Genomic DNA, 53601 nt, shown 5'->3' on the forward strand with positions numbered 1-53601 from the left:
ACGCCAACGACCCAGAAGACCCCAAACCCGAAACCTGACCCACCGACCCCATCCGGGGGGGGCCCCCCCCCCCCCCCCCCCCCCCCCGGGGGGTGGGGGGGGGGGGGGGGGGGGGGGGGGGGCCCCCCCCCCCCCTCGGCCGGTCACCGGCACACTTCGGTCTCCTGCGCCCCGCACCGAGAATCCACCCCGGAACACGCCGCACACCGTCCGCGTGTTGGCCCCCCGACAGATTGATGGCCGCCGTCGCCCGTTCGGTAACCTCTGACACGCTCTCACAACGCCTGACGACGTCGTCTGACATGGGGGACCGATGAAGGACCAGCGTGCCGCCGCGCAGTCGATTCAGGACGGACGGGCCGCCGAGGGGTTCGCCGAGCAGTTGCGGACGCTGCGCAGAGCGGTCGGAGACCCGTCGTTCCGGAAGATGGCGGCGCGATCGGGCCGGATCTCGCACACGACGTTGCACGAGGCCGCCGCGGGGACCAGGTTCCCCTCGTGGGAGACCACCCGGGAGTTCGTCCGGGCCTGCGAGGCCGACGAGGCCCAGTGGCGGCGCCGATGGGAGGCCGCGCAGGGCCCGGTGACGGACCAGGCCGGCGGGCAGGCCGATCCCGCGTCGGATGACGCCGCGTCGGCGCCGGAGGAGCAGGTCGAGGATCCACCGGCCGAGGACGGCGTCGCGGGTACGCGGCGCCGCCGGCTTCCGTGGCTCAACGCCGCCGCGGTGGTGCTGGTGGTGGCGGTGGCCGTCGTCCTGGGCGTGACCGTTCGCGGTCACTCGGCCCCCGACGACTCCGGCACCCCGTCCGCGGCACCGTCGTCGGCGGCGTCGCCGTCGGCGGCGTCGCCGTCGGCGTTCTCGGACTCGCTGATCCCCGGGGACGCGAGCAAGTTCGTCGCCGACGTCACCATCCCCGACGGTACGCAGGTGAAGGTGAACGCCCAGTTCGACAAGGTGTGGGCCCTCGCGAACGTGGGGAAGGTCGACTGGCACAACAGGTTCCTGGTGCGAATGGACCCCGCCGCCGACGGTGCCGGTTGTCGGACGCCGGATCGGGTGCCGATCGGTGACACACCGCCCGGCGAGCAGGTGATGATCCGTGTTCGGGTGACCGCGCCGAGCCGCCCCGGCAAGTGCTGGGTCAGTTGGAAGATGGTCGACGAGACCGGGCGGGAGTACTTCCCCACCCGCCGGCCGGTGTACTTCATGGTCACCGTGACCGCCTGAGCCCTCGAGCGGCCGTCCGGACGCGAACGCCGGTGTCAGGTGCGGGCCCGACCCAAACTGACAACACCACGTTCGCCGAGGTCAATGACGGCCTGACGGATCTGACAGGACACCGGGGGTACCGAACAGCGGGGCACTTCTCGCAGGGTGATGTCGAACCGAGAACGACTCACCAACAAAGAGGAGGACCCATCTTGCGCCGTCCCTGGTTGACCGTCGGGCTCGCCGCGCTCTGCGTGGCCGTCGGCGTCCCGACCCACGCGGCATCCGGCGCCACCGCGCAGCGGACCGTCGCGACAGCCGCGCGGCCCGTCGTGGACATGGAGGCCACCGTCCTGGCCGCCCAGATCGACCCCCGCCGGGCGGACAACACCCTGACCCCGGGTGCGAAGAGTTCCGTGCTCGCCGTCGAGCAGGCGCTCCAGGCCAGGAATCTGCTGGACGCGCAGTGGGTCGACGGCTACTTCGGCACCGTGACCATCACGGCGTACGCGGCCTACCAGCGCTCGCTCGGCTACACCGGCCTGGCCGCGAACGGGCTGCCGGGCACGACGTCGCTGACGAAGCTCGGGCTGAACCGCTTCACAGTCGGCAACACGATCGGACCGGGCGCGAAGGTCCCGCGTGACGGGTACCTCGTCAATGCCCGTACCCAGGCGATGCTGACCGAGGCGCAGCGTCTGCTCGGTCGTACCCTGCTGCTCGAACAGGGTTCGTACAACCCTGGGGGTGACCCGACCTCGGCCGGCACGCACGACGGCGGGGGTGTGGTGGACATCGCGGTGGCCGGCATGACCGCGGCCCGGCGCACCGCTGTGGTCCGGGCGCTCCGACAGGTCGGCTTCGCCGCCTGGGTCCGTGACCCGAGTCAGGGTGACTGGCCGTGGCACATCCACGCCACGGCGATCAACGACACGGACCTGTCCAGCCAGGCGCAGCACCAGGTCGGCGACTACTACCTCGGCATGAACGGCCTGGCCAACCGTGGCCCGGACGACGGCCCCCGGATCCCGATCCAGACCTGGGAGCAGTACCAGCGCGGGCAGTGACCCGCACCCCTAACACCGTTCCGGAAAGGACACCATGAACATCCGCAAGAGTCTCGCCGCCGCCGGCGTCGTGCTGGCCGCGAGCACCTCGATCCTCAGCCTCGCATCGCCCGCGTCGGCGGCGGCCCGCGACGGGGTCTGCGACAGCGGCGAGTTCTGCTACTACTACAACAGCGACAACGCGGGATCGATCTCGGACTTCACCGGGTCGCTCGACGACTACGGCACCGAGCAGCCCTCGTGCTACGACTTCAAGGGCGCTGGCGCCGGCAAGGGCCTGTGCATCAAGAACGAGGCCGCCTCGGTCTGGAACCGCAGCACGAAGACCGTACGCGTCTACTACAACAGCGGCTACGCCGGTTCTTACCAGGACTTCGCCGCCGGCGCGAAGGCCAACCTCAACGCCACGCTGAAGAACAACAACGCCTCGCACCAGTTCTCGCCGTCGGCGCGCACGAACCTGTCGTACGCCCTGTACCAGGCCAGCGGCGGCTCGGTCACGTGCGGCTTCGACGGTTACACCACCACGCCCGGGCGGCACGAGGGCATCGACATCGCTCGCAGCGTCGGCTCGGACGTGCACGCGGTGGTCTCCGGGACCGTCATCTACGTCGCGCGGGGCAGCACCGGCAGCGGCGGCCTGTCCACGATCTCCGTCTACAACTCCTCGCTGAACAAGACGGTGATCTACCTGCACACCGCGCCGAAGTCCGGGGTGAGCGTGGGCGACGCCATCAGCAAGGGCGAGATCATCGCCGACGAGTCGTGGCACGGGGTGTCCTCCAGCTCGGGCGCGCACACCCACGTCGAGGTCCGGGCCGGCCGGCAGACCCACGCGGCCGTCAGCGTCGGTGACCCCACCCTGGACAACGCCGACCCGACCGCGTTCTGGAACTCCCAGGGCTACAACGAGAAGTAGGACGCTGTGAATATTCGCAAGGGCCTCGCCATCGTCGGCGCCGTCCTCGCCATGTGCACCTCCATCCTGAGTGTCGCGTCGCCGGCATCGGCTGCCGCACGGGACGGAGCCTGCGACAGCGGCGAGTTCTGCTACTACTACAACAGCAACCAGGCCGGCTCGGTCTCCGACTTCACCGACTCCCTGGACGACTACGGCACGACCCAGCCGTCCTGCTACGACTTCAAGGGCGCGGGCGCCGGCAAGGGCCTGTGCGTGAAGAACAACGCGGCGTCGGTGTGGAACCGGACCGGCAAGACCGTGCGGGTCTACTTCAACAGCAACTTCGCCGGTTCTTACCAGGACTTCGCGGCCGGTGCGACTGGCAACCTCAACGCCACGCTGAAGAACAACAACGCCTCGCACGAGCTGCTGAGCGGGTCGACGGGCTGCAGCACCGACGGCACCAACACCAAGCTGCCGAGCACCATCCTCGTCTACCGGGTCGGTCTCGGTCGCGTCGACCGGGTCGACTTCAAGACGTACGTCAAGAACGTCCTCCCGAACGAGTGGATCACGAGCTGGCCGCGAGCCTCGCTGGAGGCCGGCGCCGTGGCAGTCAAGAGCTACGGCTGGTACTGGGCGCTGCACTCGACCCGGAAGACCTCCGGCGGCCAGTGCTACGACGTCCGGGACGACACCGGCGACCAGGTCTACCGGCCGTCGTCGGCGCAGGCGTCGACGTCCGCCGCGGTCGACAGCACCTGGTCGACCCGGATGACGCGCAGCGGCAACATCCTGCAGGCCCACTACTGTGCGACCACGACGGCGTGCGGTGGCTGGGTGGACGGGGACTGGCTGTCGCAGTACGGCTCGCGTGACCAGGCGAACGCGGGCAAGAGCTACCAGACGATCCTGCGCTACTACTACCGCGACGTGGTCGTCTCCTGACGTTCCGCGTCAACCGAACCATCCTCGGGCTCTGCCTGAGCGGGTCCGCCGGGCTCGACGAAGCGCCCCGTCCACATCTGGACGGGGCGCTTCATCGTGTCAGCCGAGGTCCGTGCCGGACACCGGGCGGAACTTGTCGGCGCTCGACTCCGGGGCGGCCACCTCGATCCGGGGCGACCGGTCCGGTGGAAGGTGGGCGAGGTCGGCGATCACGACCACGTCCACCTCACCGTCGACCATCTTCTGCTCGACCCTCTCCCACGCTGCCCGCATGATCCCGTTCAACCGGTAGTCATGTCGGCGGAGGTGGTGAAGGCATGTCGCGATGGCGTGCTCCGACGGCTCGATGTCGGCGGGTACCCAGATAACGGCCAGTTCCATGATTATCTCCTGATCAACGCAGTGGACGCGGATGGAAGATCAGGAGCTGCCGCGGCGGCGGGGGACCCCGCTCCACGGGCCGACTGGCGGCGTGGCTGTCGAAGGGGACGACGGCGCGCCCCCGGTGCAGCGGTGCGACGCGTGGTGGCCCGTCGGTCGCCGACGACGTCTGGTCGAGCCCTCCGACACCGGTGCCGACGGATGCGGACACGTGTGCCGGCGCCAGCGCCGGTTGACCGGGGAAGGGCCCGGCCGGAGGGGGCGGCGCCGGAAGCGGAGTGGTCATCGTGACAGGCGTTCGAGCCGGCGCGCGACCGATGGCGGGGAGGCCGGCGCGGGACGCCCTCGCTGTCAGCTGTGTCTGCGGTGCTTGTCGGGTGGGACGTGCGGCCGGCGAGTCCGCGGTGGACGGGACGGGCGCGGTGGGAGGCGGAGCGGGGTGTCGCGCACGGGGTGGTCGAGTTGGCGCGGCCGTCGAAGGTTCGACCGATGGCTTCGGTGCGGCGGTGGCCGTCGGCAGGGGCAGGGGAATGGCCGTCGGCACCGGCAGCGGGAGGACCGTCGGCACCGGCAGGGGGATCGCGGTCGGCAGGGGCAGGTCGACGCCCAGTGGCCTCTCGACCACGTCGTGCAGCAGCGCCCCGACGATCCCCGGTGCGGTGGCGTCGGCCGCCGCTGAGCCGGTCGACGGCGACGGCGACGGGCCGGCGTACGCGGGCTCCGCGCCCAGGGCGGCACCGAGCGCTGCCGCCCCCAGCGCGGCCGCCCCGAACGCCGCAGCGCCGAGCGCGGTCGGCGGCGGACGCCGCTCCGGCCGCCTCACGCGCTCCCACCCATGCCGGACTGTTGCCCCCCGACACCTCGCGCTACACCTGTCGCGGGCCGGCGTGCCGACACCGCGTCGGTCCGGCTGCGCCGCGCGCGACCGGCACGTGGACCCCGCTCCACACCCCCTGCCGTTCGCGGGGCAGGTGACCTGGACTGTGAGCGATAACAAGACCTCCGCCCGGTGCGCTCAGCGCGTCGAGGAGGGACGGATCATCGACCCGTTTCGGCGCGGACGTCGACAGGTAACGATGAGACGGGCAGCGCGAACCGATTCGGCCGGGTGGCTATGTGGCCGGCTCGTTACGTCTTGACGAACAGCATGTTATCGCTCACTCTCGATGCAGAGGTCGGCGGCGTCGGTGGCTCACCGGGCGAGTCCCGCGGTCGCGCCTCGAAGAAGCACGGCGTCCCCGGGCAGCGGACGTCGTTCAGGACTCGCGTGGTTACCGGCGAGCGCCGGCCAGGCCGCGTGTGCCGGTGCGAGGTGCCCAGGATGACCGTCCCGGATTCCTTGGCTCACACCGGCACCAGCCGTCGGGGCCAGTTCGTCCTGAGTGACGTGGCACATCACCCCACCGATGCAACCACTGAGAAGGAACGACATGAGACCCAAGAAAGCTCTGCTGGCGACGGCGACCCTCGCTGTCGCACTGACCGCGGGTATGACTGTGGCGCTCGCGCCCATGGCCAGCGCCGGAACGACGTTGAGGGCGTCGGCGGCCGAGAAGGGCCGCTACTTCGGTGCCGCCGTCGCGACGGGCAAGCTCTCCAACAGCCAGTACACCGGCATCCTCAACAGCGAGTTCAACAGCGTCACCCCCGAGAACGAGATGAAGTGGGACGCCACCGAGCGGTCCCAGGGTCAGTTCAGCTACACCGGTGGTGACCGCCTCGTCAGTCACGCGCAGGCCAACGGCATGAGCGTCCGGGGGCACGCGCTGTTGTGGCATGCCCAGCAGCCGCCGTGGGCGCAGGGCATGTCCGGCACCGCGCTGCGCAACGCCGCGATCAACCACGTCACCCAGGTCGCCACCCACTTCCGGGGCAAGATCTACGCCTGGGACGTGGTGAACGAGGCGTTCGCCGACGGTGGCAGCGGCGGACGGCGCGACTCGAACCTGCAGCGCACCGGCAACGACTGGATCGAGGCGGCGTTCCGCGCCGCCCGCGCCGCCGACCCGGGCGCGAAGCTCTGCTACAACGACTACAACACCGACGGGATCAACGCGAAGTCCACGGGCATCTACAACATGGTGCGCGACTTCAAGTCCCGCGGCGTCCCGATCGACTGCGTCGGCTTCCAGTCCCACCTGGGCACCACGTTGGCCAGCGACTACCAGGCCAACCTGCAGCGCTTCGCCGACCTCGGCGTCGACGTGCAGATCACCGAGCTCGACGTGATGACCGGCTCCAACCAGGCCAACATCTACGGCGCGGTCACCCGTGCCTGCATGGCCGTCGCACGCTGCGCCGGCATCACCACCTGGGGCGTCCGGGACAGCGACTCGTGGCGCGGCAGCGACAACGCGCTGCTGTTCGACGGGTCGGGCAACAAGAAGGCGGCGTACACCTCGGTCCTCAACGCCCTCAACGGGGGCAGCACCAACCCCACCACGCCCCCGCCGGGCACGGGGGTGGACACCACCGCCTGGTACGTCCTGGTGAACCGCAACAGCGGCAAGGCGCTCGACGTGTACGAGCGGTCGACCACCGACGGCGCCCGGATCGACCAGTGGGCCCGTAACGACGGAGCGTGGCAGCAGTGGCAGTTCGTGGACTCCGGCAGTGGCTACTACCGGCTGAAGTCCCGTAACTCCGGCAAGGTGCTGGACGTCTCCAACCGCTCCACCGCCGACTCCGCGCCGGTCGTGCAGTGGAGCGACGCCAACGGCACCAACCAGCAGTTCCGGCTGGCCGAGTCCTCTGGCGGCTACCAGCGCCTGATCAACCGCAACAGCGGCAAGGCCGTCGAGGTGCAGGGCGCGTCCACCGCCGACGGCGGCAACATCGTGCAGTACGCCGACTGGGGCGGCACCAACCAGCAGTGGCAACTGGTCCGAGTCGGGTAATCTCCTGACCCGCTGAACCGGCAGCGCGGTGGCGCGGACGCACCTCGTCCGCGCCACCGTCGCCGCTGACCGTGACGCGCGTCGGTACCCGGCCGTTGAACCCGGTGCCTGCGCATCCACGTTTCGGACTGCGGATGGACAAGGCCAGCACTATTGGAGAGCATCTATTTCATGATTATCCGGTCCGCCACCCCGCCACCGACCACGGAGAGCGTGCCGCCCGAGCCGACCTCCGGCGACCGGCCGCCGGCCGATTGGGGTCGATGGCGCTGGGCCCGATCCGAATGGACGGTGGCGGTACTGGCGAGCCTGCTGGTGGCGGCGGTGCTGACCTGGCCGACACTGCGGCATCCCGCGAGCACGATCCCCGGCGACCTGGGTGACCCGCTGTTGCAGGCGTGGCAGGTCGCCTGGTCGGGGCACGCCCTGCTCAGCAACCCGGCCGACCTCTGGAACTCCAACACGTTCTACCCCGAGAAATACACGTACGCCTACAGCGACACCCTGCTCGGCTACGCGCCGATCGGGCTGCTCGGCTCCGGCTTCGAGGCCGCCGTGATCCGGTACAACGTGCTGTACGTGCTGCTGCACGCGTTGGCGTCCCTCGGGGCGTACGCCCTGGCGCGGCAGCTCGGTGCGAACCGGTGGGGCAGCGCGGTCGCCGCGGTCGCGTGGGCGTACGCGCCCTGGCGGTTGGCGCACTCCGGGCACCTGAACATCCTGTCGAGCGCCGGAATCGCGCTGTCCCTGGCCATGCTGGCCCGTGGTCACGGCTGGTCGCTGCGTCACGGGTACCGGCCGGAGCTGCGACGGCCCGGCTGGGCGTTGGCCGGGTGGCTGGTCGCCGCCTGGCAGGTCAGTCTCGGCTTCGGCATCGGCCTGCCGCTCGTGTACTTCCTGCTGGCCACGGTTCTGGTGGCGGCGGGTTGCTACGGCTGGTCCTGGTGGAGGCGGCGGGAGCGCCCGCCGTTCGGCCGGCGGCTGCTGCTCGCCGACCTGCTCGGTGGGGGTGCGTTCGGCGCGGTGACGCTGCTGCTGGGCATGGTCTACCTGCGGGTCGTCGACCTCAACCCGCAGGCCGAGCGGACGCTGGACTGGACGAAGATGTTCTCGCCTCCGCTCCTCGGCTTCGTCACCGCGCCGGCCGATTCGTGGTTGTGGGGCGAGCGACACGCCGCCGCACGCGAACAGCTGTCCTGGCCGCCGGAGATGGCGCTGCTGCCGGGCATGATGCTGATCGGGCTGGCCGCCGCGGGGCTGTTCCTCTCGGCGTATCCCATCCGGCACCGCGTCGCGCTGGGGCTCGGCGTGCTCGGCACGGTGCTGCTGGGCCTGGGCGCCACGCTCGGCGGTGACGGCGATCCGGGGTACCTGACCCTGTCCACGCTCCTGCCGGGTTGGGACGCGTTGCGTACCCCCGGGCGGATGATGCACTGGACGAGCCTGCTGCTGGCGGTGTTGGCCGCCGGAGCGGTGACGGCGTTGGCCGAATCGCTGCGCGAGTCCTCACCCCGCCAGTGGACGCGGATCCTCACGCCGTTGGTCCTGCTGGTGCCGTTGACAGTGGTCACCCTGGAGGGCGTCAACCGGACACCCCACCCGACCGTGCCGCAGCCGCCGGCCGCGATGAGCACGGTGCAGGACCCGATCCTGGTGCTGCCGGCCGGCGGGCTGGGCGATCTGGCGTACATGTTGTGGACGACCGACGGGTTCCCCCGGGTGACAAACGGTCTGGCCGGGTTCGAGCCGGTGAGCCAGGCGCAGACCCGGACGGCTGTGGCGTCGTTCCCCGATGCGGGCAGCGTGGCGTACCTGCGGGGCATAGGCGTGCGGTCGGTGCTGGTCGTACCGAGCCGCGCCGCGGGGACGCCGTGGGACGGCATCGCGGCCCGGCCCTTCGACGGGTTGGGCATCACCCGGGAGGATCTCGATGGCACGCTGGTCTACCACCTCTGACCGTGCCGGCGCCGGGTGGGCCGGCGTCGGTGGCTGCCCGCGTACGGGCCGGGTGGGGTGACGACTGTGCGATTGTCCGTCGTGGTGCCCTGCTTCAACGAGGAAGAGTCGGTGGAGCGGTTGCACGAGACCGTGTGTGCCGCCCTCGCCGAGCTGCCCGACGTGGACGTCGAGGTGGTGTACGTCGACGACGGCAGCGAGGACGGCACCCTCGCGGCGCTGCGTCGGCTCGCCGCCGCCGACCCCACAGTCTGCTACACGTCGCTGAGCCGCAACTTCGGCAAGGAGGCGGCGATGCTCGCCGGGTTGCAGCGGGCCACCGGCGACGCGGTCGTCATCATGGACGCCGACCTGCAGCATCCGCCGCGTCTGCTGCCCGAGATGGTGCTGCTGTACCAGCAGGGCTTCGACCAGGTGATCGCGCGCCGGGACCGGCGCGGTGACCGGTTCGTGCGGATGGTCGCCTCGCGGTCCTTCTATCGCATGATCAACTGGTGGATCGACGTGCGCCTGCAGGACGGGGCGGGCGACTTCCGTCTGCTGTCCCGCCTCGCCGTGGACGCGATCCTGGCGATGCCGGAATACAACAGGTTCTCCAAGGGACTGTTCTCCTGGATCGGCTTCCGGACGGCGGTGGTGGCCCACCCCAACGAGACCCGGCAGTCGGGGCGGAGCAGGTGGACGTTCGGCAAGCTCTTCAACTACGCGTTCGACGGCCTGCTGTCGTTCAACAACAGGCCACTGCGCCTGGCGATCTACGGTGGAATGTTCCTCACCCTCATCGCACTGGTCTACATGGCCTGGGTGGTCGCGGACGCCGTCGAGAAGGGCATCGACGTCCCCGGCTACACCACCATCATCGTCAGCGTGATCGGGCTCGGCGGCATCCAGATGACGATCCTGGGCGTGATCGGGGAGTACATCGGCCGGATCTACTACGAGACCAAGCGGCGACCGCACTATCTGGTGCAGGAGACCGAGCACCTGCTCGCGGAGACCGGCGAGGCGCCGCGGCTGTCGGTCCCACCCGCGCCACGCGCGACCGTACGGGGCCAGCGGACGGTACCGGCCCGCGAGGAAGCCTTCCGCCGGCCCTCGGCGCCCCGCCGGCAGGAGGTCGACGACCGCGACCCGAGCTGACACCGGGCCGGCGGGTGTCGGCCGTCCCGCCGGGATGGCCTTGCTCAGCGACCGCAGGAGCGGCACGCGCCGCGGGTGCGCAGGTGGTAGTCGGCGGACGCGGCGAGCAGGCCGAGCCCCAGGAGGAGGTACGCCGACATGGCCACCCAGAGGAACGCGTCGGAGAACTCACTCTCGGATCCCGATGCCACCTGTGTCAGCCCCATGCCGAAGTAGGCCACGATGCCGGCTCCGAGCCCGAAGCCCGGCACCAGCAACAACCGTCGGGGGATCGTGCGGCCGGCGAGCAGTGGCACCCAGCGCGGCCAGACCTCACCCCAGTGCCCCACCAGTGCCAGCGGCAACAGCGCCCCGGCCAGCACGAGTCCGATCTCCAACCCGATCATCGAGGCGTCCCGCGTGAGGCCGTCGGGGTCCACCACGACCTGGGCCGCGAACCGGGTCACGAGGCCGGCCACCGAGACGTACGCGGCCCAGCGTGCCCACGGCGCCGGTACCGAGCGCCGTCGACCGGGTGCGATGGTGCGGCAGCAGTCCGGACAGTCGCCCCGGGTGCGCCGCTGATAGCGGGCGGTGGTCAGGCCGAGCAGGGCCGCTCCGGTGACGCACCCGAGCCGACTCGCGAACGCCACCGGGTCGAACGACGGGCCGGGAGCGAACAGCAGGAGACTCACCAGTTCCGGCAGCAGGATCGCGGCCGCCGCGACCAGCGCCCCGCCGAGGGTCCACGCGAATCCCGCCAGTACCGGCCGCCAGGTCGTCGCCCGGGCCAGCGCCACCGCCACCGCGCCGGTGCCCAGGCACAGGCCCACCGACCACCAGCCGGTGAAACCGAGCAGGTCGGACCCGAACGGCGGGAACTCCGGCGCCTCGCCGACCGTCCACGCCAGACGTAGTCCGCCGTAGGCCACGGCCCAGGCGAGGACTGCGTAGGCCAGGTCGCTACCCCTGCCGCGCGCTGCCGATGTCGTCATGCGTCCGATCCTCGCGGGGCGCCGGCAAAAGCGGTCCCCTCCGGTCGGGGAGGTCGATCCCCGCCGGGAGGGAGTCGCAGTGGCGCGACGCGGTCGGGGACCTCGTACTCCGACGTCGGCGCGGTGGTGGTCCCACGCGTTGACGCGGTGGGGCGTGGGGGTGGGCACGATCGCGCACACCCCCACGCCACGTCGACACGGTCAGAGAGTGAACACGAGGGTGGAGATGCTGCGGGCGCCGACGTTGATGGTGGCCTGTCCTCCGTTGACGCTCGTCGGCTGGCTGGCCGCGTTGACGTTCTGCGAGGTGAGGTAGTACTCGGCCTTGCTGACGTTCTGCGGCGCCTGGATCACGGCGTTGTTGACCGCGCTGTTCGACCGGTTGAGGATCACCAGCGTGATCTTCCCGTCACCCTGGTAGGCGGTGACCTCCAGCGGCGAGGCCTTGGAACTCTTGGTCAGCGCGACGCGCTGGTAGCCGGGCCGCACGTACTTCGCGTACTGCGAGAACGCGTACCCGCGCTTGAGCGGAGCGCCCGCCGTGGTGCCGTAGGCCGCCTCGCCGTCGCCGATGAAGGAGTAGTAGCGCTTGCCGTACCACCAGATGTAGGCGCTCCAGTTGGCCTCCATCGACTTGTGCACCGTACGCATGATGTCGTCGAGCGTCTCGTCCCAGACGGCCTGGTTGGCGGGGTTGCCCCAGATGTTGGAGCCGCTGCCGTCCGCCTCGTGGTAGTTCCACTCCGTCATCCACACGGGCTTGTTGTACTGCTGGGCCAACGGGTACGGCTTCAGCCGGCCCGAGTCCTCGGTGCCGTACAGGTGGCCGCCGATGTAGCCGATGTTGTTCCGGGCGGTCGCGTCGTTCAGGGTCGGATCGGTGTAGCCGTAGTTCAGGTTGACCGCCTCGGCGACCATCAGCTTGCTGTTCTGCACCTTCGTGCCCTGATCGCGGACGAAGGTGCGCAGCTCGGTGCCGCTCCAGTCCATCGAGTCGTAGTCGGGGTGCCAGTCCGGCTCGTTCTGCACCGATGTGACGTCGATGGTGACGCCCTGGCCACGCATGTACTGGACGTAGCTGTTCAGATGGTTCGCGTAGTCGTCGTAGTAGTCGGTCTTCAACTTGCCGCCGCCGGTTCGGCTGTTGTTGGTCTTCCACGCGGCCGGCGCCGTCCAGGGCGAGGCGAGGATCTTGACGTTCGACCCGTACGACTTCGCCGTCTGCAACGAGCTCACGTGGGTCGCCCATTCGCTGGACACCGGCGAGAGGCCGGTGCGAACGATGGACAGACCGAGCTGGTTGGGGCCCATCCCGACCAGCGTCTGGGTGTCGGTCGTCGACCAGGCGCTGCCCCAGATCGACTGCGCGGCCCCGAATCCGTCGACCGTCTGGTACCGGGTGGCGCCGTTCACCGTGATGTCCGCGGGCCCGGTGGGCGGCGGGGTGGTGGGGGGTGGCGTGGTCGGGGGTGGCGTGGTCGGCGGCGGTGTCGTCGGTGGTGGCGTGGTGGGCGGCGGGGTGGTCGGCGTCGTGTCGCCGGTGCAGGTCACACCGTTCAGCGCGAAGCTGGCCGGTTCGGGGTTGCTGCTCGTCCACGAGCCGTTGAACCCGAACGACGCCGTGCCGTTGGTGGGGATGGCCCCGTTGTAGCTGACGTTCTTGGCGGTGACCGCGGCGCCGCTCTGGGTCAGAGTCGTGTTCCACGCCTGCGTGACCGTCTGGCCGGCGCTGTAGGACCAGGTCAGCGTCCAGCTGCCGACCGCGTCGCCGAGATTGGTGATGGTGACGTTCGCGCCGAAGCCACCCTGCCACTGCGACGACACGGCGTAGTTCACCGAACAACCCGCGGCGGCGGCTCCGGCCGGTGCGGCCAGGGCGACCGCCGTCGATGCCAGTAGGACGGCGCCGGCCGACACCAGGGCGGCGTTGGTCACTCTTCGTTTTCTCATTCGGACTTCTCCTGAGGTGGTGGTGGCGGCCGTCGACCGCCAGCCCTCATCAAGGGCGAGGGATCACCGGGGGAGCGCCGGTGTGGCGACCGGGACGTCGGCACCGGACCGAGCCGCGTGTCGCCGGTCGCGGATGCGGGAGCGGCGGCATGACGGCGATGGTGCGGCGAACGGCCCGGCGGGACTGCGGCACCCTCCTCTGCCGGCCGGCCCATGGATCGGACCGGCCTCGCTGCTCATTCGCAGGCTCGCGGGTGAGTGCCGCACGGCGAGCGCACGAAACAGTTTCTCGTTGCCCGGAATTTATTTCGTCGAGTGGTGCGTGTCAATGCCTCGCGGGTTGCCCGCCCGCTCGGACGAGGCGCGGGACGTCGTCGGCGGCACCGGTCCGGCTGGCTCCGCGGTCAGGCGAACGTGGCCAGGCGAACGTGGTCAGGCGAACGTGGTGAGGCGGGGCGCTGACCCGGGTCGGTGGCCCCCCGTCTGACCGACGTCTGCAAAAAACCTGCAAACGCCAGCCCTTGCCGAAAGGGAAACCGCTTTCCTACGATTGCGTTACGTCGATGTTTCCTCCCCCGAGCCGGGCGGCGCGTGTCGGGATACGCCTCCGGTGGACGTGCCGCTTGGGCAGCGGTTTCGCCGCGCACGCCAGGGCGACGAAGGTTTCGGCGATTGGCGAGCAATTTGTTGCCGTCAATGCACAGTGATCGACCTGACTCGCGTCCCCGAGGAGGGTCGGCGCGTCGATCGCCGCTGCCGTCGGCACATCGAAACGACGATGAAGGAGACGCGAGATGAGACGACCAGTCGCACTGCGACTTCAGGCGGCGGTGGTTACGGCCGCTGTCGGGGTCGCGGTCGGGGTGACACTGTCCACCCCGCACGCGTCGGCGGCGGCCGGCGCCGCCACCGGCTACGCCACCCAGAACGGCGGGACCACCGGCGGCGCGGGCGGGCAGACGGTACGGGCCAGCACGGGCACCGCGATCCACGCCGCGCTCTGCGGACGCGCCAGCAGCAGCACCCCGATCACCATCGAGGTCACGGGGACGATCAACCACGGCAACACCAGCAAGGTGTCGGGATCCAGTTGTAACACCGCCGACGGCGTGATCGAGCTCAAGCAGATCAGCAACGTCACCATCATCGGGGTCGGCAGCGGAGCGGTCTTCGACCAGTTGGGCATCCACCTCCGGGACTCCAGCAACATCATCATTCAGAACGTGACGGTCCGGAACGTCAAGAAGTCGGGTTCGCCGACCTCCAACGGTGGAGACGCCATCGGCATGGAGAGCACGGTGCGCAACGTCTGGGTCGATCACGTCACCCTGGAGGCGTCCGGCGGGGAGTCGGAGGGCTACGACGGCCTCTTCGACATGAAGGACAACACCCAGTACGTGACCCTGTCGTACAGCATCCTGCGCAACTCCGGTCGTGGCGGACTCATCGGGTCCAGCGAGAGCGACCTCTCCAACGGGTTCGTCACCTTCCACCACAACCTCTACGAGAACATCGACTCCCGTGCGCCGTTGCTGCGCGGCGGCATCGCGCACATCTACAACAACCACTACGTCAGCCTGCACGAGTCCGGCATCAACTCCCGGGCCGGCGCCCGAGCCAAGGTGGAGAACAACTACTTCCGTAACTCGAAGGACGTCCTGGGCACCTTCTACACCAACGAGCGCGGCTACTGGCAGGTCAGCGGCAACACCTTCGACAACGTCACCTGGTCCAGCGCCGGCAGCGAGAACTACCCCGCCGGCCCCAACCCGACGTCCACCACCACGGTCAGCATCCCGTACGCGTACCGCCTCGACGCGGCGAGTTGCGTGCCGGACGTCGTCCGTCAGACGGCCGGCCCCAATACCGGCCTGCGGGTCTCCGACGGCAGTTGCTCGCCGCAGACGCCGCCACCGACCACTGCGCCACCGACCACCGCGCCGCCCACCACGCCTCCGCCGACCAGCGGGACCAACCTCAGTCTGGGCGCCGGCGCCGACGGCTCCAGCAAGGCGAGCGGGACCAGTTACGGCAACGTGCGCGACGGCGACAACAGCACCTGGTGGTCGCCGGTCGGGTCGACCGGGTCCATCTCGATCAAGTGGGGGTCCGCCACCCGGGTGTCCCGGGTGATCATCCGGGAGCCCTCCGGGACCCAGGGCTCCATCGGTGCCTGGCAGCTCGTCAACCACGACACGGGCGCCGTCCTGGCCTCCGGCAGCGGCGCGGGTGCGATCACCTTCTCCGCGACGGCACTGAGCAAGATCACCTTCAAGATCAACAGCTCGAGCGGTACGCCGCGGGTCGGCGAGTTCGAGACGTACGCCTCCTGACGACCGGGACGGGCGGGGGCGGCAAGGGCCGCTCCCGCCCGACGCGTCGGTCCACGAAGGACGCCCGCACGGGTCGCGGCAATCGCGCTCGCGAGCGGTTCGCCGGCTGTTAGCGTACGGCAATGTCCGCAGCTCAAGAGGGTACCCAGGCGGGCGATGGCGGTCCCGCGGTGACCGACGCGGGTCGCCTGGCGGCATTCAGCGACGGTGTGTTCGCCATCGTCATCACCCTGCTGGTGTTGGATCTGCGGGTCCCGGAGTTCCACGAGGGTGGGTTGGCCGAGGGGCTCCTCGGGGAGGGCCCATCCTATCTGGCCTTCGTCGTGTCGTTCATCTATGTCGGCGTCCTCTGGCTGAACCATCACGCGGTGCTCCAGCTGGTCCGGGGCACCACACCCGCCTTCAGCTCCATCAATCTCGCCATCCTCTTCGGCGTGGTGATCATCCCGTTCCCGACCGCCGTCCTGGCGTCGGCGCTGGCCGACGGCAACACCGACGACCTGCGCGTGGCTGTCGTCCTGTACGCGTTCGCCGCATCGCTGATGTCCGCGCCCTGGTGGGTGCTCTTCGCCTACGTGCGCCGCCACCCGGCGCTGCGCGCCGAAACGGTCGACCAGGAGCAGGTCCGGGTCCAGGAGGCACGTCCGATCGTCGGCCTGGTCCTCTACGGCCTGACCGGGGTGCTCGGCTGGTTGGTGACCCCACTGCTCGGCCTGATCGGCGTGGTCGTGATGATCATCTTCCACGGCGCCACCAGTCAGGGCCTCCGCCACCGGCTGTGGTGGCGCGGGCGGAACGCCCACCCGCGCTGATCCACCCGGCGCTCCGCCGGACCCGATTCGCGCAGGTCACGACCCTGCGGCTATCTTTCTGGCTTCGCTGGAGATCGTCCGGGGGAGGGCCATGAACACCATCGCCGATCGAATGGCGACGGCGTACGACGACGCCATCGAGGATCTGTGCGGGGCAACTCCGCAGGGCTGGTACGCGAAGCGGGGCACTGCCCGCGGCGCGGTGACCCACGCGGGCGCGGCGACGTTGAACGTCGCCTACGACCTGTCGCCGGAGCCGGATCTGGAGTCGCTGGACGAGCTGGCGGCCGAGGTGGGCCGGCAGGTGCCTGTGTGGTCGGTCATGACCCGGGCCGCGGCGGACGGCGCGGTTGCCGATCTCGCCGGCCGGCACGGGCTCCGGGAACGCAGTGAGCTGCCGCTGCTGGGCTGCACGGCGGACGAGTTGGTCTTCCGGGCCGACCCGGCGCGGCGCGAGCTGGTGCGGCGGGTCGGCGCGGCCGAGAGTGATCGGTACACGGACGTCCTCACCAGGGGGTTCGAGGTCCCGGACGGTCTGTTCGGATCGCTGATGGGCGGCGATGTGCTCGACGCCGAGCGCATCGTCGGTTACCTGTGCGAGGAGGACGGTCAGCCGGTCGGAACCGGGCTCGGCATGTGGACCCGGGGTGTGGTCGGCGTGTTCAACATCGCTGTCGTTCCGGGTGCGCGGGGTCGCGGTCTGGGTCGCGTGCTCACCGAGGAGGTGCTGCGCGACGGCGTCGCGGCCGGAGCGGATGCGGCGTACCTGCAGTCCAGCGCGCTCGGCCGGCCGTTGTACGAGTCGATGGGTTTCCGCCTCCTGGAGAACTGGACCGCCTTCCATGCCTGACGGTGGGCGGAGGCGGCCCGGGCAACGGCGGGAACACCGCGCCGACGCGACCGGGCACGACACACGAGAGGGCGCCATCCGTGAGCTTCAGTGACGACGTCCGTTCGGCCTTCCGGCGTGGCGAGACGGACACGGTGGTGCGGATGAGCACCGCCGAGATCGAGCGGGCCCGGGCGGTCGGCGATGCGGCGGGCGAGGTGGAGGCCCGGTACAGCCTGGCCCGGGTGGCGATTCGTGGCGGTGACCTGCCGCTCGGTGAGACGCGGGCCCGGGAGGCACTCGACGTCGCGGTGCGCTCCGGTGATCGCGCGTTGGAGGAACGGCCGCGGCACGTGTTGGCAGCGGTGGCGCGGATGGCAGGCGACCTGGCGCGGGCGCGGGACCTGTACCGGGAGAGCATCGCGCTGAACGAGGCTCTGGGCCAGCCGGAGATCGTCAACTCGGAGACGCACAACCTGGCCTTCTGCGAGCTGGGTCTCGGCAACCTCGCCGAGGCGAGGAGGTTGTTCGGGGTCAGCCGTGCCCGCGTGTTCCTCCAGGGGTGGGACGATTTCGTGCCGTACGTCTGTGTGGCCGGCGCGGCCCTCGCCTCGGCCGAGGGTGATCACGCGCGGGCGGCGCGCATGGTCGGCCTCGCCGACGCGGCGTTCGCGGCGCTGGGCCAGGTGCCGGACCCGGACGACGCGGCCGACCTCGCCGTGGTGCGGGACGCCGCGACCGAGGCGCTCGGCCCGGACGGTTTCGCGACCGAGCACGAGCGGGGCCACCGTCTCGATCCCCGTACCGCTTTCGACGACTGAGACATCCGCGCCCGGACCGCGGCTGCGGGCGCGTCACTTCCCGTGGGCCAGCGCCCTTCGCCGCAACCCCCGCCCTGCCTTGAATGGAAAGTTACTCGTCTAGCCGTTCCTGCCGGCTCGCGCGGTGGCGACGGCTCGGCCCCGCTCGGATGCGGGAAAGCGGTCGAGCATCGCGCGCACCTCGTCGGCGCTCACGTTCGCGCCGAACAATTCGCTGCCCGGTTCGAGTCGTACCCCCTCGGCCAGGGGTCCGGCGACGACCGGGTCGAAGCCGAGGGCGTCCACCAGGGACGCGACCGGGGCGAGGTCCGTCTCGTCGTCACCGGCGATCGCGATGGCCTTGCGGCCGGCCGCGCCGGACGGCCGCGCCTCGTCCTCGAGGTCGTGGTAGCCCATGTGGTTGAACGCCTTGACGACCCGCGAGCCGGACAGGAACGCCTGGACGATCTCGCTGGACGAGGTGCGCGGGTCGGTCAGGTCGTCGCGGATGCCGTCCACCTCCCACCAGTAGTTCATGGCGTCGATGACGAGCTTGCCGCGCAGCGTCTCGGCGGGGAGCGCCCGGTACTTGCCCAGCGGGAGGGCGAGGATGACGATGTCGGCGTCGGCCACGGCGTCGGTGGCGGTGGTCGCCACCGCTCCGGGCGTGAGCACCTCGATGGTCAGCGCGATCTTCGCCGGGTCACCGGAGCCGGCGACGAGCACCCGGTGGCCGGCGGCGAGCGCGAGCCGGGCGAGTACGGTGCCCACCTTGCCTGCGCCGAGGATGGCGAGGGTCCGGGGTGGGTCGGGGGCGCTGTCGAACATGTCGTCCTTTCCAGGGTGTCGGCCGGCTGGTCAGCCGGCCAGGATGTCGCGGACCATGGGGATCACCCGGGCGCCGTACAGCTCCACGGCGCGCATGCGGGCGCTCACGGGCTGCGCGCCGGCGGTGTAGATGAGGTCGAACCGACCGACCCCCAGGCTGCGGATGGCCTTCGCCATCCGGCGGGCCACCGTCTCCGGCGAGCCGATGTAGAGCGAGCCGTGCTCGACCTCGGAGTCGAACTCCGTACGGCGGATCGGTGGCCAGCCCCGCAGCGCGCCGATCCGGTCCCGCATGACCCGGTAGTGCGGCCAGAACAGCTCCTTGGCCTCCTCGTCGGTGTCGGCGACGAAGCCGGGAGAGTGCATCCCGACCGGGTACGCGGTGGTGCCGAGCTGGTCGGCCGCCCGACGGTAGAGGTCGATGTAGGGCGCGAAACGCTCGGGAGCGCCGCCGATGATGGCGAGCATGAGCGGCAGGCCGTACCGGGCGGTGCGTACCACCGACTGTGGTGAGCCGCCCACGCCCACCCAGGTGGTGAGGTGCCCCGACTCCGTCTTGGGGAAGACGTCGGCGTCGGTGAGCGGCGCGCGGGTGGTGCCGCTCCAGGTGACCGGCTGCTCGTCGAGCAGCTTCGCGAACAGCTCGATCCGCTCCTCGAACAGCACGTCGTAGTCGGCCAGGTCGTAGCCGAACAGGGGGAAGGACTCGGTGAACGAGCCCCGGCCGAGGATGACCTCGGCCCGGCCGTGTGACAGCGCGTCGACAGTGGCGAAACGCTGGAACACCCGGATCGGGTCGTCCGAGCTCAGCACCGTCACGCCGGAGGACAGCCGGATCCGCGAGGTACGGGTGGCGATGCCCGCCAGCACCGTCTCCGGCGTCGAGACCGAGTACTCCGGACGGTGGTGCTCGCCGAGGGCGATGACGTCGACGCCGAGGTCGTCGGCCAGCACCGCCTCGTCGACGACCTGCCGGATCGCGGCGGCGTGCGACACGGGCCTGCCGGAGTCGTCCTCCGGTACGTCACCGAAGGTGTCGAGGCCGAACACGAGATCAGACATTGGTGGGCTCCTTCGCCAACAGCTCCCGGACCCGCGGCGCGACCTCGCTGCCCAGCAGCTCGATGGTGCGCGCCCGTGCCTCGCGAGGCAGGTGCATGATGTCGTACTTCAGGTCGAACCGACTCAGCCGCAGGTCGCGGGCCATAGTGGCGATCTTGCGGGCGACCGTCTCCGGTGAGCCCACGAACAGCGCCCCGTGGTCGATCTCGGCCTCGTAGCGCGCGCGGTCCGGTTTGTAGAAGCCGCGCTCCTCGGCGAGCCGCGCCACGGTCGGCTGCCAGTACCGCCACCAGGTCTCCACCGCCTCCTCGTCGGTGTCCGCGACGAGGCCGAGCGAGTGCTGACCGACCGGTTGCGTCGGCTGCCCGAACTGTTCGAGCGCCTGGTGGTAGAGGTCGACGTGGCCGGCGAAACGCTGGGGACGCCCCCCGATGATCGCGAGCAGGAGAGGAAGCCCGTGACGGGCGGCGCGGACCACCGAGTTGGGGCTCCCGCCGACGCCGATCCAGGTCGGAATTCCACCCGGTCGCATCCGTGGATGCAGTCGCTGGGCGACCAGGGGACTGCGCACCGTCCCGGACCAGGTGACCGTCTCCTCGCGCTGGAGCCGTAGGAAGAGGTCCAGCTTCTCCTCGAACAACCGCTCGTAGTCCGCCAGGTCGTAGCCGAACAGCGGGAACGACTCGGTGGCCGATGCCCGACCGAGGACCAGTTGGGCCCGGCCGTCGCTCACCGCGTCGAGGGTGGCGAACTCGTGGTAGAGCCGTACCGGATCGTTCGTGCTGAGCACCGTGACCGAGGTGCCGAGGCGGATCCGCTCGGTCGCCGTCGCGATCGCCGCGAGCAGGACGGGTGTGGCCGAGTCGTTGTGGCCCTCCCGGTAGTGCTCACCCAGGCTGAACACGTCGAGCCCTACCGACTCCGCGAGCCGGGCCTCGTCCACGAGCAGTCGTACGGTCTCGGCGTCGCTCAGGGTCCGGTCGCCGTCGGTGGCCACCTCGCCGAACGAGTTGAGCCCCAGTTCGAAGCTTTCCGCCGTCATGTCTCCTCCTCGGCGATCCTCGCCGCCAACCACTGGGAAGCTCGGTTGACGTGTCAATCATGCTAACCTGCTGATTGACGCGTCAATTCCCCGGGAGATTCGCATGGCGAACGCCACACCCGAGCGGCGGAGGGGCCGCCAGCTGCCGACCGCGGAGGAGCTGCGGATCTGGCGAGACTTCGTCGAGACGACGGAGGTGCTCACCTCCCGGGTCGCCGCACGCCTCCAGGTCGACTCTTCCCTCTCGTCGGGGGACTACGCCGTCCTGCTCGCACTCACCGAGGCGCCGGGCCAGCGGATGCGCTCGTCCGCCCTGGCCGCACACATCGGCTGGGAACGGAGCCGGCTCTCACACCACCTGGGGCGGATGGAACGGCGCGGGCTCATTCGTCGCGAGGAGTGCGCGACAGTGCCCCGTGGGGCGGAGGTGCACCTCACGCCGAGCGGGGCGGAGGCGTTCGCGCAGGCGACCTACCCGCACCTGCGCGCCATCCGCGAGCTGTTCGTCGACGCTCTTGCACCGGATCAGCTCCGCGCGGCCGGCGACATCGCGGCGACGCTGCGCGAGCACCTCGGACCGCGCCCCGAGGAGTAGGCCGGGTCGGCATGCGACGCTGCCCAGCGGGTACGCGGCTGCGGCCCCACACCCCAGCCGCGCAGCCGGAGGAGCACCGACATGTCGATCGCGGGGCGGACACGACTGCCACCGACCGTCTCCCTCGTGCTGCTCGCGTCGATCCTGGTGTCGTTCCTGGCCGCGTCGGCGGCGCCGACCCCGCTCTACGGGATCTACCAGGAACGCTGGCACTTCTCGCCGGTCACGACGACCCTGGTGTTCGCGGTCTACGCGCTCGCGGTGCTGGCCTCGCTGCTCATCTTCGGCAGGTTGTCCGACCATGTCGGCAGGCGTCCGGTCCTGGCTGTCGCGATCGCCGTGCAGATCCTCTCGCTTGTCGTCTTCGTCCTCGCCAACGGCGTCCCCGCGCTGTTGGCCGCCCGCCTCGTGCAGGGGCTCGCGGCCGGGGCCGCCACGGGCGCCGTCGGCGCCGCCATGCTCGACATCGACCGTGCGCGCGGCACCCTGGCGAACTCGATCGCCCCCGGTCTCGGCACCGGCAGCGGCGCGCTGCTCTCGGCGCTGCTCATCCGATACCTGCCCGCGCCGACGAGGCTGGTGTACGTCGTCCTCATCGTGATCCTGCTGATCCAGGCCGTCGGGGTCGCCCTGATGCCGGAGACGGTCACGCCGATGGCAGGCGCCCGACAGAGCCTGCGGCCGGAGGTCAGGCTGCCCCGCTCCGTACGCGGGCCGGTGCTGGTAGTCGTTCCGGTGCTGTTCGCGGTCTGGGCGCTGGCCGGCTTCTTCGGCGCGCTCGGCCCGGCGCTCGTGCGCAGCCTCATGGACACGTCGATCGTGGTCGCCGGTCTGGTCCTCTTCGTCTTCGCACTCTTCGGGTCGGTCGCCGTCCTGGTGCTGCGCAACACGGCGGCACGGACCGTGATCCTGACCGGGATCGTCGCCCTCATCCTGGGCATGGTCGTCACGGTCGTGTCGGTGATGGCCGAGTCCGTGCCCGGATTCTTCGTCGGCCTCGCGCTCGGCGGGATCGGTTTCGGCGGGGGATTCCAGGGCAGCCTCAAGACGATCATGCCGCTGGTCGAGGCGCACGAACGCGCGAGCGTGTTGTCGCTGCTCTACGTCGTCTGCTACGTCGGCTTCGGCCTTCCCACAGTGATCGCCGGCTTCCTCGTGGTTTACGCCGGTGGCCTGCCGAGGACCGCCGACGAGTACTCCGTCGCCGTCATCCTCCTCGCCCTCGTCGCCCTGTTCGGGGTGCGCAGGGCGACGAGGGCGGCACCCCGCTGAAGCCGGAAACGCCGCACCCGGCGCCGGAGCGGCACGTAGCGTGGTGATCGCCGATGGCAGGTGCCGCACGCGATCCAGGAGGCCACGATGAGCCCGAAGGCCGGGCAGGGCGACGCGAGCGCCACGCCGCGTGTCGACAGCGTCGAGGGCGTGACGTCGTACGCGTCCGCGGGCGACCTGGCGAGCGCGTTGCGGCGCGCGGCCGCCGCCCACGGCAAGCACGAGGAACGGACCGGTGAGCGGGACGACAACTGGCCCGACTGGTACGCCTCGTACCTGGTGAGCGAGCAGTCGGGGGCGACGCCACCGGAGTGAACGCGTCGACGGGGGCTTGATCGCCCCCGAGGCCGACGTGGTGGGCCCGCCTCCACTGGCAACAATTCATCAGATGTATCGGCGCCGTGCGGGTGGCACTGCGACCCTGCGCTCAGGTCGAGGCTGTGCCCGGAGCGGCCGGTACCCCACATCCGCCTCCGCCGAGAAGCGTCGTCCGCCGCCGGCGATCCTCCCGGCGATCGACCGTTGCCTATTGCGTGACACCGGAGTAATCTTCCCGAAACACATCGGACGTTTGGTCGTCCGAGGGTCTGCCAACGGCCTGCGCAGCGAGGTCGTGCCACCGCGCGGACCCACTATCGGGGGTCGTCGTTGTCGCGCTTGGGTGGCCGGATCGGTCACCGTTTGGAGGATCGATGTCAGACCTGACCCGGCGGCAGGCCCTCAAGATCGGCGCAGCCGGTGCGGGTGGCGCCATGCTGCCCCTGCCCTGGACGGCGACCGCCCGAGCCGACTCGGTCGCGCCGCCGCAGGTGCTGGCCGCCGGTGACCTCGCCCTCTGGTACGACGAGGGCGCCGGCACCGACTGGCTCCGGGCCCTGCCGATCGGCAACGGTCGGCTCGGCGCCATGGTGTTCGGCAACGTCGACACCGAACGGCTTCAGCTCAACGAGGACACCGTGTGGGCCGGCGGCCCGCACGACCCCAGCAACACCCGAGGCGCGGCGGCGCTGGCGGAGATCCGGCGGCTGGTGAACGCGAACCAGTGGACGCAGGCTCAGGACCTCATCAACCAGACCATGATGGGCAACCCCGGCGGGCAACTGGCCTACCAGACCGTCGGCAACCTCCGGCTCGCCTTCGGATCCGCCAGCGGGGCGTCCCAGCACAACCGGACGCTCGACCTCACCACCGCCACGACCACCACGTCGTACGTCCTCAACGGGATCCGTTACCAGCGCGAGGTCTTCGCCAGCGCACCGGACCAGGTCATCGCGATGCGACTGACCGCCGACCGCAGCAACTCGATCAGCTTCACCGCCACCTTCGACAGCCCACAGCGCACAACCGTGTCCAGCCCGGACGGTGCCACGATCGGCCTCGACGGTGTTTCCGGCAGCATGGAGGGTGTCACCGGGCAGGTCCGCTTCCTCGCGTTGGCCAACGCCACCGTCAGCGGGGGCACCGTGTCCAGCTCCGGCGGGACCCTGCGGGTAACCAACGCGACGAGCGTGACGGTGCTCGTCTCGATCGGCTCCAGCTACGTCAACTACCGCAACGTCGGCGGCGACTACGGGGGCATCGCCCGACAGCGTCTCAGCGCCGCCCGGGCCAGCAGCTACGACCAACTGCGCAGCCGACACGTGGCCGACTACCAGGCGTTGTTCGGTCGGGTCACCCTCGACCTGGGCCGCACCTCGGCGGCCGACCAGACGACTGACGTCCGGATCGCGCAGCACAACAGCGTCAACGACCCGCAGTTCTCCGCGCTGCTGTTCCAGTTCGGCCGGTACCTGCTGATCTCGTCGTCGCGGCCCGGCACCCAGCCGGCGAACCTGCAGGGCATCTGGAACGACTCGCTGGCCCCCTCCTGGGACTCGAAGTACACGATCAACGCCAACCTGCCGATGAACTACTGGCCGGCCAACACGACCAACCTGGCCGAGTGCCACAACCCCGTCTTCGACCTGGTCAGAGACCTCGCCGTCACCGGTACGCGGACCGCCCAGGTGCAGTACGGCGCCGCCAGTGGCTGGGTCACCCACCACAACACCGACGCGTGGCGGGCCACCGCGGTGGTGGACGGAGCGTTCTGGGGCATGTGGCAGACCGGCGGCGCCTGGCTGTCCACGCTGATCTGGGACCACTACCTGTTCAACGGCGACATCGAGTTCCTGCGGACGAACTACCCGGCCATGAAGGGCGCGGCACAGTTCTTCCTGAACACCCTGGTGACCGAGCCGACCCTCGGCTACCTGGTGACCAACCCGTCGAACTCGCCGGAGCTGAGCCACCACGCGAACGCCAGCGTGTGCGCCGGCCCCACGATGGACAACCAGATCCTGCGGGACCTGTTCGACGCGTGTGCCCGGGCCAGCGAGATCCTCGACGTGGACAGCACCTTCCGGGCCCAGGTCCGGGCCACCAGGGACCGCCTCGCACCCATGAAGATCGGCTCGCGGGGCAACATCATGGAGTGGCTCTACGACTGGGTGGAGACCGAGCCCAACCACAGGCACATCTCCCACCTGTACGGGCTCGCCCCCAGCAACCAGATCACCAAGCGCGGCACGCCGCAGCTGTTCGAGGCCGCCCGCCGGACGCTGGCGCTGCGTGGCGACGACGGCACCGGTTGGTCGCTGGCCTGGAAAATCAACTTCTGGGCGCGGATGGAGGAGGGTAAGCGTGCCCACGACCTGATCCGCTACCTCGCCACCACCGCCCGGCTCGCGCCCAACATGTTCGACCTGCACCCGCCCTTCCAGATCGACGGCAACTTCGGCGCCACCGCAGGCATCGCCGAGATGCTGCTGCAGAGCCACATCGGGGAGCTGCACATCCTGCCCGCGCTGCCGCCGGCCTGGCCGAGCGGGCGGGTGACAGGTCTGCGGGGTCGCGGTGGGCACACGGTCGGCATCACCTGGGCGAGCGGTCAGGCGACCGAGGTGCTCGTCCGACCGGACCGCGCCGGCGCCGTCCGCCTGCGCTCCCGGATCCTCACCGGCACCGTCACCGTCGTCGACACCGCCGACGGCACCTCGCCCCGGGTCACCCGGATCGAGTCCGACCTCGTCGAGGTCGCCGTGCAGGCCGGACGCACCTACCGGGTCACCAGCACGGGCGTCGCCACGCCGACGCTGGAGCAGAGCTTCACCAACGCGGGCATCACCAACGACAGCAACACGAACGTCGGCAACTTCGACGGCAACGGGGCCAGTCTCTCCGCGCAGGCCCTCGCGCAGGCCGGCGCCAGCCCGGGCAGCACGGTGAGCCGCAACGGGGTGACCTTCCGCTGGCCCAACGTCAGCCCCGGCACGGCCGACAACGCCATCGCCTCGGGCCAGACCATCGGCATCAGCGGCACCGGCAGGACCCTCGGCTTCCTCCTGACCGGCACGTACGGCGCCGTGTCGGGCACCGGCACGGTGGTCTACGCGGACGGCACCCGCCAGACGTTCACGCTGAGCACGCCCGACTGGTACGGCGGCCCGGCGTCCGGTGCGACCGCCGCCGTCGTCTCCGCGTACCAGAACCGGCCCAACAACGGCCGCCAGGCCACGGCGGCCTGCGTCTACTACGTGGGTGTCACGTTGCAGAGCAAGGCGGTGACCCAGGTCGTGCTGCCCAACATCAGCGCACGAGCCGCGGCCAACGTGCCGACGATGCACGTCTTCGCCATCGCCATCGGGGGCTGACGGCGACGGATCCCGCTCGGGGAGCGCGACCGGGCCCGCCCCGACGGGGACGGGCCCGGTCGCGGCTTTCGGTCTGTCCGCTCAGCCGGGGTCGGCGCAGAGTTGGGTGGTCAAGGCGGTGCGGGCCCATACTTCCCAAGCGTCCGGTGACCAGTCGCGGTCACGGACGAAGATCAGGTAGAGCTGCGGGCTGAGCAGACCGAACAGCAGGTCCGCCGCCATCTCGACGGAGAGGCCGGGACGGGTGTCGGGCTTGCCGACCAGGGCTTCGGCCGCTGCGTACTGCACCGTGTAACGCGGGTCGGGGCCGTCGGGCCACTGTCTGGCGATCTCAGGGTCGGTGGCCGCGGCAGCCGCGATCAGCGGCATGATCGGGGCGACCCGGCCCAGGATCTCGCGGGTGCCGTGGACGTGCGCGCGCAACTGCCCGGCTGCGGTGGGTTCGGCGCACGCGGCGCGGAACCACTCACGTTCCATTGTGGCGATCGGCTGGGTGTCCCCGGCGATGGACGTGTCGACGACGTCCTTGAACAGTGTGCGCTTGTTGCGGAAGACGAAGTAGACCGTCTGGACGGCCACGCCCGCCCGGTCCGCGACCTCCTGCAGGCTCGTCGCCCCGTAACCCTGCGCGACGAACAGCTCGCGAGCCGCCTCGACGACCTTCTCCCGGGTGCGGCGTGAGCGCTCGGCTCGCTTGTCCGGCCGCTTGACGGTGTCCATGCCACGAGTCTAACTTTAGAGCGTGTAACTAGAGTTGAACTCTATACTCTTGGAGGACGTCATGGCCCAGCCCAACGCCACCCAGAAGCCAGAACCAGACCCGGCCTCGGCGCAGCGACACCCGGAGGAGGAAGCCGTCCACCGTGCGCTGGAGGGCTACTACCGCACCGGCAAGCCGCCGTGGGACACCGGCGTGACGCCACCCGAGCTGGTCGACCTGGTGGAGGGGCCCGAGGCGCGGCCGCCCGGCCGCGCCCTCGAACTCGGCTGCGGCACAGGGACCAACGCCACCTACCTCGCACGGCACGGCTGGGAGGTGGCGGCCGTCGACCTGATCGACCGCGCCGTCGACCAAGCCAGGGAGAAGGCCGCGGCGGCGGGAGTGACGGTGCGGGTGCTGCACGGAGACGCCACCCGCCTCGACGAGCTGGACGTGCCGGGCCCCTTCGACCTGTTCTTCGATCTGAGCTGCTACTGCGGGGTCCCGCTACACCGCCGCGACGCCTACGCCGCCGGGCTCACCCACCGCGCCGCTCCCGGAGCGCTGTTGCTGATGTTCGGGTACGGCCCCGAGCCGCTCGGCAATCCGACCACCGAGATCACGTCGTGGGCGGCGGGCGTCACCGCCGACGAGCTCCGCGCCAGATTCCCCGGTTGGGAACTGCTCGACGTCACACCGGGCACCAACTCCGTGCCGACCTTCTGGTTCACGCTGCGCCGCGACGCCTAGCCCGCGTTGGCGATCATCGACGGCGCGGCGCGACAAGTCCCGACTCGTACGCCCACACGACGAGCTGGGCCCGGTCACGGCAGTGCAGCTTCGTCATCGCCCGGTTCACGTGCGTCTTGGCGGTCAACGGACTGATCACCATCCGTAGGGCGATCTCGTCGTTGGTCAGCCCCCGGGCCACCAGCTCGACGATCTCCCGTTCACGGGCGGTCAGCACGTCACGGCCTGCCGCCGGCACGGCCGGCGGTGGGCCGGCCACGAACTCGCTGATCAGCGTACGGGTGACGGCCGGCGCGAGCAGCGCGTCGCCGCGTGCCACGACGGCGACGGCCTGCAACAGGTCGGCGGGGTCGGCGTCCTTGAGGAGGAAACCGCTCGCGCCCGCTCGGAGTGCGGCGAAGACGTACGAGTCGAGCCCGTAGTTCGTGAGGATGAGGATCCGGATCGTGGCGAGGTCGGGGTCCGCGGCGATGCGCCGCGTCGCTTCGATGCCGTCGAGGCCCGGCATCTGCACGTCCATCAGCACGACGTCGGGGCGCAGGCGTCGCGCGAGGTGCACGGCCGACGCGCCGTCGGTGGCCTCGCCGACGACCTCCAGGTCGTCCTCGGCCTCCAGCAGCGCCCGGAACCCGGCTCGCATCAGCGCCTGGTCGTCGGCGAGCAGAACCCGGATCATGCCGGCTCGTTCAGGGGGAACGTGGCCCGCACCCCGAACCCGTGGTCGTCGCGGGCGGCGGCGTGCAGGGTGCCGCCCAGTCCGGTGACCCGCTCCCGCATACCGCGCAGTCCCACCCCCGGAGTCGGCGGCAGCGCCGGCGACGCCTGCCCGTCGTCGGTGACCGCGACGGTCAACCCGGCCGGGGCGTACTCGACGTGGACGTGCGCGCTCGCGGAGCCGGCATGCCGGGCCACGTTCGTCAACGCCTCCTGGATGACCCGGTAACCGGCCTGGTCGACCTCGTCGGGCAGGTGCCGGGGCCGGCCGGTGACGGTGACCTGGACCGGCACGCCGACAGCTCGGGTCCGCTCGGCGAGCTCGTCCACCCGGGCCAGCCCGACGCGGTCGTCGTCGGGTGCGCGCAGGACGTCGAGGGTGGTGCGTAGTTCCCGCATCGCCGCGCTGCTGGCCTCCTGGATCGCCAGCAGCGTGGCCGACGGCTCGTCGCCGTGCTTGCGGGCCAGGTGCACGGCGATTCCGGCCTGCACCTTGATCACCGAGATGCTGTGGGTCAGGGAGTCGTGCAGGTCGCGGGCGATACGCAGACGCTCCTCCCCGGCTCGCCGCAACGCCATCTCCTCCCGGGTGCGTTCGGCCTCGATGGCCCGCTGTTCGACCTGCTCCAGGTACGCCCGGCGTTGCCGACCGACCAGTCCGGCGACGTTGGCCGCCACGAACCAGCCCAGCAACAGGGCCGTCCGCTCGACGATCAGCTGGTTGGGCCGGTCGACCGCCGCCACCGAGACGTCGCGGGCCAGGAAGCCACCGAGGAAGGCGAGGCTGGCCACGGCGGCGGCCGCTCGGCGACCCCGCCAGGCGGCGAGGTAGACCACGCCGAGGACGGGAAACGCGGCGGAGACCCCGGAATGCACCCGGATGTGCAGGGCCAGCATGGTGGCGGTCACCACGCCCAGCGCGACTACCGGGTACCGCCGGCACACCGCGAGGGCCGTGGCCATGGCGAGGACGAGGGCGACGTCGAGGGCCTCGACGGGCGCGGCGTCCGGCGCGAGCGCGGCGTTGCCGAGCAGGAGGCCGCCGAGGGCGAGGCCACTGAGGGCGTACGGCAGGTCGCGGCGCATGGTCGCACTGTAGAACGGCAGTCGTTCGTGGAGCATCCCGCGCGCGCGGTAGATCAGGCGTACCACGGGCGTGGTATCGCGCCGGGGCAAGTGTCTGCGGCGGCACGACGTTTTGCCAGCCCGCCACGACAAGCATCGAGCCATGACATACCGCTTCTTCACCCCCGTCCCCCCGAAGGCGGCCACCGGGCGCACCGCGGAGGTCTACCAGCAGTCGCGGGACGACTTCCTCGGGCCGCTGCCCACCTTCCAGGTGCTCTCGGCCGTGCCGGAGGTGCTGGCCGCGACCTGGTCGCTGCTGCGCGAGGCCCTGCTTGCCGGGGACGCGTCCCGGGTCGAGCGTGAACTCGTCGCGGCGACCGTGTCCCGGGCCAACCGCTGCCAGTTCTGCGTCGACGCGCACGTGTTGCTGCTGCACGCCCTGGGCGAGCACGGGCTGGCCGAGGTCATCGCCCGGGGCGGGACACCAACCGACCCGAGGCACGCCGAACTCGCCCGCTGGGCCCAGGCGAGCCGCAGCCCGCGCGCCGCCGACTGGAGCAGCGCGTACGGCCCGGAGGTCACCGGCACCCTGCTCGCCTTCCATTTCATCAATCGGATCGTCTCGGCTCTGCTCGACCCCGACCTGCTCCCCGGCGGCCTGCAACGCTCCCCGCTGGTGCGTTCGGTCGGGGGCCGGCTGTACGCCAGGGCTGCCCGGGAGCGCAAGGAACCCGGACGTAGCCTCCCGCTCCTGGACGCCGATTCGACGCCGCCGCCGGCCTGGGCGGGGAACAGCCCGGTCGGTGTCGCCTACGCGTCGTTGCGAGCCGCCGCCACCCGGGGCGAGGACCTGCTGGGCGACGTGGCCCGCCAGACCGTGACGGCCACCGTGCGCTGGGAGGACGGGCGGTTTCCGGCCCGGCCCGCGGACTGGGCCGTCGACCTGGTCCGGGACGTGCCCGGCAGGGACCGCATCGGAACCCGGATCGCGTTGCTGGCGGCGTTCGCGCCCAGCGCGATAAGCGTGGGGGACGTCGCCCTCTGGCGACTGTCGCACCCCGCCGACGCCGACCTCGTCGCCCTGGTCGCCTACGGGGCGATCACGGCCACCGACCACGTCGCCCAGACCCTGGCCTCGGCGCACCTCAGGGGAGGTCACCATGCGTAAGGCATTCGTCGTCAGCGCCGCCCTGCTGCTCGTCGCGTTCGCCCTCCAGTTCGTCTTCGCCGCCGTCGGCGGGTTCACGAAGCCCTCGGGCGACGGCGCGTACGCCCTGCACAGCGTCAACGGCATGGCCGTCATCCCCGTCCTCACGGTGCTCACCGCCCTGTTCGCCGCGCTGGCGAGGGCGCCCGGCCGACTCGTCGCACTGGCGGTCCTGCCGCTCGGCCTCGTCGTCGTGCAGGCACTGCTCGCCATGCTCGCCACCGCCTCCACCGACGCCGCAGGCGTCAGCACCGCGTTCGGCCTGACCCTCGGTGGGTTGCACGCGCTCAACGGCATCATCGCGGTGCACGTCGTGGTCGGCGTCCTGCGAGCCGCGCGCAGGCTGGGCGGTCCGGTGCCGGTGAGCGACACCCGCGAGGCCGTCCGGGAGGGGGAGCCGGCATGACCACCGGCTCGCTGCTCGTGGCGGACCTGGTGCTCGCGGTCCTCGCCGCCGGCGGATGGCTGGGCGGCGGCGCGGCGGCGGCCGCCCGACGCCGTCCGCTCGCACTCGGGCTGGCCGCCGTCGCGCTGCTCGCCACGGTCGGCCGCGCGATCACGGTGGTCGCGCTCGCCCGCGCCGGCTGGTGGTTCGCCGCCGAGAAGGTCCTCATCGCCGCGCCCCTGTCGCTCGCGGCGGTGGCCGTCGCCGGGCCGCGACTGCTGCGGGCCGCGGGCGACATCCGGTCCGTCGTGCTCCCGCTCCTCTTCGCCGGGTACGCCGTGAGCGGCGCCCTGCTCGTGACGATCCTGCACGGCTATCCGGCGTCGGCGTCGGTGGGGCTGCTCGCGGTCGCCGGGGTCGGCACGGCGACGGCTGTCACGTGGCGCTTCCTCGACGCGCGCCCGTCCCGGACGGCGTCTCGGGCGGCTGTCGCGGTGACAGTCGCGGCGCTGTTGGCCGGAACCGGGCTGGCCGTCGCCCCGGGCGCCGCGCCCGCCGTACCGCATGATCACGGCTATTCGCAGGTCCGGACCTCCGACGAACCGACCCGGCGGTTCAGCCTGACGGCCGGGACCACCACGGTGCGCGTGGACGGTCGCGACGTCGCGGCGTGGGCGTTCAACGCGCAGGTACCCGGGCCGGAGCTGACCGCCACCGTCGGCGACGTCGTCGAGGTGACGTTGCGCAATCGGGACATCGGGCGGGGCGTCACCCTGCACTGGCACGGGTACGACGTGCCGAACAGCCAGGACGGCGTACCCGGGGTGACACAGGCGGCGGTGCTGCCCGGCCAGGAGTTCGTCTACCGGTTCCGTGCCGACCAGGCCGGGACGTACTGGTACCACACCCACGCGGTGTCCGACGTCGGTGTGCGGATGGGCCTGTACGGCGTCCTGGTGGTGCGTCCGGGGCCACCGACCGGTCTCGACGTCACCGTGCCGGTGCACACCCTGGCGGGTCGTCCGCTGCCCGCGGCGAGAATGGAGCGGGTCGAGGCCGGCGTGCCGGTACGGCTGCGCCTGATCAACACCGACAACACGACGCACCGCTACGCCCTGGCCGGGACCGCCTTCCAGGTCGCCGCGATGGACGGTTTCGATCTGCGGGGTCCGACGCCGCTCGCGGACACGGCCGTGCTGATCCCGGCCGGGGGCCGCTACGACCTGACATTCACCGCGCCCGCCACGCCGGTGGCCCTGTTGGTCGACGGACGGACGGTCTACGCCACCGGCGAGGTGTCGACGGCGACCGGCGGGTGGCCCGTCCTGGACCCGCTCACCTACGGCACGCCGGCGCCGGCGCCGTGGACCCGGTTCGACAGGGAGTTCACCCTCGTCCTCGATCGTGGTCTCGACCTGCACGGACTGCTTCCGCGCTACGCCCACACGGTGAACGGCGCGGCCGATCCGGACATCCCGCCGCAGGTCGTGCGCCGAGGCGACGTCGTCCGCTTCACGATCGTCAACAGGTCGCAGACCGTGCACCCGTGGCACCTGCACGGCCACCACGTCCTCGTGCTGTCCCGGACGCGGAGGGCGGCGGTCGGCAGTCCGTTGTGGCTGGACTCGTTCGACGTCCGGCCGGGAGAGGTGTGGGAGGTGGCGTTCCGGGCCGACAACCCGGGGATGTGGGCCAACCACTGCCACAACCTGGGGCACGCCGACGCCGGGATGACGCTGCACCTGATGTACTCGTGATGTCCGTCGCCGTCCTCGGTTTCGGCCCGACCCTGGCGGGAACCCGTCGCGCCCGTGCAGCACAGGCAGGCGACGAAGAGGTGGCTATGACCCTGGCCAATCCGGCTCCCGACTATTTCCAGCCCGAGGACGGCATGTTCCTGGCGACGCTGCTCATCGTCCGCGACATCGATCGGTCACGGGAATACTACGAGCGGGTGTTCGGGGCGACGTGCGTCCACGACGAGAATCCGCTGATCATGAGGTTCTTCAACAGCTACATCATCATCAACGTCGAGGGCGGCCCGACGGACGACAAGCCCACCGTCCAGGCCAAGGCCCCGGATGACTCCAACACCCTGAGCTGCGCGATGAATATCCGGGTCCGGGACATCCGCACGCTCTACACCGAGTGGAAGGCGCGCGGCGCGGACTTCCTCACCGAGCCGAAGGACCACGGCACGGAGATCCGTTGCTACCTCCGCGACCCCGACGGCTATCTGGTGGAGGTCGGGCAGGGCCTGTAGCGCCGGCGGAGTCGTACCGCGAGCCGGATTGGGCCGGCACGGCACCCGGCCCCGCCGCGAGGCGGCGGGGCCGGGTGTCGGTGCGCGGGGTCGGTCGGGATCAGCCGGTGGTGCAGCTGATCGTCGGCCAGTTCCAGTTGCCGTTGGCCATGACGGTTATCCCGAAGTTGTTGCCGTTGCCGTTCGGCCGAGCGGTGACGGTGCCGCTGGTGCCGTTGACGGAGGCGTTCCAACTGTTCTGAATGCTCTGGCCGCCACCGAGGCCGAGGCTGACGACCCAGTTGTTGGTGCCACTGACCGCGACGTTGAGGTTGAAGCGGTCGCCCCACTGCTGACCGGCGGAGATTGTCGCGTTGCAGTTGCCGGTCCCGGGGTTACCGGTGGTGGGCCCGGAGGTGGGCCCGGAGGTCGGGTTGCCGCCGCTGCCCTCGCGGACGGTGACGTCGGAGCTGCCGCTGCTCTGGTAGCCCTCGGTCGCCATGATCTGGTAGGCGTGGTTGGTGCCGAGGTTCAGGCCGGCGCGGGCCCAGGCGTCGAAGTGGTTGGCGGTGGTGATGGTGCCACTCGAACGCTTCTGCTGGCGGACGCTCCAGTACTGGTAGAACGTCTGGTTGCCGTCGATCGACGGGGCGTTGACCCGCTGGCTGCGCAGGATGTCGTAGGTGCCGCCGTCAGTGGTCACCGTGCCCATCCGCTGGGCGCCGCTGCTCGGGTTGTAGCTGCCGAAGTTCTCCACCACGTAGTACTCGATGAGCGGGTTGCGCGTCCATCCGTACAGGGCGAGGTAGGTGTTGTTGTTGCCCGGGTTGTAGGTGGCCGAGTAGCTGACCGTCCGCCGCGAGCCGGTGGCCCAGCCCTTGCCGCCGACCCAGTTGTTGGTGCTGCGGTCCCAACTGCTGGAGTACCGGCCGTCGGCGCGCAGCGTCATGCTGGCGTTGCCGCCGTCCTTCCAGAAGGAGAAGTAGTAGCCGTTGTGGGTGCCGGTCAGGCTCGAGGTGAGCGTCCGGTCGGCCTCGGCGTACGCGTTCGTCGCCGTCACCGTGCCGGCGACGGCCAGGACGGCGGCGCACGCGGCGCCCAGGAGCAACCGGATGCGGCCGCGCCTCCCTGGCCTGGTGGGGGTGTGGCTGGTGTCGGTCATGTGGGTGGTTCCTCCTCGTGACGGCCACGGCGTCGTGCCGCGTGGTGGTGGTTGGCCGGTCGTCCTGCACGACGACCGGAGGAGTGGGCCGTGGTGGCGGGTGCTGACGCCAATTGAACGTCGTCGATGGCGACCGTATTAACCCGGTCGTCGACTTGTCAACAATTTCCGGAAACACCATGGCAACATCGCCCTCGCCCCCTGCCTGCACTGAGAGCGTGTCGCGCCAGGTCAGTAGTCAATCAAAGTTCCGTATCGTCATACCAATGCCCGCGCTTACGGTTGCGGCCGGGCGAGGCGCGACCGAAATTTCCGAGGACTTTTCGGGGGGCAGTGGCTGCGGAGAGAGGGCCCGGGGGAGGCGCGCGCCGCCACCCCGGCGCGCCGGATCGGATGAAACTTGATTCGTTCCAGAAAAGTGAGCTAGTGTTCGTCGGGTGATGTCCGACTTCGAGGCGCAGCTGCGAGCCGCCTCGCTGCGCGTGACCCGGCCCCGACTGGCGGTGCTCGCGGCCCTGCGCGATCACCCCCACGTCGGCACCGACGCGGTGATCGCGCTGGTGCGGGCCGAGCACCCCAGGGTGTCCCACCAGGCGGTGTACGACGTGCTGCGGGTGCTCACCGACGCCGGTCTGGTCCGCCGCATCCAGCCTGCCGGCGCCACCGCCCGCTACGAGTCCCGGGTCGCGGACAACCACCACCATGTCGTGTGCCGCTCCTGCGGCGCCATCGCCGACGTCGAGTGCGCCGTCGGTCACGCTCCCTGTCTCACCGCCTCGAACGACCACGGGTTCGTGGTCGACGAGGCGGAGGTCGTCTACTGGGGCACCTGCCCCGGTTGCGCGGCCGCCAGCACCTCCCAGTGATCCGCCAGTTCGGAAGGAAGTACATGAGCGACACCCAGGACAACGGTCCCACCAGCGCGCAGGGCGTGGACCAGAAGGCCGCGGCCGGCTGCCCGGTCGCGCACGACTCGGTGACCGCGCACGGCAGCGAGAGCGAGAACCCGGCGATCGACTCGCCGACCCCGAAGACCGGCGGTCGTCCGCGCACCAACCGGGACTGGTGGCCCAACCAGCTCGACCTCTCGGTGTTGCACGCCCACTCGTCGAAGGGCAACCCGCTCGGTGCGGACTTCAGCTACGCCAGGGAGTTCGCCAAGCTCGACGTCGAGGCCCTCAAGCGGGACATCACCGAGGTCCTCACCACCTCGCAGGACTGGTGGCCGGCCGACTTCGGCCACTACGGCGGCCTGATGATCCGGATGAGCTGGCACGCCGCCGGCACGTACCGCATCGAGGACGGCCGCGGTGGCGCCGGCGACGGCGGTCAGCGGTTCGCCCCGCTCAACAGCTGGCCGGACAACGCCAACCTGGACAAGGCCCGTCGGCTGCTGTGGCCGGTCAAGCAGAAGTACGGCCAGCAGATCTCCTGGGCCGACCTGCTCGTGCTCGCCGGCAACGTGGCCCTGGAGTCGATGGGCTTCAAGACCTTCGGCTTCGGCTTCGGCCGCGAGGACGTGTGGGAGCCCGAGGAGATCTTCTGGGGCCCGGAGGACACCTGGCTCGGCGACGAGCGGTACGCCTCCGAGAAGGAGATGGCGGCCGGCGTCGGCTCGACCGAGATGGGTCTGATCTACGTCAACCCGGAGGGCCCGCGCGGTAACGCGGACCCGGCGGCGGCGGCGCACTTCATCCGGGAGACCTTCGGCCGGATGGCGATGAACGACGAGGAGACCGTCGCCCTCATCGCCGGTGGCCACACCTTCGGCAAGACCCACGGCGCTGCCGTGGCCGACAGCCACGTGGGCCCGGAGCCCGAGGGCGCCCCGATCGAGGCGCAGGGCCTCGGCTGGCTGAGCAACCACGGCAGCGGCAAGGGCGGCGACACGATCACCAGCGGTCTCGAGGTGACGTGGACCGACGTGCCGACGCAGTGGAGCAACCGCTTCTTCGAGATCCTCTTCGGCTACGAGTGGGAGCTGACCACCAGCCCGGGCGGCGCGAAGCAGTGGGTCGCCAAGGACGCCGACGCGATCATCCCGGACCCGTTCGACCCGGCGAAGAAGCACCGGCCGACGATGCTCACGACCGACCTGTCGCTGCGCGTCGACCCGGCGTACGAGAAGATCTCCCGCCGCTTCCTGGAGAACCCCGACCAGTTCGCCCTGGCCTTCGCCAAGGCGTGGTACAAGCTGCTGCACCGCGACATGGGCCCGATCGAGCGCTTCCTCGGGCCGTGGGTGGCCGAGCCGCAGCTCTGGCAGGACCCGGTGCCGGCCGTCGACCACGAGCTGGTCGGTGACGCCGACATCGCCGCGCTCAAGTCGACGATCCTGAACTCCGGCATCCCGACCGACCAGCTGGTCTCCACCGCCTGGGCATCCGCCGCGAGCTTCCGGCACACCGACAAGCGCGGTGGCGCCAACGGCGCCCGGATCCGCCTGGAGCCGCAACGCAACTGGGAGGTCAACCAGCCCGAGCAGCTCGCGTCGGTGCTGAGCACCCTGGAGGGCATCCAGCAGGAGTTCAACGCCGCCGGTGGTGCGAAGATCTCGCTCGCCGACCTGATCGTGCTGGCCGGCTCGGCCGCGGTCGAGAAGGCGGCGCGCGACGCGGGTGTCGAGGTGACCGTGCCGTTCCGGCCGGGCCGCACCGACGCCACCCAGGAGCAGACCGACGTCGAGTCCTTCCGGGTCCTCGAGCCGCGCGCGGACGGTTTCCGCAACTACCTGCGCGCCGGCGAGAAGACCCAGCCGGAGGTGCTGCTCGTCGACCGTGCGTACATGCTGAACCTGACCGCGCCCGAGATGACAGTCCTCATCGGCGGTCTGCGGTCGCTCGGTGCCAACACCGGCGGCAGCCGGCACGGCGTCCTCACCGACCGGCCCGGTGTGCTCACCAACGACTTCTTCGCCAACCTGCTCTCCCCGGGCACCCGGTGGAGCGCGTCGAAGTCCGACGAGCACGTGTACGAGATCCGGGACCTGGGCACCGACGAGGTGAAGTGGACCGCCACCGCGGTCGACCTCATCTTCGGCTCCAACTCCCAGCTGCGCGCCCTCGCCGAGGTCTACGCCTCACAGGACGCGCGCGACAAGTTCGTGCACGACTTCGTCGCGGCCTGGACGAAGGTCATGGAGCTCGACCGGTTCGACATCGCCTGATCCTGCGCACACCGACGAGCCCCGGCCGATCCGTTCGTGATCGACCGGGGCTCGTCCGACGGCCCCGCCGTGTTCGGTCCCGTTCCGTCGGCGGCGCGCGGTGCGAGAGGCCGGTGAGTGTCGGGCGAGTTTGGGATGCTGTGGCCGTCTATCTGCCGACAGCACCTGACGTGAAGGAGCACACCGCGATGGCGAAGGTCATCTCCACGCTGTTCATCTCGGCCGACGGCGTGGCCGAGATCGATCCCGACTGGCACTTCCCGTACTTCGACGACAACATGGGTCGCGCCGTCACCGAGGACTACGACACCTCCGACGTGCTGCTCATCGGCCGGGTGACCTACGACAGCTTCGCCGGCGCCTGGCCCGGCCGGGAGGCGGCGGGTGGCGAGGACGCCGGGTTCGCCAAGCAGCTCGGTGACGTACGCAAGGTGGTCGTCTCCCGCCAGCCGCTGGAGTTCTCCTGGCGCAACTCGGAGATCATCGACGGCGACCTCCCGGCTGCCGTCGCCGCGCTCAAGGCCGACGCCGGGATCAAGGGGATCCTCATCCCCGGGTCGATCTCCGTGGTGCAGCAGCTCCTGGCCGCCGGGCTCGTCGACGAACTGCGCCTGCTGGTACACCCGGTGGCGGCGCGTAAGGGCCGCCGGCTGTTCGACGAGGGCGACACGGCGTACCACCTGCGGGTGACGGCGACCGAGGCGTTCCCGACGGGCGTGCTCCGCGTGATCTACGCGCCGACCGACGCGCCCGGCGCGGCCGGCTACGACGACGTCAAGGAGCAGGTGCCCGCGGGCAGCTAGGGCACCCCTCCGCCGCCCGTCGACGGCGTGCGTCCCGCGGTACGGGACGCACGCCTCGGGCGGAGCCGGCCTCGTCGTCGCCGCGCGACGAGGCCGGCTCGATCTCGTCCGGCCCATCGGACGGGTCGCCGTCGTGGGCCGGTCGACGGTCAGGCGATCGTGCAGGCCGCCCCGTTGAGGGTGAACGAACCCGGCCGGGCGGTGTCGCCGGTGTGCGTGGCCTGGAAGCCGATGGTCACCGATCCGTTCGGCCCGATGCCGGCGTTGTAGGCGACGTTCCTGGCCGTCACCTGCCCGGACGCGGGGGAGTAGGAGGCGTTCCAGCCCGAGGTGATGCTCTGCCCACCCGGCAGGGTGAAGACGAGCGACCAACCGTTGACGGCACTGGACCCGGTGTTGGTGATGGTGAGGTTCTCGGTCAGGCCGGTGTTCCAGGCGTTGAGGCTGACGACCACCCGGCACGCGCCGGACCCCGGCGGCGGCGTGGGCGTCGCGGTCGGGCTGGGCGTCCCGGTCGGTGTGGGTGTCGCCGTCGGGGTGGGCGTCGTGGTCGGTGTGGGTGTCGCCGTCGGGCTGGAGGTCGCGGGCGGCGCGGTCAGGCCGAAGAAGGCGATGGCGGCGGCGGCCATGCCGCCGGCGGGCAGGCTGTGCCCGGCGCCCTGGATGCTGTACGCCTCGACCTGGACGGTCCCGTTGGCGTCGGCGTACCGCCGCCGGTTCCAGTTGCTCTGCGGGGTGTCGGTGGAGGTGGGTGTCTGGCTGAGCCCGAACACGTTGGTCCACTGCTCGATCGTCTCCTGCAGCAGCGAGTACGGCACGAGGGTGTCGCTGGTGCCGTGCCACAACTGCACGCGCGGGCGGGGGCCGGAGTAGCCGGGGTAGGCCTGACGGACCGCGTCACCCCACTGCTGCGGGGTCCGGTTCATGTTCCCGCCGGTGCACTGGCTGCTGGTGGGTGGGTAGTCGGCCGCGTTGGCGAAGCAGTTGTAGGGGACACCCATGAACGCCGCGCCGGCCTTGAACACGTCGGGGTAGAGGGCCAGCATGTGGTTGGTCATCATGCCGCCGGACGAGCTGCCGGTGGCGTACACCCGGTCGGGGTCGGCGCCGTACTGCTGCTGGGCGTAGCGGACCATCGAGATGATCGACACCGGGTCGCTGCCGCCGCCACGGCGCTTGGCGGCATCCGACCAGGTGTCGAAGCAGTTGCCGAACCCGGCCTGCTGGGTAGCGCTCGGGTAGATCACGATGAACCCGTACCGGTCGGCCTGGGCGGCGAACTCGCTGCCGGAGTAGAAGCCGGGGCCCGAGCCTCCGCAGCCGTGCATGGCCACCACGATCGCGGGCCTGGTCGGGCGGGCGTCGGGCACGTAGACGTGCATCCGCATCCGGCCCGGGTTGTCGCCGAAGGCGGTCACCTCGGTGAGCGACGCGGCGTACGCGGGCTGGAGCGTGGGTGCCACCAGGCCGGCCGCCGCGAGCGACGTGACCAGGCCGAGCAGCAGCAGTTTCCTTCGGATCTTCACGGGGACGACTCCTTCGATCACGTGTGCGGGGATTACGTGTGGTCGCGCGGCGCGCTCACGGGTGCGCCCGACTGCCCGTGGTGATCGCGCCTCACCCACTACGTGTGCGTGCCCTGTTCCCGGCTCCGTACGGCGTCGCGTAGCAGATAGTGTTCCTCGCGGTCGCCGAAGTGTCAATCGACGTACCTCAATTGATCGCCTCGTCGTGACGGCTGCGGCGGGCCCGGCGGCCCGGCGGTCCGTCTACAGTCGGTGGACCGTCCCTGAGCCGAGCCGGGAGCGCCCGTGGCAAGCCCCTTCACCATCGAGGAGATCTATCCCGACGACGGGGACGAGGCGCCGCGGCTACCCCGACGACAGGCCGGCAGCTCGCCGCAGGATCTCGCGGTGACCCTGCTGGCCGACTACACCCTGCGCCACCGCGCGCGGATCCCGTCCGCCGCCCTCGTCGCGCTGCTCGCCGAATCCGGGGTGAGCACCGCCGGCGCTCGGGCCGCGATCAGCCGCCTGGCCCGTCGCGGTGTGCTGGAGGGCAGCCGGGAGGGGCGGCGCAGCTCCTACCGGATCAGTCGCGCCGCCGCCGCGAACCTGTCCAGCGGAGGCAGCTGGATCCTGGCCGCGACGACCGAGGTGTCGGAGTGGGACGGCTGCTGGACGATCGTCGCCTTCTCGCTGCCCCAGGATCGCAGCACCCAGCGGCGGGCCCTGCGTGGTCAACTCCGCTGGCTCGGGTACGCGCCGCTGTACGACGGGTTGTGGATCTCGCCCTACGACCTGAGCGCGCAGGGCAGGGCACAGCTCGCCCGGTTCACCCCCGGCGCCGTCACGGTGTTTCGCGGGCCGCAGGCCGCGCTCGACGTGATCGGCCAGCGCGCTCCCATCGACGCCTGGGACATCGCGGCGATCGGTCGGCACTACGAGGAGTTCCTGCGCCTGTGGACGCCCCTGGTGCCGAAGCTGCGATCCGGGGGCGTCGACGGCGCGGCGGCGGTGCGGGCGCGTACCGAGGTGATGGACACCTTCCGGCGGTTTCCCACCCTCGACCCTCGGTTGCCGCTGGACCTGCTGCCGGCCGGATGGCTCCGACAGCCGGCCCGGGAGCTGTTCGAGGCCGTCTACGACGGCCTCGCCGAACCCGCCGCGCGCCACGTCCGGTCCGTCGTCGCGCGGTTCGCCGACGGCACGCAGCCCGGCATCCAGGCGCACACCACCGCCGACCTCCTCGCCGGTGTACGCGATGCGGAACCGGCTCCGGAGCCGGGCGGCGCGTCGGCGACGGTCGAGAGCTGCGCGACCTGAACGGGGGACGCCGGGGTCTGCCCACCGGCGGCGAGGTGTGTACCTTGTGGAGGACGTGCAGCGCTGGGAGGTCGAATGACGTTACATGATGCCAACCCCTCGGCGGCTGACCGGATCGACACCTCCGTCGCGCACCCGGCCCGCAGGTACAACTACCTCCTGGGTGGCAAGGACAACTTCGCCGCCGACCGGGAGTCCGGCGACGCCCTCGCGGCCGCGATGCCCACCATCCGGCTCTCCGCCGTGGAGAACCGGATGTTCCTGCAACGCGCGGTGCGCTTCCTGGCACAGCGCGGCGTCCGGCAGTTCCTGGACATCGGGACCGGCATCCCGACCGCCGACAACACCCACGAGGTCGCCCAGGCCATCGACCCGTCGGCACGGGTGGTCTACGTCGACAACGACCCGATCGTCCTGGCCCACGCCCGCGCGCTGTTGTCCAGCACCCCCGAGGGGCGGACGACCTACCTCGACGCGGACCTGCGGGAGCCGGGCGCGATCCTCGCCCATCCCGATCTGCACGCGACGCTGGACCTGACCCAGCCCGTCGCGCTGATGCTGGTTGCCATCCTGCACTTCATCCGCGACGACGAGGACCCCAGGGGCATCCTCGATCGGCTCATCGCGGCGCTGCCGTCCGGCAGCTATGTGGTCGCCTCGCACGTGACCTGGGAATACCTGCCACCCGCCGTCACCGCCCAGCTCGAAGCCAACAACCGCGACGGCCGGTTCCAGGCCCGGAGCACCGAGCAGTTCGCGGCGCTCCTCGACGGGTTGGAGCTCGTCGAGCCCGGCATCGTGTCGGTGGCGCAATGGCACGCCGACGACGCGCCGCAGCCGCGACCGTCCGTGCAGGACGTGTCGTTCAACGCCGCCGTCGCCCGGGTCCGGTGACGACGACCGCCACCGAAACCGGTGCGACGGTCGCTCAGCGGGTCTTCTTCGTCGGCCGTTTGCGCGGCGGCGTCAGCAGGTCGGCAATCGCCGCGATCGCCGACGGCACGATGCGGTAATACGCCCAGACGCCGCGCTTCTCGCGCTCGATCAGACCGGCCTCGGTGAGAATCCGCAGGTGATGGCTCACGGTCGGCTGAGAGAGGTTGAGTGGCGCGGTGAGGTCGGTGACCGAGGCCTCGCCCTCCGGGGCGGCCTGGATCAGGCTGAGCAGTCGCAGTCGGGCCGGATCGGCGAACGCCTTCAGCACCCCCGCGAGCCGCTCGGCATCCGCGCGTTTGATCGGCTCACCGGCGAGCGGTGAGATGGCAGGCATGGCAGTCTCGGCAGTTCCCACGACAGCCATCGTTCCACCTACCTGGGGAAAAGAGCAGCGGAACCGGACAAATCCCCGAGCCGATGATGTGCTCTCCGCAACACCAGCGGCTCGGGGCGGCTCACGTGCAGCGAACAGCTCCCGGGGGAGAGCTGTCTCAGGGCAGGTTGATCGTGTACTCGGCGGTGTGGACCTTCCCGTCGACCTGGAAGTCGAAGAACGCCCGGTACCGGCCGGAGCTGGGGACGGTCAGCCAGAACGCGACAGTCCCGTCGACGAGTTCCTGTTCCGGGTGCACGTGCACGTACCCGAGGTCACCCTCGCGGACCACGACCAGGTGTCCGTACGCGCCGAGGTACCGCTGCGGCTGGACCGGCCCGGCGGCGTCGGTGCGCGTGAGCTGGAAGCGCACCGGCGCCGTCACGCCGGCCGTGGGCGTTCCGGTCATCGACACGGTGAACGGCCCGACCGTCGCCTGCGGCTGGGCCGGTGGCAGGGCGGCCGGGGCGTACGCGCCCGGGACCTGGTGGTCGACGCCCAGCACGAGGGGGACCTGTCGACCGTCGGGAGCGGCGACCGAGAAGTCGGCGAAGACGCGGTAGCCGCCCGGTCGGGCCAGGGTCAGCGGAACGCTCCAGGTGCCGTCGGGCGCCATCGTCGGGTGCAGGTGTTGGTAGCCGCCCAGGTCGCGACCCACCACGATGAGGTGCAACGGCTTCTCGTGTACGACGGCGAAACGCGTCGCCGGCTGCCGGTCGGTTCCGACGATCCGGAACCGGTAGTCCGCGCGTACGCCGGGCGGCTGGGTCCGCTCCAGCGGCTGCAAGGTGTAGCCACCGGCGCTCACCGTCGTCCCGGTCGCCAGGGTCTCACCCGCGCTGACGTCGCCCGGATGCGAGTGCGGCCCGGTTCCGGGCGCGTGGTCGTGCCCGGTGCCGGCCGACAGGGCCTCCCCGGAGCCGCTCGGTACGCCGCCGGGGGCCGCGGGTCGGCGCGCGTCACCGGTGGGCGACGCGTCGCCGGTGCCGATGCGGGCGAGCCCGAAGCCGGCCAGCAGGGCCAGCACCAACCCACCGACGAGCAGCGCCAGGTGGGTGTTGGTCAGCCGTGACCCGCGTACCGCCGTGGTGTCCTGCGTGTCGGGCTGCGACCGCTCGGCGGGCGACGCGTCCTCCGGTGTGGCCAGGGCCTGCGCGGTCGGCGTCGGCCGTGGCGCGGACTCGACCGCGACCGAACTCCGGGCGCCGGCGAGCGCGCCGCTCCCACGTGCCGCGGGTACGACGACGCCTCGCTGCCGGCCGCCGGAACCGCCCGCCGCGCGACTGCCGCCGGTGGTCGCCGGGCTCTTGCCTGTGGTCGCCGGGCTCTTGCGGGTGGTCGCTGCGTTCCTGCCGGCGGCGGACTTGCGTGCCGAGGGTGCTCCGCGACCACCCCGGCCGGCCGGAGCCTTCGACGCGCGTGCCCGGCCAGTCGGTCGACCGGCGGGGGACGTGCGACGACGCCAGACGACGAGCCCCGCCACCGCCGCGAGGGCCGCGACCGCCCCGCCGATCCAGACCACCGCGCCCGGGCCGCTTCCCTCATCCGAGGGCACGGCGGGAGCCGCCTGCGGTGTGCCCGTCGGCCCGGCCGGTGCGGCCGAGGCCACCGGCTGCTGCCCCGAGGACGCGTGCTGGTCGATGGCGGCCAGAAGCGCGGGGTCGGGCTGCTGAGTCGGCGGCTGCCACCCCTGCGGAGCCTTGGTCGCCCGGCCGGTGTAGCGGAACGTCATGGTGCCGCGCACCGCGTCACCGTCGGAGGCCACCGACAGATAGCTCACCGAGTACTGGCCGGCCGCCGGCAGGTGCGCGACAGACACCACAGCCGGAAAGCCCGTCGTGTACTCACGAGGCTGGAACTGGCCGTCGACCAGGAAGTACTCCCGCACGGGCTTGGTCAGCGCCTTCGGCTCCCCGTACGTCCAGCCGTTGTCGACACGGACGCCGTTCGGCGCGGTGACAGTGAAGTACGCGTTGGCGCCGACCTTCTCCGTGAAGTAGAGCGCCACCGACGTCAGCGGCGCTCGCAGCGTGGCGCCGCTCTCCGGAGTGGACATCGCGAGCGTCCCGTGCGCTGCGGCGGGCTGGGCGGACGCGAGGAGGGTGACCGCCGTGGCGAGGGCGAGCGCGAGCAGGCCCGCGACCGGCCGGCCGAAACTCTGGGGGAGACGACGCATCTGAATATCCTCACCGGGGTGAGGCTTTCTTCACAAGAAGCTGATCTTTTTTCCTGAACGGCGAAAGTCGGCCCCGCTGCGCACGGCCGATGCCGCGAGAGGCCACGACCGTCGCCGCGGCCTCGACCCCGGGCCACACCGACGCGTGGCCCGGGGTCGTCGCTCAGCAGGTCGCGGGTGGGATGCTCTGCTCGTACTGGAAGACGTTGTGCGGGTCGTACTTCGCCTTGATCTTGCGCAGTCGGTAGAAGTTGGACCCCCAGTAGGCCGACTCCCACTCCGCCATCCCGATGTTCGGCACGTTGACGTAGGCGCCGTCGACGTACGGCCGCAGGGCCTGGCTGAACTCGGCGATCCAGGTCTGGGCGACAGGCGTGAGAGCGTCGCCGCTGTCCGGCTCCCCGCGCGTGCCCCAGCCGACGCCGGGCTCGGAGTAGAAGAGCGCGTCACGGTGCGGGAACGCGGAGCCGCCACGCGGTTCGTGCGCCTGCTTCCCCCGGCCGAACGCCTGGAGGAAGAAGTTGCTGTCGTCCGTGGGCGCGTCCTCCATGAAGGCGCGGACCACGCCTATCGCCTTCTTCGGGAACGGCTGGTTGGAGAACTGCGAGAAGAACTTCCAGTTCGCGGGCTCGTCCTCGGTCGGGATCTGGAAGCCGTTGTAGATCTCGCCCCAGCCCCCGGTCTGCACGGTGACCTCGGGGTTACCGATCGACAGGATCGGCTCCAGCAGCTTCCTCGCCTCCGCCTCCGGGCCGTCGGCGAGCACCGCGAACAGCAGGATCGCGGACTTGTGGATCTCGACCTGCGTCCCCAGGCGGTAGTCGGTGAACGGAGCGATGCGCTGCCAGGTGTCGAAGATCTCCTCCAGGTCGCCGAGGCTGTCCCAGGTCGCCTGAACGTAGGCGACGCTGCGCAGCGGCGCCACCCGGTAGGTGAGCGAGGTGACGATTCCGAAGTTGCCGTTGCCCGCGCCGCGTAGGGCCCAGAGCAGGTCCTCGTGGTTGTGCAGGTCCACCTCGATGGCCTTCGCGCCGTTGCTGCCCCACGCGACGACGATCTCCGCCCCGATCAGGCTGTCGCAGGCCATGCCGAGGTAGCGGGTGAGGAACCCGAGACCGCCGCCGAGGGTCGCGCCGGACAGGCCCACGCTTCCCTCCGTTCCGGTCGTCACCGCGAGGTCGTGCTCGCCGAGCGCGGTGACCGCCTCCAGTTGGTTGAGCCCGGCGCCCACCCGTGCGGTGCGGCTCGCGTAGTCGATGTGTGTCGACTTCAGCTCGCTCACGTCGATCACGATGCCGTTGTCGACGTTCGACCAGCCCTCGAGGCTGTGCCGGCCGCTGCGCACCCGCAGCGCTACGTCGTTCTGCCGCGCCCAGGTCAGGGCGTTGACCACGTCCTGGGTGTTCTGCGCGAAGACGATGACCAGCGGGTAGCGGACGAACAGCTCGTCCCAGCCGAGGCTCGCGTTCGCGTACCCGGGATCCTGGGGGCGGACGATGCGCCCGGTCAGCTCCGTCGGGGGACACTCGGCGGTGGAGGACGGACCCGGGCCGCCGTCGGCCGCGAATCCGGGGGTGCCGGCGGCCACGATGCCGGGGAATACCGCGGCCCCCGCGCCGACGGCCGCCGTCGCCTTGAGTACTTCGCGACGAGATAGGTCGCGCATGGTCCGATCCTCTCGAAGTGGGTGACGCCAGCGATCGACCAGAGTGACTCTGGTTCGGTGGCACGCAACTCACGGTATTACGGGAGAGATATTCGGAGATGAGCCTTTTTGTCCGAAAACCCGGTCGAGTGATCAGGGCGGTCGGCCGGCCATCGACCGGCACCGGGGGTCGCTGCCGCCAGAGCTGATGGTTGGGCCCCCCACGTCGGCGGCGGCGTGCGCTGCATTGACCGGCTACGACTCGCGGCAGCGGCGGCGGACGACCCGCCGAACCTCGATCGTCGGCGTCTGCCTGGTTTGGCGCTGTGGATCGGGGTACCGCCCCAGGTGGACAGCGGCGAGGCGAGGAGACGGCGATGGCGGATGCGACGGTGTCGGACCTGGTGGTGGCCCGGTTGGCGGACTGGGGTGTGGATCGTGTCTTCGGCTACTCCGGCGACGGCATCGACGGGGTGATGGGGGCACTGCGCCGGGCCGGCCGGCCCGAGTTCGTGCAGGCCCGACACGAGGAGACGGCCGCGTTCATGGCCTGCGGTCACGCGAAGTACACAGGCGGCCTGGGGGTGTGCCTGTCGACGCAGGGGCCGGGGGCGGTGCACCTGCTCAACGGCCTCTACGACGCGCGGCTGGACTCCCAGCCGGTGCTGGCCCTGGTCGGCCAGCAGGTGACCTCGGTGCTGGGCAGCGGATACCAGCAGGAGATCGACCTGGTCCGCCTGTACGGCGACGTGTGCGCGCAGTTCGTGCAGACCGCGTACACCCCTGAGCAGTTGCCGATGCTGCTGGACCGGGCGATCCGTACCGCCCTGGCGACCCGCAGCCCGACCTGCGTCATCCTGCCGCACGACGTGCAGACCGCGCCGGCCCCGGATCTCGGCGCGCACCAGCACGGAGTCATGGTGACCAACCCCGGGCTGCCGGTGCCGGAGCTGCGGCCGCGCCCGGACGACCTACGTGCCGCCGCCGACCTGCTCGACGCCGGGCAGCGGGTGGCGATCCTGGTGGGGCAGGGCGCCCGCGCCGCCGCCGACGAGGTGGTCGAGCTTGCCGAGGCACTGGGCGCGGGAGTGACCGCCTCGCTGCTGGGCAAGCCGGTGCTGGACGAGGCGTTGCCGTTCCACACCGGAGTGATGGGCCATCTGGGCAGCACCGCCAGCAGCGCGCTGATGAGCGAGTGCGACACCCTGCTCATCGTCGGCAGCAACGACCCCTGGTCGGAGTTCTATCCGGCGCCGGGGCAGGCCCGGGCGGTGCAGATCGACATCGACGGCCGGCGTCTCGGCATGCGCTACCCGGTGGAGGTGCCGCTGCTCGGCGACGCCGCCGAGACCATCCGGGCGCTGCTGCCGCTGCTCAAGCCGCGCGCCGACCGGAACTGGCGGCAACGCGTCGAGGGCGAGGTGGAGCGCTGGCGGGACATCGCCCGCCGCCGGGCCACCGCCGAGGTCGAGCCGCTCAATCCGCAGTACGTCCTGCACGCCCTCACCGACCGGCTGCCCGGCGACGCCCAGGTGTCGGTGGACGTCGGGTCGGTCGTCTACTGGTATGCCCGGCACCTGCGCCTGCCCGTCGGCGTCGACGCGCACCTGTCCAGCACCCTGGCGTCGATGGGTTCGGCACTGCCGTACGGGCTGGCCGCGAAACTCGCCACGCCGCAGCGCCCGGTGGTGGCCCTTGCCGGGGACGGCGCGATGCAGATGAACGGGCTCGCCGAGCTGCTCACCGTCGCGCACCGGTGGCGGGACTGGGCGGACCCGCGCTTCGTGGTGCTGGTGCTGCACAACCGCGACCTGGCCGAGGTGAGCTGGGAGCAGCGGGAGATGGAGGGCGATCCGCGTTTCGTCGACTCGCAGCGCCTGCCCGACGCCCCGTACGCCCGTTGGGCGGAGCTGCTGGGTCTGCACGGCGTGCGGGTCACCACCCCGGGCGAGGTCGACGCGGCCTGGGACCGCGCGCTGTCGGCGGACCGGCCGACGCTTATCGAGGCGGTGGTGGACCCGGCGATCCCGTTGCTGCCGCCCGCGCAGCCGTACGAGAAGGTCGCCAGCATGTACGAGGCGCTCGGCCGGGAGGACACCGACCTCGGCCGCCGGGCGCTGGCGCACCTGCGCCGCGAGCGAGCCACCGAGGGCTTCGACGACCCGCGGTGACGGTCGGTAGGTGTGCGGATCGGGATCGCGGGGACATACCTCCCGAGTTCGGGCCCCGGATCCGCCGTGGTGGGCGGCAGGAGAGTCGTCGGAGGGAGCGCGTCGTGGTTGATCGGATCGCCGAGCCGTGGGGTGAGCGGACGCCGTACGGGCCGGGGGGCGAGTGGCCGGTGCGGGTGGACCGCTTTCTGGCCGATGGGCGTACCGAGGCCGACGTGGACCGGTGGGTGCAGTCGGCGTCGGTGCTGCACTCCAACGGCGACGCCATGGACATCGGGGTCGCCGACGGGCGGATCGTCGGCGTGCGGGGCCGGGCGGTGGACCGGATCAACCGGGGTCGGCTCGACCCCAAGGACCTGTACGGCTGGCAGGCCAACAACAGCCCGGACCGGCTGACCCGACCGTTGGTCCGCGACGGTGACCGTCTCGTGGAGACGGACTGGGACACCGCAATGGGCCGGATCGTGGCCCGCTCGCGGGACCTCCTCGACGCGCCGGGCGGGTGGGGACGCTTCGGCTTCTACACCTCGGGTCAGTTGTTCCTGGAGGAGTACTACGCGCTGGGCGTGATCGGTAAGGCCGGGCTGGGCACGCCGCACATGGACGGCAACACCCGGCTGTGCACCGCGACCGCGGCGGCGGCGATGAAGGCGAGCTTCGGCACCGACGGGCAGCCCGGGTCGTACACCGATGTGGACCACTGTGACGCGATCGCGCTGTGGGGTCACAACGTCGCCGAGACGCAGACGGTGCTGTGGATGCGGATGCTGGACCGGCGACGCGGGCCGAACCCACCGGCGATGCTGGCCGTGGACCCCCGGGCCACGCCTGTCGCCCGGGAGGCCGACCTGCACCTCGCGGTCCGCAACGGCACGAACGTCGCCCTGCTGAACGGGTTGCTCCGCGAGATCATCAGACGTGGCTGGTACGACGGCGACTACGTCGACGGGCACACCATCGGCTTCGACGAGCTGTGCCGGATCGTCGACGGGTACCCACCGCGCCGGGTCGCCGACATCTGCGACGTGCCGGCCGCCGACGTGGAGCGCGCCGCGGAGATGCTCGGCACGTCACAGCGGCTGCTGTCGACCGTGTTGCAGGGCTTCTACCAGTCGAACCAGGCCACCGCCGCCGCCTGCGCCGTCAACAACCTGCACCTGCTCCGGGGCATGATCGGCCGCCCCGGCGCCGGGATCTACCAGATGAACGGCCAGCCGACCGCGCAGAACACCCGCGAGACCGGCGCCGACGGCGACCTGCCCGGCCTGCGCAACTGGGCGAACACCAGCCACATCGAGGAGCTGGCCCGGCTGTGGAACGTCGAGGTCGACACCATCCCGCACTGGTCGCCGCCGACGCACGCCATGCAGATCTTCCGGTACGCCGAGCAGGGCTCGATCAAACTGCTGTGGATCAGCGCCACCAACCCGGCGGTGTCGTTGCCGGACCTGGCCCGGATCCGGCGGATCCTCGCCAAGCCGGACCTGTTCGTGGTGGTCCAGGACCTGTTCCTGACCGAGACCGCCGAACTGGCCGACGTGGTGCTGCCGGGCGCCACCTGGGGCGAGAAGACCGGCACGTTCACAAGCGTCGACCGGACGGTGCACCTCTCCGACAAGGCCGTCGACCCGCCCGGCGAGGCGAGGCCCGACCTGGACATCTTCCTCGACTACGCGCGCCGGATGGACTTCCGCGACCGCGACGGGCAGCCGCTGATCCGGTGGACCGGCCCGGAGGAGGTGTTCGAGGCGTGGAAGGAGTGCTCGCGCGGCCGGCCGTGCGACTACACAGGCATCACCTACGCCAGGCTGCGTGGCGGGTCCGGCATCCAGTGGCCCTGCACCGACGAGCGGCCGGACGGCACCGAGCGGCTCTACACCGACGGGGTGTTCCACACCGACCCGGACTACTGCGAGACGTACGGCCAGGACCTCGCCACCGGCGCCGAGTTCACCGAGCCCGAGTACCGGGCCAAGGAACCGAACGGCCGGGCGTTCCTGCACACCGTCGACTACCAGCCCTCGCCCGAGGTGCCCGACGAGGACCACCCGATGCTGCTCACCACCGGGCGGACCGTCTACCAGTTCCACACCCGCACGAAAACCGGCCGCGCGCCACAGCTCGACCGGGCGGCACCCGACGTGTGGGTGGAGCTCAACCCGGCCGACGCCGACCGGCTCGGCATCGCCGAGGGCGACCTGGTCGGCGTCTCCTCGGCGCGCGGCGGCATCCAGGCGCGAGCACGGCTCTGCGGCATCCGCCCCGGCGTGGTGTTCCTTCCGTTCCACTACGGCTACTTCGACCAGGACCCGGCCGACCGGACCCCGCGGGCGGCGAACGAGCTGACCATCACCGCGTGGGACCCGGTCTCCAAGCAGCCCCTGTTCAAGGTGGCCGCCGTCGCCGTGACGAAACTCGCCGACGGGCGGGGCGTACCCTCGCCGGCGCCGACGATCGGCGGCAGCGCGCCGCCGGCGGACGCCGACGTGCCCGCGACAGTCGGCGGACCGGCCGCCGAGGCCACCAGCGGAGAGGAGTGAGCCGTGCATCTCGCCCACTATCTCGGCCTGCTGCACCGCGCCCAGGTCAACCTCGCCGAGGCGTTCCGGCAGGTCGGCGACGCGCACGCCGAGGAACCCGACGTCCACCACCTCTGCCAGCAGCAGGCGAAGCGCTGTGACGGGCACGCCGAACGCCTGCGCCCGTTCGCCGCCCGTTACTCCGAGGACGCGCCCGCCGAACCCGACCGGCTGCACTCGCAGTTGTTCACCGGCACCCGCACCGGCGGCATCGGTCTGCTCCGTGATCTGCAGGACCTCTACCTGATGGCCGCCGAGTGCGACATCACCTGGACCGTCGTGGGCCAGGCCGCCTACGGCGTCCGCGACGAGGACCTGCTCGCGGTGGTGCGCGACTGCGAGGGCGAGACCGCCATGCAGCTCACGTGGCTGCGGACGCGAATGAAGGCCGCCGCGCCACAGGCGCTGGTCCTGGCGGACTGATCGGGTCGCTGCTCAAGGGGCGTTCGGCGGGCCGGGCGAGTACGGTAGGAGACCTGTAGTCCACGTTCGAGGTATCGGCGTGGCGAACCGGCGTCAAGAAACGGCGTGGGTCCCGGCTCCGCCACGGCGGGCGTCGTGCAGCGGCCCGCCCAGGCGAGCTGCCATTCGCGCGTCTGCCGGGCTGTTGCTGTATCGCAGGGGCGCGCACCCGCCGTGAGGACCTGCCGTGGTGACCCACCCGATGTCGGACCCAGCCGACGCCTTCACCGAACTCGGCCGCATCAATCTCGGTGAGGTCGGTCTCGACGATGTCCTGCAACGCGTCGCCGAACTCGCCAAGCGCGTTCTGCCCATGCCGGTGGAGGTGTCGGTCACACTGGCCCGCAACGGCGCCGGGCACACCGCGGCGTCCACCGACGAACTGGCCCGGGATCTGGACGAGCGGCAGTACGCCCAGGGACGCGGCCCGTGTCTGGACGCCGCCGCCAGCGGCCACATCCTGCCCGTACCCGACCTCCGGGCCGAGGATCGGTGGCCGGAGTGGGCCGAAGCGGGAGTGCGAGCCGGGTTCGGCAGCTCGTTGTCGATCGGCCTGCCGATCCACGAAGCCGTCGTCGGCGCGCTCAACGCCTACGCCCGTACCCCGCACGCCTTCGACGAGGACACGGTGGTGATCCTGGAGACGTTCGCGGCGTACGCGGCGGTCGCCCTGGCCCACGCCCAGCTCTACGACAGCACCGCCAGCCTCGCCCGGCAGATGCGGGACGCGATGACCAGTCGTGCGGTCATCGAGCAGGCCAAGGGCGTCGTGATGGCCGAGCGGCGGTGCACACCCGGCGACGCGTTCGCGGTCCTGGCGAGGGCTTCGCAGGACTCCAACCGTACGGTGCGCGACGTGGCCCAGGGCCTTGTCGACCGGGCAGCCGAGGCGCAGGTCCCCTCCTGACCGGGCGCAGTGAAGGGCGTCAGTGACCGATAACAGGTGTGTATCGGGACATCCCGGGTAGGGCCCAGGCAGCCGAGAGAAGGGGCCTTCCGGATGCCGAGCACCACGATGCCGATGCTGGAGACGTACCCGAAGTCGATCAACCTGGACCGGGCGAAGCTGGCGGCGACTATCGACGCCCTCACCGACTGCGCCCAGGCCTGCACCGCGTGCGCCGACGCCTGCCTCAGCGAGGACATGGTCGGCGACCTGACCACGTGCATACGCACGGACCTGGACTGCGCCGACATCTGCACGACCACGGCACGGGTGCTGTCCCGGCACACCGGCTACGACGCGAACCTGACCCGCAGCCTGTTGGAGGCGTGCGCCACCGCGTGCAGGTCGTGCGGGGACGAGTGCGCCCGGCACGCCGACATGCACGAACACTGCCGGGTCTGCGCCGACGCGTGCCGCGCCTGCGAGCGGGCCTGCCGGGATCTGCTGGCCACCATGAGCTGAGAACGGCACGCGGCGGGGGGGGGGGGGGGGGGGGGGGGGGGGGGGGGGGGGGGGGGGGGGGGGGGGGGGGGGGGGGGGGGGGCGGGGGGGGGGGGGGGGGGGGGGGGGGGGGGGGGGGGGGGGGGGGGGCCCCGCGC

At 71.1% G+C, this 53601-nt stretch carries 45 protein-coding genes; 30 read left to right on the top strand and 15 right to left on the bottom strand.

Features of this window, described 5'->3' with window-relative positions:
- Positions 1-313: 313 nt before the first annotated feature.
- The 4 genes from ACGFIE_RS33010 to ACGFIE_RS33025 all read left to right on the top strand — a co-directional run bounded on the left by ACGFIE_RS33010 (position 314) and on the right by ACGFIE_RS33025 (position 4129).
- Positions 314-1231 (top strand): NBR1-Ig-like domain-containing protein, encoded by a 918-nt coding sequence (locus ACGFIE_RS33010; RefSeq protein WP_393302334.1) that lies wholly within the window; start codon positions 314-316, stop codon positions 1229-1231.
- 194 nt (positions 1232-1425) lie between these two features.
- Positions 1426-2280 carry a peptidoglycan-binding protein gene (locus ACGFIE_RS33015; protein ID WP_393302337.1) on the top strand — a complete coding sequence of 285 codons (855 nt, stop codon included), beginning with the start codon at positions 1426-1428 and terminating at the stop codon, positions 2278-2280.
- A 34-nt stretch (positions 2281-2314) separates the two neighbouring features.
- Positions 2315-3199: a peptidase inhibitor family I36 protein gene (locus tag ACGFIE_RS33020; protein ID WP_393302340.1), complete on the top strand. Its 885-nt coding sequence runs from the start codon at positions 2315-2317 to the stop codon at positions 3197-3199.
- 6 nt (positions 3200-3205) lie between these two features.
- A complete protein-coding gene (locus tag ACGFIE_RS33025; protein ID WP_393302343.1) occupies positions 3206-4129 on the top strand; it encodes a SpoIID/LytB domain-containing protein in 924 nt (307 codons plus the stop codon).
- A gap of 99 nt (positions 4130-4228) precedes the next feature.
- Here the strand turns inward: ACGFIE_RS33025 and ACGFIE_RS33030 are convergent, their stop codons facing one another.
- Positions 4229-4510 (bottom strand): hypothetical protein, encoded by a 282-nt coding sequence (locus ACGFIE_RS33030; protein ID WP_393302346.1) that lies wholly within the window; start codon positions 4508-4510, stop codon positions 4229-4231.
- A 13-nt stretch (positions 4511-4523) separates the two neighbouring features.
- The gene (locus ACGFIE_RS33035; RefSeq protein WP_393302348.1) at positions 4524-5333 is read right to left on the bottom strand and encodes a hypothetical protein; all 810 of its coding nucleotides are present in this window, start codon (positions 5331-5333) and stop codon (positions 4524-4526) included.
- A gap of 607 nt (positions 5334-5940) precedes the next feature.
- On the opposite strand from ACGFIE_RS33035, the gene ACGFIE_RS33040 reads away from it, so the two are divergent.
- From ACGFIE_RS33040 to ACGFIE_RS33050, 3 genes are all read left to right on the top strand, one after another.
- On the top strand, positions 5941-7407 hold the full coding sequence (locus ACGFIE_RS33040; RefSeq protein WP_363684009.1) for an endo-1,4-beta-xylanase: 1467 nt from the start codon (positions 5941-5943) through the stop codon (positions 7405-7407).
- Positions 7408-7578: 171 nt separating this feature from the next.
- Entirely contained in the window at positions 7579-9363 is a 1785-nt protein-coding gene (locus ACGFIE_RS33045; protein WP_393302351.1) for a hypothetical protein, read from the top strand.
- A gap of 57 nt (positions 9364-9420) precedes the next feature.
- The gene (locus ACGFIE_RS33050) at positions 9421-10503 is read left to right on the top strand and encodes a glycosyltransferase family 2 protein (protein ID WP_393302354.1); all 1083 of its coding nucleotides are present in this window, start codon (positions 9421-9423) and stop codon (positions 10501-10503) included.
- Positions 10504-10547: 44 nt separating this feature from the next.
- On the opposite strand, the gene ACGFIE_RS33055 is transcribed toward ACGFIE_RS33050, so the two are convergent.
- Positions 10548-11477, bottom strand: a complete 930-nt coding sequence (locus tag ACGFIE_RS33055) for a hypothetical protein (RefSeq protein WP_393302357.1) — start codon at positions 11475-11477, stop codon at positions 10548-10550.
- A 201-nt stretch (positions 11478-11678) separates the two neighbouring features.
- On the bottom strand, positions 11679-13427 hold the full coding sequence (locus tag ACGFIE_RS33060) for a cellulose binding domain-containing protein (protein WP_393302360.1): 1749 nt from the start codon (positions 13425-13427) through the stop codon (positions 11679-11681).
- A 794-nt stretch (positions 13428-14221) separates the two neighbouring features.
- On the opposite strand from ACGFIE_RS33060, the gene ACGFIE_RS33065 reads away from it, so the two are divergent.
- The 4 genes from ACGFIE_RS33065 (at position 14222) to ACGFIE_RS33080 (ending at position 18222) form a co-directional block, all read left to right on the top strand.
- Positions 14222-15760 (top strand): polysaccharide lyase family 1 protein, encoded by a 1539-nt coding sequence (locus ACGFIE_RS33065; protein WP_393302363.1) that lies wholly within the window; start codon positions 14222-14224, stop codon positions 15758-15760.
- Positions 15761-15882: 122 nt separating this feature from the next.
- On the top strand, positions 15883-16572 hold the full coding sequence (locus tag ACGFIE_RS33070; RefSeq protein WP_393302366.1) for a TMEM175 family protein: 690 nt from the start codon (positions 15883-15885) through the stop codon (positions 16570-16572).
- A gap of 91 nt (positions 16573-16663) precedes the next feature.
- The gene (locus ACGFIE_RS33075; RefSeq protein ID WP_393302368.1) at positions 16664-17422 is read left to right on the top strand and encodes a GNAT family N-acetyltransferase; all 759 of its coding nucleotides are present in this window, start codon (positions 16664-16666) and stop codon (positions 17420-17422) included.
- 80 nt (positions 17423-17502) lie between these two features.
- Positions 17503-18222, top strand: a complete 720-nt coding sequence (locus ACGFIE_RS33080; RefSeq protein WP_393302371.1) for a tetratricopeptide repeat protein — start codon at positions 17503-17505, stop codon at positions 18220-18222.
- A gap of 99 nt (positions 18223-18321) precedes the next feature.
- Here ACGFIE_RS33080 and ACGFIE_RS33085 read toward each other — a convergent pair whose 3' ends face one another.
- Genes ACGFIE_RS33085 through ACGFIE_RS33095 form a run of 3 tightly spaced genes read right to left on the bottom strand, consistent with a single transcriptional unit; the run spans position 18322 to position 21133 of the window.
- Entirely contained in the window at positions 18322-19029 is a 708-nt protein-coding gene (locus tag ACGFIE_RS33085) for an NADPH-dependent F420 reductase (RefSeq protein ID WP_393302374.1), read from the bottom strand.
- A 30-nt stretch (positions 19030-19059) separates the two neighbouring features.
- On the bottom strand, positions 19060-20091 hold the full coding sequence (locus ACGFIE_RS33090) for an LLM class flavin-dependent oxidoreductase (protein ID WP_393302377.1): 1032 nt from the start codon (positions 20089-20091) through the stop codon (positions 19060-19062).
- Positions 20084-21133, bottom strand: a complete 1050-nt coding sequence (locus ACGFIE_RS33095; RefSeq protein WP_393302379.1) for an LLM class flavin-dependent oxidoreductase — start codon at positions 21131-21133, stop codon at positions 20084-20086. The genes ACGFIE_RS33090 and ACGFIE_RS33095 overlap by 8 nt, the downstream gene beginning before the upstream one ends.
- Before the next feature lie 103 nt (positions 21134-21236).
- Between ACGFIE_RS33095 and ACGFIE_RS33100 the strand changes: the two genes are divergently transcribed.
- The 4 genes from ACGFIE_RS33100 to ACGFIE_RS33115 all read left to right on the top strand — a co-directional run bounded on the left by ACGFIE_RS33100 (position 21237) and on the right by ACGFIE_RS33115 (position 26692).
- Positions 21237-21728, top strand: coding sequence for a MarR family winged helix-turn-helix transcriptional regulator (locus ACGFIE_RS33100; RefSeq protein WP_393302382.1), 492 nt, complete (start codon positions 21237-21239; stop codon positions 21726-21728).
- A gap of 81 nt (positions 21729-21809) precedes the next feature.
- Positions 21810-23000 (top strand): MFS transporter, encoded by a 1191-nt coding sequence (locus tag ACGFIE_RS33105; protein WP_393302385.1) that lies wholly within the window; start codon positions 21810-21812, stop codon positions 22998-23000.
- An 87-nt stretch (positions 23001-23087) separates the two neighbouring features.
- Positions 23088-23315, top strand: a complete 228-nt coding sequence (locus ACGFIE_RS33110; protein ID WP_393302388.1) for a hypothetical protein — start codon at positions 23088-23090, stop codon at positions 23313-23315.
- Between the two features lie 377 nt (positions 23316-23692).
- Positions 23693-26692, top strand: coding sequence for a glycoside hydrolase N-terminal domain-containing protein (locus ACGFIE_RS33115; protein ID WP_393302391.1), 3000 nt, complete (start codon positions 23693-23695; stop codon positions 26690-26692).
- 81 nt (positions 26693-26773) lie between these two features.
- Here the strand turns inward: ACGFIE_RS33115 and ACGFIE_RS33120 are convergent, their stop codons facing one another.
- Positions 26774-27412 carry a TetR/AcrR family transcriptional regulator gene (locus ACGFIE_RS33120; RefSeq protein ID WP_393302394.1) on the bottom strand — a complete coding sequence of 213 codons (639 nt, stop codon included), beginning with the start codon at positions 27410-27412 and terminating at the stop codon, positions 26774-26776.
- Between the two features lie 61 nt (positions 27413-27473).
- Between ACGFIE_RS33120 and ACGFIE_RS33125 the strand changes: the two genes are divergently transcribed.
- On the top strand, positions 27474-28142 hold the full coding sequence (locus tag ACGFIE_RS33125) for a class I SAM-dependent methyltransferase (protein ID WP_393302397.1): 669 nt from the start codon (positions 27474-27476) through the stop codon (positions 28140-28142).
- Positions 28143-28155: 13 nt separating this feature from the next.
- Here ACGFIE_RS33125 and ACGFIE_RS33130 read toward each other — a convergent pair whose 3' ends face one another.
- Positions 28156-28818, bottom strand: a complete 663-nt coding sequence (locus ACGFIE_RS33130; RefSeq protein ID WP_393302400.1) for a response regulator — start codon at positions 28816-28818, stop codon at positions 28156-28158.
- The gene (locus ACGFIE_RS33135; protein WP_393302403.1) at positions 28815-29942 is read right to left on the bottom strand and encodes a sensor histidine kinase; all 1128 of its coding nucleotides are present in this window, start codon (positions 29940-29942) and stop codon (positions 28815-28817) included. Before ACGFIE_RS33135 ends, ACGFIE_RS33130 begins: the two co-directional genes overlap by 4 nt.
- 142 nt (positions 29943-30084) lie before the next feature.
- On the opposite strand from ACGFIE_RS33135, the gene ACGFIE_RS33140 reads away from it, so the two are divergent.
- The 4 genes from ACGFIE_RS33140 to ACGFIE_RS33155 are packed head-to-tail and all read left to right on the top strand — an operon-like array spanning position 30085 to position 33779.
- Entirely contained in the window at positions 30085-31092 is a 1008-nt protein-coding gene (locus ACGFIE_RS33140; RefSeq protein WP_363684049.1) for a carboxymuconolactone decarboxylase family protein, read from the top strand.
- Positions 31085-31537, top strand: coding sequence for a DUF6220 domain-containing protein (locus tag ACGFIE_RS33145; protein ID WP_393302407.1), 453 nt, complete (start codon positions 31085-31087; stop codon positions 31535-31537). The genes ACGFIE_RS33140 and ACGFIE_RS33145 overlap by 8 nt, the downstream gene beginning before the upstream one ends.
- Positions 31534-33273 carry a multicopper oxidase family protein gene (locus ACGFIE_RS33150; protein ID WP_393302410.1) on the top strand — a complete coding sequence of 580 codons (1740 nt, stop codon included), beginning with the start codon at positions 31534-31536 and terminating at the stop codon, positions 33271-33273. Before ACGFIE_RS33145 ends, ACGFIE_RS33150 begins: the two co-directional genes overlap by 4 nt.
- Positions 33273-33779 carry a VOC family protein gene (locus tag ACGFIE_RS33155; RefSeq protein ID WP_393302413.1) on the top strand — a complete coding sequence of 169 codons (507 nt, stop codon included), beginning with the start codon at positions 33273-33275 and terminating at the stop codon, positions 33777-33779. The genes ACGFIE_RS33150 and ACGFIE_RS33155 overlap by 1 nt, the downstream gene beginning before the upstream one ends.
- 100 nt (positions 33780-33879) lie before the next feature.
- On the opposite strand, the gene ACGFIE_RS33160 is transcribed toward ACGFIE_RS33155, so the two are convergent.
- Positions 33880-34920 (bottom strand): glycoside hydrolase family 11 protein, encoded by a 1041-nt coding sequence (locus ACGFIE_RS33160; RefSeq protein WP_393302416.1) that lies wholly within the window; start codon positions 34918-34920, stop codon positions 33880-33882.
- A 437-nt stretch (positions 34921-35357) separates the two neighbouring features.
- Between ACGFIE_RS33160 and ACGFIE_RS33165 the strand changes: the two genes are divergently transcribed.
- The 3 genes from ACGFIE_RS33165 to ACGFIE_RS33175 all read left to right on the top strand — a co-directional run bounded on the left by ACGFIE_RS33165 (position 35358) and on the right by ACGFIE_RS33175 (position 38889).
- Positions 35358-35786, top strand: a complete 429-nt coding sequence (locus ACGFIE_RS33165) for a Fur family transcriptional regulator (RefSeq protein ID WP_363684058.1) — start codon at positions 35358-35360, stop codon at positions 35784-35786.
- 23 nt (positions 35787-35809) lie between these two features.
- A complete protein-coding gene (katG, locus tag ACGFIE_RS33170) occupies positions 35810-38086 on the top strand; it encodes a catalase/peroxidase HPI (protein WP_393302419.1) in 2277 nt (758 codons plus the stop codon).
- 188 nt (positions 38087-38274) lie between these two features.
- Positions 38275-38889, top strand: a complete 615-nt coding sequence (locus tag ACGFIE_RS33175) for a dihydrofolate reductase family protein (protein WP_393302451.1) — start codon at positions 38275-38277, stop codon at positions 38887-38889.
- Between the two features lie 149 nt (positions 38890-39038).
- Here the strand turns inward: ACGFIE_RS33175 and ACGFIE_RS33180 are convergent, their stop codons facing one another.
- Positions 39039-40415: a PHB depolymerase family esterase gene (locus tag ACGFIE_RS33180; RefSeq protein ID WP_393302422.1), complete on the bottom strand. Its 1377-nt coding sequence runs from the start codon at positions 40413-40415 to the stop codon at positions 39039-39041.
- A gap of 285 nt (positions 40416-40700) precedes the next feature.
- Here ACGFIE_RS33180 and ACGFIE_RS33185 point away from each other — a divergent pair, with 285 nt between their 5' ends.
- Both ACGFIE_RS33185 and ACGFIE_RS33190 read left to right on the top strand, forming a co-directional pair.
- Positions 40701-41714, top strand: coding sequence for a PaaX family transcriptional regulator C-terminal domain-containing protein (locus tag ACGFIE_RS33185; RefSeq protein ID WP_393302425.1), 1014 nt, complete (start codon positions 40701-40703; stop codon positions 41712-41714).
- Between the two features lie 75 nt (positions 41715-41789).
- Positions 41790-42608, top strand: a complete 819-nt coding sequence (locus tag ACGFIE_RS33190; RefSeq protein WP_393302428.1) for an SAM-dependent methyltransferase — start codon at positions 41790-41792, stop codon at positions 42606-42608.
- Between the two features lie 34 nt (positions 42609-42642).
- Here the strand turns inward: ACGFIE_RS33190 and ACGFIE_RS33195 are convergent, their stop codons facing one another.
- From ACGFIE_RS33195 to ACGFIE_RS33205, 3 genes are all read right to left on the bottom strand, one after another.
- Positions 42643-43014, bottom strand: coding sequence for a helix-turn-helix transcriptional regulator (locus ACGFIE_RS33195; protein WP_007461709.1), 372 nt, complete (start codon positions 43012-43014; stop codon positions 42643-42645).
- Positions 43015-43141: 127 nt separating this feature from the next.
- Positions 43142-45199 carry a copper resistance protein CopC gene (locus tag ACGFIE_RS33200; RefSeq protein WP_393302431.1) on the bottom strand — a complete coding sequence of 686 codons (2058 nt, stop codon included), beginning with the start codon at positions 45197-45199 and terminating at the stop codon, positions 43142-43144.
- Positions 45200-45362: 163 nt separating this feature from the next.
- On the bottom strand, positions 45363-46865 hold the full coding sequence (locus tag ACGFIE_RS33205; RefSeq protein WP_393302434.1) for an FAD-binding oxidoreductase: 1503 nt from the start codon (positions 46863-46865) through the stop codon (positions 45363-45365).
- Between the two features lie 356 nt (positions 46866-47221).
- Between ACGFIE_RS33205 and ACGFIE_RS33210 the strand changes: the two genes are divergently transcribed.
- The 5 genes from ACGFIE_RS33210 to ACGFIE_RS33230 all read left to right on the top strand — a co-directional run bounded on the left by ACGFIE_RS33210 (position 47222) and on the right by ACGFIE_RS33230 (position 53464).
- Positions 47222-49015, top strand: a complete 1794-nt coding sequence (locus ACGFIE_RS33210; RefSeq protein ID WP_393302437.1) for a thiamine pyrophosphate-requiring protein — start codon at positions 47222-47224, stop codon at positions 49013-49015.
- 104 nt (positions 49016-49119) lie between these two features.
- Entirely contained in the window at positions 49120-51555 is a 2436-nt protein-coding gene (locus tag ACGFIE_RS33215; protein ID WP_393302439.1) for a molybdopterin oxidoreductase family protein, read from the top strand.
- 3 nt (positions 51556-51558) lie between these two features.
- Positions 51559-52017: a hypothetical protein gene (locus ACGFIE_RS33220; RefSeq protein WP_393302442.1), complete on the top strand. Its 459-nt coding sequence runs from the start codon at positions 51559-51561 to the stop codon at positions 52015-52017.
- Positions 52018-52258: 241 nt separating this feature from the next.
- Positions 52259-52963, top strand: a complete 705-nt coding sequence (locus ACGFIE_RS33225) for a GAF and ANTAR domain-containing protein (RefSeq protein WP_393302445.1) — start codon at positions 52259-52261, stop codon at positions 52961-52963.
- A 93-nt stretch (positions 52964-53056) separates the two neighbouring features.
- Positions 53057-53464, top strand: coding sequence for a four-helix bundle copper-binding protein (locus ACGFIE_RS33230; protein WP_393302448.1), 408 nt, complete (start codon positions 53057-53059; stop codon positions 53462-53464).
- Positions 53465-53601 lie beyond the last annotated feature (137 nt).

Origin of the sequence: Micromonospora sp. NPDC049275, assembly GCF_043197115.1 — a bacterium.
Lineage (GTDB): Bacteria > Actinomycetota > Actinomycetes > Mycobacteriales > Micromonosporaceae > Micromonospora.

Coding starts and splice junctions, on each gene's coding strand:
- ACGFIE_RS33010 (WP_393302334.1), top strand. CDS start 314: ATGAAGGACCAGCGTGCCGCCGCGCAGTCGATTCAGGACGGACGGGCC.
- ACGFIE_RS33020 (WP_393302340.1), top strand. CDS start 2,315: ATGAACATCCGCAAGAGTCTCGCCGCCGCCGGCGTCGTGCTGGCCGCG.
- ACGFIE_RS33030 (WP_393302346.1), bottom strand. CDS start 4,510: ATGGAACTGGCCGTTATCTGGGTACCCGCCGACATCGAGCCGTCGGAG.
- ACGFIE_RS33040 (WP_363684009.1), top strand. CDS start 5,941: ATGAGACCCAAGAAAGCTCTGCTGGCGACGGCGACCCTCGCTGTCGCA.
- ACGFIE_RS33045 (WP_393302351.1), top strand. CDS start 7,579: ATGATTATCCGGTCCGCCACCCCGCCACCGACCACGGAGAGCGTGCCG.
- ACGFIE_RS33055 (WP_393302357.1), bottom strand. CDS start 11,477: ATGACGACATCGGCAGCGCGCGGCAGGGGTAGCGACCTGGCCTACGCA.
- ACGFIE_RS33060 (WP_393302360.1), bottom strand. CDS start 13,427: ATGAGAAAACGAAGAGTGACCAACGCCGCCCTGGTGTCGGCCGGCGCC.
- ACGFIE_RS33065 (WP_393302363.1), top strand. CDS start 14,222: ATGAGACGACCAGTCGCACTGCGACTTCAGGCGGCGGTGGTTACGGCC.
- ACGFIE_RS33070 (WP_393302366.1), top strand. CDS start 15,883: ATGTCCGCAGCTCAAGAGGGTACCCAGGCGGGCGATGGCGGTCCCGCG.
- ACGFIE_RS33075 (WP_393302368.1), top strand. CDS start 16,664: ATGAACACCATCGCCGATCGAATGGCGACGGCGTACGACGACGCCATC.
- ACGFIE_RS33085 (WP_393302374.1), bottom strand. CDS start 19,029: ATGTTCGACAGCGCCCCCGACCCACCCCGGACCCTCGCCATCCTCGGC.
- ACGFIE_RS33090 (WP_393302377.1), bottom strand. CDS start 20,091: ATGTCTGATCTCGTGTTCGGCCTCGACACCTTCGGTGACGTACCGGAG.
- ACGFIE_RS33095 (WP_393302379.1), bottom strand. CDS start 21,133: ATGACGGCGGAAAGCTTCGAACTGGGGCTCAACTCGTTCGGCGAGGTG.
- ACGFIE_RS33100 (WP_393302382.1), top strand. CDS start 21,237: ATGGCGAACGCCACACCCGAGCGGCGGAGGGGCCGCCAGCTGCCGACC.
- ACGFIE_RS33105 (WP_393302385.1), top strand. CDS start 21,810: ATGTCGATCGCGGGGCGGACACGACTGCCACCGACCGTCTCCCTCGTG.
- ACGFIE_RS33110 (WP_393302388.1), top strand. CDS start 23,088: ATGAGCCCGAAGGCCGGGCAGGGCGACGCGAGCGCCACGCCGCGTGTC.
- ACGFIE_RS33115 (WP_393302391.1), top strand. CDS start 23,693: ATGTCAGACCTGACCCGGCGGCAGGCCCTCAAGATCGGCGCAGCCGGT.
- ACGFIE_RS33120 (WP_393302394.1), bottom strand. CDS start 27,412: ATGGACACCGTCAAGCGGCCGGACAAGCGAGCCGAGCGCTCACGCCGC.
- ACGFIE_RS33125 (WP_393302397.1), top strand. CDS start 27,474: ATGGCCCAGCCCAACGCCACCCAGAAGCCAGAACCAGACCCGGCCTCG.
- ACGFIE_RS33130 (WP_393302400.1), bottom strand. CDS start 28,818: ATGATCCGGGTTCTGCTCGCCGACGACCAGGCGCTGATGCGAGCCGGG.
- ACGFIE_RS33135 (WP_393302403.1), bottom strand. CDS start 29,942: ATGCGCCGCGACCTGCCGTACGCCCTCAGTGGCCTCGCCCTCGGCGGC.
- ACGFIE_RS33140 (WP_363684049.1), top strand. CDS start 30,085: ATGACATACCGCTTCTTCACCCCCGTCCCCCCGAAGGCGGCCACCGGG.
- ACGFIE_RS33145 (WP_393302407.1), top strand. CDS start 31,085: ATGCGTAAGGCATTCGTCGTCAGCGCCGCCCTGCTGCTCGTCGCGTTC.
- ACGFIE_RS33150 (WP_393302410.1), top strand. CDS start 31,534: ATGACCACCGGCTCGCTGCTCGTGGCGGACCTGGTGCTCGCGGTCCTC.
- ACGFIE_RS33155 (WP_393302413.1), top strand. CDS start 33,273: ATGTCCGTCGCCGTCCTCGGTTTCGGCCCGACCCTGGCGGGAACCCGT.
- ACGFIE_RS33160 (WP_393302416.1), bottom strand. CDS start 34,920: ATGACCGACACCAGCCACACCCCCACCAGGCCAGGGAGGCGCGGCCGC.
- katG (WP_393302419.1), top strand. CDS start 35,810: ATGAGCGACACCCAGGACAACGGTCCCACCAGCGCGCAGGGCGTGGAC.
- ACGFIE_RS33175 (WP_393302451.1), top strand. CDS start 38,275: ATGGCGAAGGTCATCTCCACGCTGTTCATCTCGGCCGACGGCGTGGCC.
- ACGFIE_RS33190 (WP_393302428.1), top strand. CDS start 41,790: ATGACGTTACATGATGCCAACCCCTCGGCGGCTGACCGGATCGACACC.
- ACGFIE_RS33195 (WP_007461709.1), bottom strand. CDS start 43,014: ATGGCTGTCGTGGGAACTGCCGAGACTGCCATGCCTGCCATCTCACCG.
- ACGFIE_RS33200 (WP_393302431.1), bottom strand. CDS start 45,199: ATGCGTCGTCTCCCCCAGAGTTTCGGCCGGCCGGTCGCGGGCCTGCTC.
- ACGFIE_RS33205 (WP_393302434.1), bottom strand. CDS start 46,865: ATGCGCGACCTATCTCGTCGCGAAGTACTCAAGGCGACGGCGGCCGTC.
- ACGFIE_RS33210 (WP_393302437.1), top strand. CDS start 47,222: ATGGCGGATGCGACGGTGTCGGACCTGGTGGTGGCCCGGTTGGCGGAC.
- ACGFIE_RS33225 (WP_393302445.1), top strand. CDS start 52,259: ATGTCGGACCCAGCCGACGCCTTCACCGAACTCGGCCGCATCAATCTC.
- ACGFIE_RS33230 (WP_393302448.1), top strand. CDS start 53,057: ATGCCGAGCACCACGATGCCGATGCTGGAGACGTACCCGAAGTCGATC.